Annotated in this window: 39 protein-coding genes (2 of these 39 only partly in view); 9 read left to right on the forward strand and 30 right to left on the reverse strand. The window is 50.2% G+C overall.

The window, feature by feature from the left end; translation table 11 throughout:
* Positions 1-595, reverse strand: partial view of a ribosomal protection-like ABC-F family protein gene (gene abc-f, locus F0L74_RS29785; protein WP_149841529.1) — the start only. Its footprint begins 995 nt before the window's first position; the window shows 595 of its 1,590 coding nt (coding positions 1-595); the start codon lies at positions 593-595; its stop codon lies off the left edge, out of view.
* A 133-nt stretch (positions 596-728) separates the two neighbouring features.
* Positions 729-1,493, reverse strand: a complete 765-nt coding sequence (locus F0L74_RS29790; protein WP_149841530.1) for an SDR family NAD(P)-dependent oxidoreductase — start codon at positions 1,491-1,493, stop codon at positions 729-731.
* 242 nt (positions 1,494-1,735) lie between these two features.
* Here F0L74_RS29790 and F0L74_RS29795 point away from each other — a divergent pair, with 242 nt between their 5' ends.
* A complete protein-coding gene (locus tag F0L74_RS29795; RefSeq protein WP_149841531.1) occupies positions 1,736-2,941 on the forward strand; it encodes a condensation domain-containing protein in 1,206 nt (401 codons plus the stop codon).
* 35 nt (positions 2,942-2,976) lie between these two features.
* On the opposite strand, the gene F0L74_RS29800 is transcribed toward F0L74_RS29795, so the two are convergent.
* From F0L74_RS29800 to cobA, 10 genes are all read right to left on the reverse strand, one after another.
* Positions 2,977-3,819 (reverse strand): sulfurtransferase, encoded by an 843-nt coding sequence (locus F0L74_RS29800; protein WP_149841532.1) that lies wholly within the window; start codon positions 3,817-3,819, stop codon positions 2,977-2,979.
* A gap of 51 nt (positions 3,820-3,870) precedes the next feature.
* Positions 3,871-5,226, reverse strand: a complete 1,356-nt coding sequence (locus F0L74_RS29805) for a sigma-54-dependent transcriptional regulator (RefSeq protein ID WP_213087106.1) — start codon at positions 5,224-5,226, stop codon at positions 3,871-3,873.
* A gap of 17 nt (positions 5,227-5,243) precedes the next feature.
* Entirely contained in the window at positions 5,244-6,944 is a 1,701-nt protein-coding gene (locus F0L74_RS29810) for an ATP-binding protein (RefSeq protein WP_246197855.1), read from the reverse strand.
* Positions 6,945-7,069: 125 nt separating this feature from the next.
* Positions 7,070-8,146 (reverse strand): porin, encoded by a 1,077-nt coding sequence (locus F0L74_RS29815; RefSeq protein ID WP_149841533.1) that lies wholly within the window; start codon positions 8,144-8,146, stop codon positions 7,070-7,072.
* A gap of 209 nt (positions 8,147-8,355) precedes the next feature.
* On the reverse strand, positions 8,356-8,754 hold the full coding sequence (locus tag F0L74_RS29820; protein WP_213087107.1) for a DoxX family protein: 399 nt from the start codon (positions 8,752-8,754) through the stop codon (positions 8,356-8,358).
* Between the two features lie 62 nt (positions 8,755-8,816).
* The gene (sigJ, locus tag F0L74_RS29825) at positions 8,817-9,707 is read right to left on the reverse strand and encodes an RNA polymerase sigma factor SigJ (protein WP_149841535.1); all 891 of its coding nucleotides are present in this window, start codon (positions 9,705-9,707) and stop codon (positions 8,817-8,819) included.
* Positions 9,708-9,768: 61 nt separating this feature from the next.
* Entirely contained in the window at positions 9,769-10,128 is a 360-nt protein-coding gene (locus F0L74_RS29830) for a response regulator (RefSeq protein ID WP_149841536.1), read from the reverse strand.
* A gap of 99 nt (positions 10,129-10,227) precedes the next feature.
* Positions 10,228-10,617, reverse strand: a complete 390-nt coding sequence (locus F0L74_RS29835; protein WP_149841537.1) for a hypothetical protein — start codon at positions 10,615-10,617, stop codon at positions 10,228-10,230.
* 80 nt (positions 10,618-10,697) lie between these two features.
* Entirely contained in the window at positions 10,698-11,393 is a 696-nt protein-coding gene (locus F0L74_RS29840; RefSeq protein ID WP_149841538.1) for a Crp/Fnr family transcriptional regulator, read from the reverse strand.
* The gene (cobA, locus tag F0L74_RS29845; RefSeq protein ID WP_149841539.1) at positions 11,380-12,171 is read right to left on the reverse strand and encodes a uroporphyrinogen-III C-methyltransferase; all 792 of its coding nucleotides are present in this window, start codon (positions 12,169-12,171) and stop codon (positions 11,380-11,382) included. The genes F0L74_RS29840 and cobA overlap by 14 nt, the downstream gene beginning before the upstream one ends.
* A 189-nt stretch (positions 12,172-12,360) precedes the next feature.
* Here cobA and nirB point away from each other — a divergent pair, with 189 nt between their 5' ends.
* The 6 genes from nirB (at position 12,361) to F0L74_RS34190 (ending at position 23,089) form a co-directional block, all read left to right on the forward strand.
* Positions 12,361-14,859 carry a nitrite reductase large subunit NirB gene (gene nirB / locus F0L74_RS29850; protein ID WP_149841540.1) on the forward strand — a complete coding sequence of 833 codons (2,499 nt, stop codon included), beginning with the start codon at positions 12,361-12,363 and terminating at the stop codon, positions 14,857-14,859.
* Positions 14,860-14,892: 33 nt separating this feature from the next.
* A complete protein-coding gene (nirD, locus tag F0L74_RS29855; RefSeq protein WP_149841541.1) occupies positions 14,893-15,276 on the forward strand; it encodes a nitrite reductase small subunit NirD in 384 nt (127 codons plus the stop codon).
* 91 nt (positions 15,277-15,367) lie between these two features.
* Positions 15,368-16,732, forward strand: a complete 1,365-nt coding sequence (locus F0L74_RS29860; RefSeq protein WP_149841542.1) for an alginate export family protein — start codon at positions 15,368-15,370, stop codon at positions 16,730-16,732.
* A gap of 10 nt (positions 16,733-16,742) precedes the next feature.
* A complete protein-coding gene (locus tag F0L74_RS29865; protein WP_149841543.1) occupies positions 16,743-18,050 on the forward strand; it encodes an MFS transporter in 1,308 nt (435 codons plus the stop codon).
* A 28-nt stretch (positions 18,051-18,078) separates the two neighbouring features.
* On the forward strand, positions 18,079-21,618 hold the full coding sequence (locus F0L74_RS29870; protein ID WP_149841544.1) for a nitrate reductase: 3,540 nt from the start codon (positions 18,079-18,081) through the stop codon (positions 21,616-21,618).
* A 10-nt stretch (positions 21,619-21,628) separates the two neighbouring features.
* Positions 21,629-23,089, forward strand: a complete 1,461-nt coding sequence (locus F0L74_RS34190; RefSeq protein WP_149841545.1) for a rubredoxin — start codon at positions 21,629-21,631, stop codon at positions 23,087-23,089.
* 17 nt (positions 23,090-23,106) lie between these two features.
* Here F0L74_RS34190 and F0L74_RS29880 read toward each other — a convergent pair whose 3' ends face one another.
* From F0L74_RS29880 to F0L74_RS29900, 5 genes are all read right to left on the reverse strand, one after another.
* A complete protein-coding gene (locus F0L74_RS29880; RefSeq protein WP_149841546.1) occupies positions 23,107-24,381 on the reverse strand; it encodes an McrC family protein in 1,275 nt (424 codons plus the stop codon).
* 8 nt (positions 24,382-24,389) lie between these two features.
* Complete coding sequence (locus F0L74_RS29885) at positions 24,390-27,020, reverse strand: McrB family protein (RefSeq protein WP_149841547.1); 2,631 nt, start codon at positions 27,018-27,020, stop codon at positions 24,390-24,392.
* A 75-nt stretch (positions 27,021-27,095) separates the two neighbouring features.
* On the reverse strand, positions 27,096-29,654 hold the full coding sequence (locus F0L74_RS29890; protein ID WP_149841548.1) for a polynucleotide kinase-phosphatase: 2,559 nt from the start codon (positions 29,652-29,654) through the stop codon (positions 27,096-27,098).
* Between the two features lie 4 nt (positions 29,655-29,658).
* Positions 29,659-31,044 carry a 3' terminal RNA ribose 2'-O-methyltransferase Hen1 gene (locus F0L74_RS29895; protein WP_149841549.1) on the reverse strand — a complete coding sequence of 462 codons (1,386 nt, stop codon included), beginning with the start codon at positions 31,042-31,044 and terminating at the stop codon, positions 29,659-29,661.
* Positions 31,045-31,071: 27 nt separating this feature from the next.
* Positions 31,072-31,743: an NAD-dependent epimerase/dehydratase family protein gene (locus F0L74_RS29900; protein WP_149841550.1), complete on the reverse strand. Its 672-nt coding sequence runs from the start codon at positions 31,741-31,743 to the stop codon at positions 31,072-31,074.
* A 125-nt stretch (positions 31,744-31,868) separates the two neighbouring features.
* On the opposite strand from F0L74_RS29900, the gene F0L74_RS29905 reads away from it, so the two are divergent.
* Entirely contained in the window at positions 31,869-32,876 is a 1,008-nt protein-coding gene (locus F0L74_RS29905; RefSeq protein ID WP_246197856.1) for an MBL fold metallo-hydrolase, read from the forward strand.
* 23 nt (positions 32,877-32,899) lie between these two features.
* Here F0L74_RS29905 and F0L74_RS29910 read toward each other — a convergent pair whose 3' ends face one another.
* From F0L74_RS29910 to F0L74_RS29925, 4 genes are all read right to left on the reverse strand, one after another.
* Positions 32,900-34,414, reverse strand: coding sequence for a glycoside hydrolase family 32 protein (locus F0L74_RS29910; protein WP_149841551.1), 1,515 nt, complete (start codon positions 34,412-34,414; stop codon positions 32,900-32,902).
* A gap of 27 nt (positions 34,415-34,441) precedes the next feature.
* Complete coding sequence (locus tag F0L74_RS29915) at positions 34,442-36,160, reverse strand: RagB/SusD family nutrient uptake outer membrane protein (RefSeq protein ID WP_149841552.1); 1,719 nt, start codon at positions 36,158-36,160, stop codon at positions 34,442-34,444.
* A 21-nt stretch (positions 36,161-36,181) separates the two neighbouring features.
* Positions 36,182-39,262: a SusC/RagA family TonB-linked outer membrane protein gene (locus tag F0L74_RS29920; RefSeq protein WP_213087108.1), complete on the reverse strand. Its 3,081-nt coding sequence runs from the start codon at positions 39,260-39,262 to the stop codon at positions 36,182-36,184.
* Between the two features lie 103 nt (positions 39,263-39,365).
* The gene (locus tag F0L74_RS29925) at positions 39,366-40,688 is read right to left on the reverse strand and encodes a sugar porter family MFS transporter (protein ID WP_149841553.1); all 1,323 of its coding nucleotides are present in this window, start codon (positions 40,686-40,688) and stop codon (positions 39,366-39,368) included.
* 266 nt (positions 40,689-40,954) lie between these two features.
* On the opposite strand from F0L74_RS29925, the gene F0L74_RS29930 reads away from it, so the two are divergent.
* Entirely contained in the window at positions 40,955-43,687 is a 2,733-nt protein-coding gene (locus F0L74_RS29930) for a hybrid sensor histidine kinase/response regulator transcription factor (RefSeq protein WP_149841554.1), read from the forward strand.
* A gap of 12 nt (positions 43,688-43,699) precedes the next feature.
* On the opposite strand, the gene F0L74_RS29935 is transcribed toward F0L74_RS29930, so the two are convergent.
* The 9 genes from F0L74_RS29935 to F0L74_RS29975 all read right to left on the reverse strand — a co-directional run.
* Positions 43,700-46,129, reverse strand: coding sequence for a GH92 family glycosyl hydrolase (locus tag F0L74_RS29935; RefSeq protein ID WP_149841555.1), 2,430 nt, complete (start codon positions 46,127-46,129; stop codon positions 43,700-43,702).
* 90 nt (positions 46,130-46,219) lie between these two features.
* A complete protein-coding gene (locus F0L74_RS29940; RefSeq protein ID WP_149841556.1) occupies positions 46,220-47,644 on the reverse strand; it encodes a glycoside hydrolase family 30 protein in 1,425 nt (474 codons plus the stop codon).
* Entirely contained in the window at positions 47,641-48,462 is an 822-nt protein-coding gene (locus tag F0L74_RS29945; protein ID WP_246197857.1) for a glycoside hydrolase family 16 protein, read from the reverse strand. Before F0L74_RS29945 ends, F0L74_RS29940 begins: the two co-directional genes overlap by 4 nt.
* A gap of 109 nt (positions 48,463-48,571) precedes the next feature.
* The gene (locus F0L74_RS29950; RefSeq protein WP_149841558.1) at positions 48,572-50,113 is read right to left on the reverse strand and encodes a RagB/SusD family nutrient uptake outer membrane protein; all 1,542 of its coding nucleotides are present in this window, start codon (positions 50,111-50,113) and stop codon (positions 48,572-48,574) included.
* A gap of 21 nt (positions 50,114-50,134) precedes the next feature.
* A complete protein-coding gene (locus tag F0L74_RS29955; protein WP_149841559.1) occupies positions 50,135-53,503 on the reverse strand; it encodes a TonB-dependent receptor in 3,369 nt (1,122 codons plus the stop codon).
* 419 nt (positions 53,504-53,922) lie between these two features.
* A complete protein-coding gene (locus tag F0L74_RS29960; protein WP_149841560.1) occupies positions 53,923-55,107 on the reverse strand; it encodes a FecR domain-containing protein in 1,185 nt (394 codons plus the stop codon).
* Positions 55,108-55,195: 88 nt separating this feature from the next.
* A complete protein-coding gene (locus F0L74_RS29965) occupies positions 55,196-55,783 on the reverse strand; it encodes an RNA polymerase sigma factor (protein WP_149841561.1) in 588 nt (195 codons plus the stop codon).
* A 367-nt stretch (positions 55,784-56,150) separates the two neighbouring features.
* Positions 56,151-57,290, reverse strand: coding sequence for a TlpA disulfide reductase family protein (locus F0L74_RS29970; protein WP_149841562.1), 1,140 nt, complete (start codon positions 57,288-57,290; stop codon positions 56,151-56,153).
* Between the two features lie 30 nt (positions 57,291-57,320).
* A protein-coding gene (locus F0L74_RS29975; RefSeq protein ID WP_149841563.1) for a PKD-like family lipoprotein crosses the window boundary here: on the reverse strand, positions 57,321-57,671 show its 3' end. It continues 1,074 nt past the right edge of the window; only the last 351 of its 1,425 coding nucleotides appear in the window; the start codon falls outside the window, past its right edge — the gene reads right to left on this strand; its stop codon occupies positions 57,321-57,323.

The raw sequence follows: 57,671 nt of genomic DNA on the forward strand, positions 1-57,671 counted from the left end.
GTAAGGTACGGTCGTGGCTCACGACCACCAGTGTATTGGTAGTGAATTGGATATAGTTGTATAGGATCTCCCGGCTGGCCGCATCCAGATGATTACTGGGCTCATCCAGCAGCACCATTTCCGGGCGGTGGATCAGGATACCCGCCAGGAATACTTTTGTTTTCTGTCCGCCGCTCAGGGCGCTCACGGGCTGGGTAAGCGCCACGCCTTCTAACTGCCAGTGAACAAAGGCCTCCTGGCAGCGTTCTTCTATACCCCAGTCATCATCCAGCAGGGTCATGTTGGCATCGGTAACATGGCCCTCCAGTATCTCTTTTAATGCCTGTATTTTGTCTGCTACCCGCAAGGCCTGTGCTACGGTGTAACCGTTAAACTGGCCAAAAAGCTGGGGCACATAATAGGGTGTTATATCCGCCTTTATAAGGCCAGAACCAGGCGCCAGCTCTCCAGCCATTATCCTGAGCAGGGTAGATTTGCCGGCGCCGTTATTACCGATCAATGCGATTTTATCCTGCCGGTTCACGGTCAGCTGTATATCAGAAAACAGTAGATCTTTATTGGGATGGGTGTATGCAACACCTTGCAGCAGTAACATAATTCCTTTCTTGAAGCGTGAATAACTACATGAGCCGGGGCTGCCGGCGCTGTTTATTTATCCTGAAAGAAATTATATCTCACATTGATGTGTTACTGTTTGTTGGAAGGGCAAAGATAAATAAATTATTTTATTACAGGTACATACCGCCAGAAGCTTCAATACGCTGACCAGTAACCCACCGGGCGTCTTCCGTACACAGGAACGCTACCACCCCGCCAATATCTTCTGCCTGTCCGGCGCGGCCCAGCGCGGTTACACTGCTCACATGTTTATTTACCTCCGGGTTATCCCTGAGCACGCCACCGGAAAAATCAGTGGCAATAGCGCCCGGCGCTATCACATTCGCTTTAATACCCCTGGGCCCCAATTCCTTAGCCAGGTATTTTGTAAATACCTCTACCGCGCCTTTCATAGATGCATAGGCAGAAGAACCAATATAACCAAAGCGGGTTAAACCCGTAGATACGTTGATGATACCGCCGCCATCATTAATATGATCCAGCGCCTGCTGTGTTAAGAAATAAACGCCTTTAAAATGCACGTTCATCAGGTTGTCAAATAGCTCTTCCGGCACCTTGCCAATGGGCGTATTGCCGCTAATGCCGCCGTTGTTGATAAGATAATCAAAACGTTCCGCGCCAAACTCCTTTGCCAGTATTGTCTTCAGCTCGCCAAAGAACCGGTCAAAGCTTTTAACGTCCGCTACATCCAGCTGCAGCACAGCCGCTTTACGGCCCGCCTGCCTGATCTCTGCCGCTACTTCCTGTGCTTGTTGTTCACTGCTCTTATAAGTGATGATCACATCAATACCTTTTTCTGCTATCCGCAGGGCCATATTTTTGCCTAAACCACGGCCAGCGCCTGTTACCAGCGCTATCTTATTTTTATTTTCCATCTCTGTTCTGTTTTGTTTGATTAACAATACAAAGGTCGGCCGGCCGCCTGGTTCACACGTTGCGGGGATCAATCTATTATTTGCAAATTTCACACTATCTCCCTGGAGGCAGCCATAGATACCGATCAGTAGCTAAAGAATCCCTTATTTCGGTCATACACGGCAACATTTGCCATCAGTACCTTTGCCCTGCCTGGTTCATACACTAATAACGCCGGGCCCATAAAAATCAACAGTGAACAATGAGCAATTTTACACGCCCAATTGGGGCATTCGAGAAGATCTTCTGGTTGCTTGATCAGTACAGCCCTGTGCACTTTACCATTGCCGCGGAAATAGCGGGCGCCACCACGGATGAAGAGTGGCACACCGCATTCGCTAAGGTGCAACAACGTTATCCTATGCTTTCCGTAGCCATCCCGGATGATGGTACACAGCTGATACAGGTCCCCGTTACCCCCATTCCGCTGCGTATTGTATACGGCGCCCAGGACTACTGGCATAAAGAGCTGGAAAAAGAACTGTCCATTACATTTGATTACACAAAAGCCCCGCTCATGCGGGCCGTGTTGATCCGGCAGGAGCGGAACACGGTGCTGTTGCTGACTATGCACCACGCTATTGGCGACGCCATGTCCGTGATCTACATACTGCGTGATCTGCTGCAGGTGCTGGACGGTCAGACCCTCCCGGCCCCGCATCCGTTTGCCCCCTCCCTGGATGATCTGCTGGACCTCACTGCCAGCGCACCGGTTAGCTACGCTCCTGCAAAGCATAATGGTGAAGAACAACACCATGTACACCCCGTGCCAATTACGCAGCGCCTGCAGCTTCCGGCGCAGCTAACCCGCAGTTTAATAGAACGCGCCCGTACTGAAAGAACAACTGCACATGGCGCTATATCCGCGGCGATGGTATTGGCAGCCACGCAATTAAATCCTGCCTGGCAGCACGCGCCCATACGCATCCTTACCCCTACTTCCGCAAGAGCACATGTGAATGCAGGTGAAAATACCGGGGTATACCTTAATTCCCCCGTAGTGCCTTATGATGCCGCAACCACACCGTTTTTCTGGGATCTGGCGCGCGAGGGTAAGGCACGCCTTACAGCGCTTACTAACCCCGCACATCTGGCAGATAATATGGCACATTTACGGGAAGCGGTATTAAATGGGATGGATGTTGCCGGCGCTGCACAAGTGCTGCAGTTTGGGTTAACACATGAGCTGTTTATCAGTAACCTGGGCCGCTTACCTTATGGCCCGGACTTTGGCAGGCTGCAGCTTTCCGCGGTATGGGGCCCGGCCACTTTCACCGGATTAGAAGGTACACAGGCAATGGGCATAGCCTGTGTGGGAGAAGGTATCTGCATCATTAATACTACACATACACCCCTCGAAGGGTTACTGGAAACAGCAGCCCAGATATTGACTGTTGCCTGCGCGTAAGCAGCAGCAGTCTTACAGCGCGCAAGGCTCGTGGTTTAGGCCACGGGCCTTTGCGGATCCGTGATCCACTCACTCCAGGAGCCGGCGTATAATTTGGGGAAAGTATAACCGGCATGCACCGCCAGCAATACATTAAATGCGGCGGTTACGCCGGAACCGCAATAGAATATCACCTCGCCTTTGGCAAAATCCGGCGCAAAATGTTCCTTTAATACTGCGGCATCCGCTACCCCACCCTGCGCATTCAACTGGGCATTAAACGGTTTAGATATAGCGGTGGGTATATGTCCGGCAACGGGGTCAATGGTTTCATTCTGACCGGCATAACGGTCTGCCGTCCTTGAATCTATCAGGCAGCCATTATAGTTGCCGCTGTTTACCAGCGCCGCCACCTCATCCGCATCTGCCAGCAGTTCATCATGGAAATTAGCGTTGAATACTTTTGGCGCAGGGCTGATGATCTCGCTCGTTAACGGAAAGCCCTGTTCATCCCAGGCCTGTTTACCACCAGCCAGTACAGCCACGTTCTCATGACCGGCCCATTTTAGCAGCCACCACAACCTGGCGGCGGCCATAAAACCAGCAGTGCTGTCATAGGCTACTACCTGGGTGTTGCTATCAATGCCAAAAGTATATAACCGTTGTACCAGCTCTTCTTTTCCCGGCAGCGGATGCCTGCCGGTTACGCCAGGGGTAATAGTGCCGGAAAGATCATCATGCAGATCCGCATAGATGGCGCCGGGTATATGTGCCTTATTGAACTCATTACGTCCCCAGCTTTTATCTGCCAGGGCATAACTGCAATCAACAAAACGGTAGTCTGGATTTTGTAAGTTCTCAAAAGCCGCTGCGGGCGCTATAAAGGTATGGTAGCTCATGGTTGTGTCCTTTTTTTTAACGCTTTCAAATATACAACTCTTTGCCTGGTTCTATTCCAACGCGCCAATCCCGTACTCTTCTATTTTGCGGTACAGGGTGGCAATACCAATGTTCAGCAGCTTGGCTGCCTGCGCTTTGTTGCCTTTGGTATATTGCAATACCCGCTGTATGTGCAGGCGCTCCACACTGGCCAGGTCAAAGGCGGAAATGCTTTTTGATTTAAGGGAAGTATACTGCAGTTCCACCGGCAGATGATCTACATTTAACTGGCTGCCGCTGCACACCAACAGGGAGCGCTCTATTACATTCCTTAATTCACGGATATTGCCACGCCAGTCGTTTTGCTGCAGGCGGTCAGCAAATGCAGGCGTCATGCCCTTCACATGCTGGTAAGCATCCTGGGTAAGCTTCTTTAAAAAGAAATCCGCCAGCAGTGGAATATCTTGCTGCCGCTTCCGTAGCGGTGGTAAATGTATCGTCACCAGGTTCAGGCGGTAAAACAGGTCTTCCCGGAACTTGCCTTCCTGTATCTCCTGCTGCAGGTTCCGATTGGTGGCGGCAATAATGCGCACATTCACCTTTATTTGTTTGGTATCGCCTACTTTGATAAAAGTCCCTGTTTCCAGTACCCGCAGGAACTTTACCTGCAGGTCCGGCGGCATCTCCCCTATCTCATCCAGGAACAGGGTGCCTTCATGCGCTTCCTCTATAAGCCCTTTTTTGTCTTTACTGGCACTGGTAAAAGCCCCTGCTTTATGTCCAAACAGTTCGCTCTCCAGCAACTCCTTGCTAAAAGCCCCGCAGTTCAGGCCCAGGAAGGTTTTGGTGTTGCGTTTACTGGCCGTATGGATGGCCTGTGCAAACACCTCTTTACCCGTGCCGGTTTCTCCCAACAGCAACACAGGCGCATTGGTGGGCGCGGCCAGGTTGGCCAGGGTTTTAGCTTCTTCTATTAATGTGGAGTGGCCAATAATTGCGTCGAAATTGGCATAGCGCCCGGCTGCCGCCTTCTCCAGCTGCGCCACCCGTTTTTGCAGCTTTACATTTTCCAGGGCCCGGTACAGTAGAGGAAGGATGCGCTCATTATCATTGGCTTTGATAATGTAGTCAAAAGCCCCGTTCTTAATGGCCTGCACACTGTCCGGTATATTACCATAAGCGGTAATAAGGATGATCTCTATGTATTGATACGCCGCCTTGATCTGCCGGATAAGATCCACACCGCTACCATCGGGCAGTTTAACATCACACAATACCAGGTCTATGTTCTCATTCTCCACTATGTTGAAAGCCGCTTTACAGCTGCCCGCATCAAAGACCGTAAACCCTTCCAGCGACAGCATCCTTTTCAGCAGCTGCCGCACATCCTGCTCATCTTCTACCAGCAATACATTTGCAATACTCATGTGTGATGGTTTTAAGATCATCCTGTAACAGTTACTATACTAAAGCCAAAAGTGCTGCCAATGCCGTATTCGCTGTTTACCCATATACGGCCGCCCTGCGCTTCAATGAATTCTTTTGAGATAGCCAGCCCCAAACCGGTGCCTGACCGGTCCCCCGCCCCTGGCACCTTAAAATAGCGGTCAAACACATGCCGCACATATTTCTCCTCAATGCCTTTGCCATAGTCCGTTACCAGGAAATGCACATCCCTGCCGGCCCTTTTTACCTGCAATAGGATGGTCTTGCCTTTAGCGGCGTATTTAATAGCATTGCTCAGGAAATTGATCAGCACCCAGGTGGTTTTTTCTTCGTCCGCTGCTATATCGGGCAGCCCCGGTTCTATCTGCTCCCGGAAGCTGATATTTTCCTGGCTCGCCTGTAGCCGCACTGCCTGCATGGCCTTAAGCGCTATCACCTCCGGCCGTGTGGGCGCTTTTTGCAACGTGATCTGCCCGGTCTCGATCTGGGAAATGTTCAGCAGCTCGCCCGTTATCTTCAGCAGTCTTTCTGAATTGCCTTTTATGCTGCCCAGTATCTCTGTCTGGTCAGTGTTCAAAAGTCCTACACGCTTATCATCCAGCAACTGGGTGCTCATTTTAATGGCAAACAGCGGCGTTTTGAGCTCATGGGAAAGCGTGGCCAGGAAGTTCGTTTTGGCGGCGTCCAGCTCCTTAAAAGGGGTTACATTCCGCAATATGATCAGCTTTCCGCCAATAAGATTGTCGTTCTGTATCACAATGGATTCCTGCGCAAAAAAGCTCTCTTTTTCATTCAGCAGTATTTTTAGCTGGTTGCCTGAGTCGTTGCGCAGCACATTACGCAGCAGGTCGTTCTGCAGGGCAATATCCGGTGCGTACCGCCCCAGCACCTCTTTTTCCTGGAGGCCGAATAAGGCGGCCGCCGCTGCATTAAAGAACAGGATCTGCTGTTTGCTGTCAAGACCAATAATACCATCGTTCATTTTGTTGATGATGGCCTCTATCCGGCTCTTCTCAAACTTTATTTCTGCCAGGCTGCTATGCTCATATTCATCCAGCTTTTCTGCCATGGCATTAAAGGTATCCGCCAGTATGCCAAATTCATCTTTCTGCTCCAGGTAGATGCGTTTACTGTAATTCTTGTTGGCGATCTCCTTAATACCTTCTGAAAGCGCCCGTATGGGCTTGGATATAATGGAAGGGAAGTTCAGCACAAAAGTAAAAGCGGCCAGGCTTAGTATGGTCACTATTACCGTTAGCCATAACATGGCCTGCGTGGCGGTATTGGATGCCACCAGGTTTTTATGGATGATAGCTACCTGGTTAAGGTCTTCTATCTTAAAGACCGCCTTGCGGATCTGCCGGTAACCGGTAAAGCCGGCGGTATCCCGCTTCAGCTGTTCAAACAGGGAGCGTACCTCCGCAGCGGCTTCATATTCTCCCGGTTCTGTAATATTATGTTCCTCCGCGCGCAGGTTCGTCTCAAACACCGCTATTCGGGAGGTGTCGCCGGGCAGGTCCTCCAGCGCCTTAAGCATATGGTTGCAATACTCCAGGCTAATATGGTTGTCCTTCAGGATCATACCGGCGTCGCTGCTCAAACGGTTCACATAAAAAATACCCAGCGCGCCAAAGCAAAGGATCACTATAAACAGGAAAAGTAAACCAAACGTCAGTTTGGTCTTTATCTTAATAGCCATGATTTCCGCATGTAAAGGACCAAAATTACAACTTCCGGCACAATTGAAGGTTCCCATACCACCGCAAACCAGGTTTACAGCAATACAGGAACCTTGCTACTTCCAACACTATATGAAACTTCTTCCTAAAAGCTGATGGCCAGCGCGGTAGACAATACCATGTTATTGCTGCCGGCATTTGCATCCTGCTTTATAAATATTTCGTCTTTTGCGTGCAGGTCCCTTACCTCCAGGCGCCATAACACGTTATCCAGTATGCTGTAGTCAAAACCGGCGGAAAAGCCCCAGGTCTTAAACCCATTGGGCGTGCCGGAGCTCACGATCACGCCATTTTTATCATCGTAATATTCTGCCCTTGCCGCCAGGGCCACCTTGGTGGTAGGGGCATACTTAAGGATAACAACCGGGGTATACCAGCTATTGTAGGTCCCGGATCCTTTTCCCCGCTGCTCTATGCCTATATCAAAACCCGCCAGGGCAAAGAATTTACTGCTTAGCTGAAAAGTACCATACAGGTCATGGAAATAACGCATCTGCCGTACGCTGTCCGGCTTATCATTCCCTATAAAACTGCTGCTGTTCAACGTCACTTTTGCAGAAGGCTTAAAGGTCACCTGCGTGCCAAAAGCCGGTGTGGTATTACCATCCACCCGTTGTATGCGCTGCCAGCCATTAAGTACCAGGCCCGCCACAAACCAGCGTTCGTTGGGCGAGGTATAACTAACCTTAACGCCGGTTTCAAAATAAGGTGAGTTCTCCGCCGCCAGGCTCCGGCTCAGCGTCCAGCAATCCTTGCCAACAGCGCTCTCCCAGCCTATATGCGAGGGTAATATACCCGCGTCCAGCCACAGGTTGCTTTTCTTTGACAGCTTCACGCCTATATTAGCCTCATAGATGTTTTTAAGTACGCCCGGCTCCGCCGCATAATTGGCATTCATATAAGTGCCGGTAGCAACAGACAGGTTAGCGCGCACCTGGTCCGTATTATACGCAGCTTTGATAAAGCCCAGGTTCAGGTTGATCTCATTGGCGCGGTTATGACTATAGATAAAAGACGGACGGGTATTATTGACCGGTTTATTAAGATCATAGGAATAATAGGCTTCCAGGTAACCGCTCACCTTAATGGGAGATGGTTTTACATCTTGTGCGAAGGCATTCGTGCATAACAGTAAAGCAGGCGCAAAAATTAATTTTTCCATACAGGCTGATTTGTTTTATATCCCCGCGTTCGGGGCGCAATGATAAACAAAACAGAGACCATTGTAACCGCAGTAAAAACAGGAAGGTTGTAATTAATTGCAGTACAACTAATTACAACCTTCCAGCGGCTATATGGCCTGCTAAGCCAATTTCAACAAAAACCTATCAATTTGATAAGGGCTTATCATTTTGTATGATCCTCACCGCTTTATCGATAGTGAACCTGCCGCCTTATCCTGCCAAAATACCAGTAAGAGACGGTTAATACACACAGGAAGATCAATGGGTCGATAATGAACATAATACCATCCCCGCTGGAAAAATGCGCTACGCTGGCAGAGATGAGCGTGATGGCAAAACCAAAATAGGCAAACTCCTTTATCTTCACTGGGATACCCGGTATCAGCAAGGCCAGCACGCCCAGCGCTTTGGCAATAGTAAGCTCTATACGCATATAATCAGGTAAGCCCAGATGGTGGAAAGGCCCTTCAATCCGGTACACCTCCGGCCCCACCGGGTTTTTGATATTGAAATTAATGATGCTGAAAACCATCACGGCGCTTACAATACCCGTGGCGGTCCAATAAATGATCTTGTCCTTTTTCATTTGCATATCCATTTAAGTGGCTATACATAAGACAGATCACCCTTGCCGGCTGTGACAGGGATCTAAAAATGTTTTAGTTTCTCCGGGTTCGTTTGTACATAGATGTTTTTGATCTGCCCGCCCTCCAGCTCAATGGATACCAGGCTTACCGCTTCCGTACGCACATAGGAGATAATCGAAGGTAACCCGTTGGCGATGGCGATTTCCCGGCGGGCCTCCGGAATGGCCTGGTATAATTTGGGCACCGCGCTGATGAGCAGCCTGCATACATGTTCCCTTCCGTAAATAGGCCTGAGCGCTGCGGTAAGGCGCTGGCGGTTAACAGGAATAAAGGTGCCGCCGCCATCAGCAAACAATACAATATCTTCTTTGAGCAGGTCTACCAGCTGCTCCATCTGCCCTTCAGAAACGGCCTCCATAAAACGCTGCAGTATCTTTTCATGCGCCTGTATATCTACTTCAAAGCGGCGGGTTCCCTGGCCCAGATGGTCTTTTGCGCGCTTAAAAAGCTGCCGGCAGTTATCCGCGGTCTTATCAAAGATCTCCGCCAGTTCGTGGTAATCGTAGGCGAATACTTCCTTTAGCAGAAAGATGGCCCGTTCATGGGGCGTTAACTTTTCAAGCAGCACCATAATACCAATGGATAAGGCATGGTACATCTCTACCCGGCGGAAAGACTGCGTATCAGACTGCTGCAACGGCTCCGGTAACCATATGCCAATGTATTCTTCCCTTTTTACGCGGGCGCTATGAAGATAATTAATGCTCTTATTGGTGATGATCTTTACCAGGTAGGCCTTGTGATGCTGTACGTTCTCCGGCCGCATTTCCATCCACTTCAGATACGTATCCTGCACCAGGTCTTCTGCGGCGTCTACACTGCCCAGCATATTGTAGGCAATAGAGAACAGCAGTGTCTTATATTCCAGGAAGGTCTCTGTTTTATGATCCATACAATTGATAAGTTATAAAACATAAGACAAGGCAAACCTCTTTTCTGTGACATATAATATACTACGTACCCAGGCAACGCTGTATAAGCGCAAGGAACTGCTCCACCACAAACGGCTTTCCCATAAACGCAGTAGCGCCGCACTGCATGGCCAGCGCCTCCAGCTCCAGCACGCCGGAGATGATCACGATAGGGATATTGCTTAGCTGCGCATTCCCCTTCAGGTGCTGGCAGATCTCCCCCGCGCTCAGCGTAAGAAAACGGCTGTTGATAATGAACAGGTCCGGTATAGCAAAATTGTATTTTAATAACTGGATATCTGAGGATATATAGTGGACTTTATAACCCGCGCCGATGAGTATTTTCCGGTAAAAAAGGATATTCTCAATATTTTTCTCAATAATAAGTATGCTTTTGTTCATGATATCAAGCTTCAGAATATATATACATCCGGTTAAGAATAGCCGCAGAACCGTGCAGCCGTAGCTGCTCAGCGGTATTAATAGGTTAACGCGGAATGCTCATCTGATCAGCGAACAATACTTAATGAAGATCTTATCGGGAATATAACGGAGCGTGGTGTTCACAAAGGACAGGCGCCTGGATGTATAAACAGCAGATAGCTGGTTAAAGAAGAATATAGCAGGCTGTATTAATATCCTGCGGGCAGACATATTATCATCGGCGCCCAATATCCCTGCGGAATAATGAAAAACAGTTGTGTTGGGAGAGGGTTCATCGTTCCGTTTACGTTGTTTAAAGACCAGTTTGCTCCAATTCACCTCATCATCCAGCAAACGTTCCAGGCAGATATTATGCGTGGCCAGCGTGAGTATGGTCCCCCATACCAGTATCTTCAGCGCAAATGCTGACAGAAGAAGATAATACGGGTATGTGCGCCACTTGTTCATAATACGTACTCCAACTGGCGCAAAATAAAAGAATATTCATAATATATTCAAAATCTTTAGGTTCAGTGGTAAACGGTGGTTTAAAGCTCCGCTTCCTTTACCAACCGTAACAGACCGCTAACGTTTGTTACCGCAATCTCCTTAGCCGTTACCGTTATAAGCCCTTCCTTTACAAACTCGCTCATAACGCGGAACACCGTTTCATAGGTGGCGCCGGTATATCCTGCCAGGTCCTGGCGGGTCAGCTGTAGCTGCAGCGCGCCATTGGCATTTATGCCAAATTTATCCTGCAATTGCAGCAGTGCACGGGCTATACGCCCTTTTACGGACATATGCGCCAGGTTGCGCATATTCATCTCTGACTCCTGCAGCTCCTGCGCGTAGAAAAGCATCAGCTCATATAAAAACCCATGGTTTACCTGCAGGCTGGTTTGGAAAAAGGTCAGGTCCACATAACATACTGTAACCGGCTCCAGGGCGGTGGCAGATATAGGGTATACCATCTCCCGCCCCATGCCACGGTGTCCTACAATGTCCCCTTTTTGCGCAAATCGCACGATCAGCTCTTTATCATTGCCCCAATGTTTATGCACCTTAACGCTGCCGCTGTATACGAAATAGATGCCCGTAACCGGGTCGCCTTCCCTAAAAAGCATAGCCCCTTTCTTAAAGGATAGCTGTTTACGATGCGTATCAATGGCCGGCGTCCATTCTTTCAGGCACAGGCGGCACAGCATACAGGTCTGCAGATCACAGCCCGGCTTATCTTTCTTCATGCGGCGCGGGCTTTTTTTGGGTGGCAGTAAGCCCCTGTACATAAGCGGGCAGCAGGTCCGCCTGTAGGCCTACCACTTCCCCGGCTATGATCACGGCAGGGTTACCCAAACCGGCCTGCTGGGCCCGGAAACTGATATCCTTCACGGTGCCGGTTACCATTTTCTGGCTGGCAGTAGTGCCATCCTGGATGATGGCCACCGGCATATCCGCCTTACCATAATATATAAATATATCCATAATGGCTTCCAGCCGGCTCATGGCCATTAAGATCACCACGGTGGCGGTAGACTGGGCGGCCAGGTACACATCCCCGGATATGCTGCCGCTGCGGGTGGTACCCGTGGTAACCCAAAAGCTCTCTGCCGTGCCCCGGCTGGTAAGGGGTATCATGGCGGTGGCAGGTACCGCCAGGGCGCTGGAGATGCCCGGCACTATCTCCACAGCTATACCGGCATTGCGGGCAGCGGTGATCTCCTCCACCGCCCTGCCAAATACAAAAGGATCCCCTCCCTTCAGGCGTACCACATGTCCATGCTCCAGGGCCTCCGCTACGATCAGCTGGTTAATTTCCTCCTGGGATAGGGCATGACAACCATACCGCTTTCCCGTAAACCGGATAATGGCCCCCGGAGCGGCGTACTCCAGTAAGGCCTCATTAGCCAGTGCGTCATATAATATTACCCTCGCCCGGCCTATGGTCCGGATGGCCTTCAGGGTGATCAGCTCCGGGTCTCCCGGGCCTGCTCCTACCAGGGATAATAGTGGATTTCGTTCCATTCTAATTATATTATAATTATAATTATATATGTTATTTACGACTAATCGCTATAAAATTAAAATCAAAATCGGTAATTTCATGATACAAATCATACAAAACAGCCAAAACAGTGACATAATTTTTAAAATTCATATTATATTAAATAATTGATAATATGAATAGCTATTAGATCATTAAAACACTGGGTAATGAAAATTGTAATTATCGGCAACGGCATGACCAGCTACAAATTCTGTGAGAAAATGGTAGCAAAAGCCGCCCCCGGTAGCGTGGAATTGGTTGTTTTTGGAGAAGAACCCCGTCCCGCCTATGACCGCGTGCATCTTAGCGCCTTTTTTTCCGGTAAGTCTGCGCAGGAACTCGAAATGGCCCCTGCAGACTGGTATGCGCAAAATGATATCACCCTGCACCTGGGCGACCCGGTTCAGCAGATAGACCGGGCACAGCAAACCGTACACTCCCATAAAGGCATTACCGAAACATATGATTGCCTGGTGCTGGCCACCGGTTCTGCCGCCTTTGTACCGCCCATTCCGGGGGTAGATAAAAAAGGCGTATTTATATACCGCACCATAGAAGACCTGGAGCTTATGCGGGACTATGCGCCCAAAGCAGTTACCGGCGCCGTAATAGGCGGTGGCCTCCTGGGCCTGGAAGCTGCCAAAGCCCTGTTGGACCTTGGACTGCGCCATACCCATGTAATAGAATTTGCCCCCCGCCTTATGCCCCGGCAGATAGACGACAACGGCTCCGCCCTACTGCGCAGCAAGCTATCCTCCCTGGGTTTACAGGTACATACCAGCATGCAGACCACAGAGATCCTGGGCGATACGTCCATTACCGGCCTCCAGTTTGCCGATGATAGCACCCTTCCGGCAGATATGCTGGTGATCTCCGCCGGCATACAGCCCCGCGATGAGCTGGCCCGGCTCTGCGGACTGGAAACCGGTCACCGTGGTGGTATTATAGTGAACGACCAGTTACAGACCACCGATCCAAACATATACGCCATTGGCGAGTGCGCATTATATAATGGTATGATCTACGGCCTGGTAGCGCCCGGCTACGAAATGGCGGAAGTAGCCGCCTCCCATATGCTGGGCGCCCACAAAGCCTTTACCGGTTTTGATATGAGCACCAAGCTCAAACTGATAGGCGTGGATGTGGCCAGCTTTGGCAATCCGTTCACACCGGCAGACCAGTGCCGCAGCATCGTGTTTGAAGACACATTAAAAGGCATATACAAACGCATCAATATCACCCCGGACGGCCAACACCTGTTAGGCGGCATCCTGATAGGTGATGCGGACGATTATAATATGCTGCTGCAAACCGCCAAGAACAAAGTAGTACTGCCTCCCAACCCGGAAGATGTGCTGCTGGGGGCACGCGGCGGCAAAGAAGCCGGCGGCGCGGGCGTACTGGGCCTGCCGGATGAAGCTATCATCTGCAGCTGCGAGAATGTAAGCAAAGCGGCTATCTGCACTGCGGTGACCGATGGTAACGAAACCCTGGACGCCGTAAAAAAATGTACCAAGGCAGCTACCTGCTGCGGCGGCTGCGCCCCCATGGTAAAAGACCTGATCACCAGCACCATGAAATCCCAGGGCAAATACATCCGCAATGTGATCTGCGAACATTTCAGCTACTCCCGCCAGGAACTGTATGACCTGGTAAAAATAAAAGAGCTCCGTTCCTTCGACGCCGTACTGGACCACTATGGCCACGGCGAGGGCTGCGAAGTATGCAAGCCTGTAGTAGCCAGCATACTGGCCAGCCTCTGGAACGATATGATCCTCACCAAAGGCAACGATACCGCCCAGGACTCCAACGACCGTTACCTGGCCAATATCCAGAAAGGCGGCACCTACTCCGTAGTGCCCCGCGTGCCCGGCGGTGAAATAACGCCCCGCCAGCTGATGGTAATTGCACAGGTAGCAGAGAAATATAACCTCTACACCAAGATCACCGGCGGCCAGCGTATAGATATGTTTGGCGCGCATGTAAGCGACCTGCCCCTGATCTGGGAAGAGCTGGTAGCGGCTGGCTTTGAAAGCGGCCACGCTTACGGCAAAGCGCTGCGCACGGTAAAGAGCTGCGTGGGCAGCACCTGGTGCCGCTTTGGCCTGCATGACAGCGTAAGCTTTGCCATACAGATAGAACAACGCTACCGCGGCCTGCGCGCGCCGCATAAGCTCAAATCCGCCGTAAGCGGCTGCATCCGCGAATGTGCGGAGGCACAGTCTAAAGACTTTGGCATCATTGCCACAGAAAAAGGCTGGAACCTGTATGTATGCGGCAACGGCGGCTCCAAGCCCCAGCATGCGTTATTGCTGGCTGGCGATGTGGATAATGATACCTGTATCCGTTACATTGACCGCTTCCTGATGTTCTATATCAAAACCGCAGATCCATTGACCCGTACCGCTACCTGGCTCAATAAACTGGATGGCGGTATAGAGTACCTGCGTAATGTAGTGGTGAACGATAGCCTGGGCATTGCGGCCCAGCTGGAAACAGAGATGCAGTTCCTGGTAGATAATTATAAATGCGAATGGAAGGAAGTAGTGGACAACCCTGAGCTCCGCAAACGTTTCTCGCACTTCATTAATGCGCCGGAAGAAAAAGATCCCACCATCAAATTTGAGCACCTGCGCGAACAGAAAAAAGCCGCAGAGTGGAAATAAAATAACTAAACCGTTCACTCAACAGATCATTATATGTCATTGTCCAACACAGCAACGATTACCTGGTTTTACGCCTGCAAAGTAGAAGATGTACCAGCCAACGGCGGCGTATGCGTAAAATACCGCGACGAACAGATCGCCCTATATCATTTTCCCCGCCGGGGCGAATGGTATGCTACCCAGAACCTTTGCCCGCACCGCCGGCAAATGGCGCTGAGCCGTGGCATGACAGGCACACAGGAAGGAGAGCCTAAGGTGGCTTGCCCCTTTCATAAAAAATCTTTCTCCCTGCTGGATGGCCGCTGTCTGTCTGACGAAACAGAATGCTCTCTGAGCGTATATCCTGTTAAGATAGAAGAAGACCGGGTATACATCGGCATAACAGGAGGCGGCGTACACGCCGGGGCAATGGCATAACACTATAATGGCGAAACCCGGTAGCTGGCAGGCTATCCGGGCTTCTGACTTTAACGTGATTGGCATCATTTTAAAATCAAACCCAAGATACATGAAAAAAATGTTCCTTGGCGGAACTCCCGTACTACTTTTCTGTGCCTGGTTACAGCCCGCTTACGGACAGTTATCCATAGGCGCACAGCTACGGACACGTACAGAGCTACGCGATGGGCAGGGCGCTCCCCTCCCTAAAGGAGCAGATCCCGCCATATTCACCTCTCAACGTACCCGCCTCAGCGCCGGCTTTAGCGCTTACCGTATTCAATTAGGCATTACCCTGCAGGATGTACGCGTTTGGGGCCAGGACGCCTCCACCATTAACCGCACCACCACCGCCAACAACAATGGCCTGCTGCTGCATGAGGCCTGGGCAGATATATTGCTTACAGATACCTCCTCACACCGCCAACGCCTGTCCGTAAAGATAGGCAGGCAGGAATTGATGTATGACGACTCCCGCCTGCTGGGCAATCTGGACTGGTTGCAACAGGGCCGCCGCCACGATGCAGTGGTACTGAAATACGAACAAGACAGCTGGATGCTACACGTTGCCGGCGCATTCAACCAGAACAAGGAGAACGCCGCAGGTACCATCTACGATCCTACGGCGCCCGGCAACTATACCGGCAACACCAATGGCGGTAACAGTTATAAGAGCATGCAATACCTCTATGCCGGTAAAAAGCTGGCACAGGGCAATGTATCCTTTCTCTTCATGGCAGATCAGTTCTCCCGCTATCATACAGACAGCATAAACAATCTACCGGTAAAGACCTGGGAAGGGCCTACTTATAACCGCATGACCACGGGTCTGTACTTCAATAATACTTTTCAACGTATCACACTTACCGGCGCCGCTTATTACCAGTTTGGCAAAAACGGCGATGGACAATCACTGAGCGCAGGTTTATTATCTGCCGCTTTCCAATACGCCCTCACCCGTTCCTTTAGCGCAGGCGCTGGCGTAGATTATACCTCCGGTGGCAGCAGCGGTAACAAGAGCCATGCCTTTGATCCGCTCTACGGCACGCCGCATAAATTCTGGGGCAATATGGACTACTTCTATGTAGCCAGCGGTTTTGGCAACAGGGGATTACAGGATTATTACATTAAAACAAAACTAAAAGCAGGTAACAAATGGGTATTACAGGCAGATGCGCATGAGTTCTTCAGCGCCAGCACCCTGCCTGTGGCAGACGGCAAAACCGCGCCTACCCGCCGTTTTGGAACAGAAGCAGATCTTACGGCCACCTTCACGCTCACGTCCATAATCTCTTTTGAAGGCGGTTACAGTCATTTCTGGAACACCAATTCATTAGCAGCCGCCGGCGTAAAGAACATACCAGACGCCAAAAGCAACAGTAACTGGGCCTACCTGATGATCAGCATACGGCCCTCATTCCTGTTTCACCCTTAAAACTTTTAGTATGGCTTTAATAAACAACCAACAACCATTACAACAACTCAGGCTCTTTAGCCTGAACACGATACAGATGCGCAGCTTCCACATCACCTGGCTGATGTTCTTTGTGTGCTTCTTTGGCTGGTTCGGACTGGCCCCGCTTATGCCCACCATCCGCGAGGACCTGTCACTTACAAAAAACCAGGTGGGCAATATCATTATTGCCTCCGTATCCGGTACTATCATAGCCCGTCTCATCATAGGCAAGCTCTGTGATACCTGGGGGCCGCGCAAAACGGCTATACGTTTGCTGCTGGCCGGCTCCCTGCCGGTGTTCCTGGTGGGGCTCTCAAAAGATTATACCAGCTTCCTGCTGTTCCGGTTAGCCATCAGCGTGATAGGCGCCTCCTTTGTGATCACGCAGTTCCATACCTCCATGATGTTTGCGCCGGCCATTAAAGGCACTGCCAATGCTATTACCGGTGGATGGGGTAACCTGGGCGGCGGCGTCACCAATATGGTAATGCCGCTCATATTTGCCGCTATCGTAGGTTTTGGCTACACCAAACACGAGGCCTGGCGCTATGCCATGATCTTGCCCGGGGTAATGATGCTACTGGTAGCTTTCTTATACTACCGTTATACAAAGGATACGCCGGCCGGCAACTATAACGAAATAAACCGCGATAGCGCCAAAGGCAAAACGGATTGGTCCGTACTCGCAGACTGGCGTATATGGGCGCTTACCCTGGCCTATGCCATGTGTTTTGGCATGGAGATCACTTTTGATAATGTGGCTTCCCTGCATTTTGTAGACTCCTTCCACCTTTCGCAAAGCAATGCCGGTTTATGGGCAGGCGTATTTGGTTCCATGAACCTATTTGCCCGCGCCCTGGGCGGCATTGTTTCTGACAAGGCAGGCGCTAAAGCAGGCATGAAAGGCAAGGGCCGTTTACTGGCCTTGATGTTATTGCTGGAAGGCGCCGGCCTGCTGGTGTTTGCACAGGCCAATGCGCTGGTACCAGCCATTATTGCCATGCTGGTGTTTGCCTTGTTCCTGAAAATGGCCAACGGGGCCACCTATGGCATTGTGCCTTTTATAAATGAAAAAAATGTAGGCCTGGTAAGTGGTATTGTTGGCGCAGGCGGCAACCTGGGCGGCATGCTCTTCGGTTTCCTGTTTAAGTCTGAGCACATAACTTACATACAGGCCTTTACATACATAGGCTATATTATTATAGCAGTAGCGGTGATAGTGATGATCACCAGCTTTACCAAAGGCGCCGCTAAACAGCCGGCTGTACGGGGCGTACAGGTAGCGCTGGCAGATTGATTCTTTACAGTCATAACAAACCAGAGGGATGCAGGCATCATTTAAGACAACCTGTTGCTATTGCGGAGTAGGCTGCGGCATAGTGGTGCAACAGGACAGGCAGGGCAGGTTACAGGTAAGCGGCGATAAGGATCACCCGGTGAACCGGGGCATGTTATGCTCCAAGGGAATGAACCTGCACTATACGGTAATGGATACCAGCGATCGCCTCCTATACCCGGAAATGCGCTACAACCGCCAGATGGCCAGGCAGCGGGTTAGCTGGGACCAGGCGCTGGACCGCACCGCCGCCGTGTTCCGTACGCTTATTGCGCAATATGGCCCGGATGCGGTTGCCATCTATGCCTCCGGCCAATGCCTTACAGAAGAGTATTATGTGCTGAACAAACTGATGAAAGGTTTTATTGGCAGCAATAATATAGATACCAATTCCCGCCTGTGCATGAGCAGTGCGGTAGCCGCCTATAAAATGGCGCTGGGAGAAGATGCCGTACCGGGTTGTTATGATGATATAGAACTGGCAGACTGTATTTTTGTAGCAGGCGCTAACCCCGCCTGGTGCCATCCTATCTTATGGCGGCGGGTAGAAGCCGCCAGGGCCGCCAACCCCGCGCTAAAGATCATCGTCAGCGATCCCCGCGCTACCCAAACCTGCTCCATAGCCAATGTACACCTGCAGCTAAACCCGGGCACAGACATTGTTTTACATCATGCCCTGGGCCGCTGGCTCATAGAAAATAATTACACCGACAATCGTTTTATACAACAACATACAGAAGGTTTTGCCACTTACCGGGAGGCCGTAATGCAACGCAGTATAGCAGAAGCAGCCGCCATCTGCGGCATAACAGAAGCCGCTATCTGCGAGGCAGCCGCTTATATGTCGCAGGCCAAAGGTTTCATATCCATGTGGACCATGGGCCTTAACCAAAGCGCCGTAGGCGTGCGCAAGAACCTGAGCCTGATCAACCTGCACCTGATCACCGGCCATATAGGGCGGCCGGGCAGCGGACCTTTTTCCTTAACCGGGCAGCCCAACGCAATGGGTGGCCGCGAAGTAGGCGGCCTGGCCAACCTGCTGCCGGCCCACCGGGTATTGGATAACCCGCAACACCGCGCAGAAGTGCAGGCCTTCTGGGGTGGCGCCACCATCTCACCCAAACCGGGATTTACCGCCACAGAAATGGTGGAAGCCCTGGAAGACGGCCGCCTCAAAGCTATCTGGATCACCGGCACCAACCCGCTGGTAAGCCTGCCGGATGTACGCCGCGCAGAAGCGGCCTTACAGAAAGCACGCTTTGTAGTAGTACAGGAAATATCCAATAAACCGGAAACCCTCCGTTATGCGGATGTGGTATTCCCCGCCGCGGCCTGGGCGGAAAAAGAAGGCACCATGACCAACGCGGAACGCCGTATCAGCTACCTGCATAAGATCACCAACGCACCCGGCGAAGCGCTGCCGGATGCAGAGATCACTTGCCGCTTTGCGCAAAAAATGGGCTATCATGGCTTCAATTATCAGTCCGCCGCAGAGATCTATGCGGAGCATTGCCGCCTTACCGCAGGTACCCATATAGATATCAGCGGCCTGGATTATGCCACCCTGCAGGCCCAACGCAGCGTACAATGGCCTTATCCAAAAGATACAGCACATACCGGCACTGCCCGGCTTTTCACAGATCATCAATTCTATACGCCTTCCTCCAGAGCTATCATACACTCTTTTGACGATGGTAATACCTCTGCGCCCATTTCGCCCACCCACCCGCTGATCCTCACCACCGGCCGTATCCGCGACCAGTGGCATACCATGAGCAAGACCGGCAAGGTGAATAAACTGAAACAGCATATTGCCAACGCCTTCCTGGAAATACACCCGGATGATGCGCGCCAGCGGCATATAGCGCAGGATGATATAGTAGAGATCTTCAACGCCCAGGGCAGCGTACGCGTGAAAGCTAAACTTAGCGCCAGTATTAAAAAAGGCGTAGTCTTCCTGCCTATGCACTGGGGTAAGATCCTGCAGAACGATCTGCACCGCGCCAATAATATTACGCATGCCCTTATTGATCCTATCTCCAAACAGCCAGACCTGAAGTTTGCCGCCGTACAGGTGCAGCGCTATAAAAAGCCTTTCCAGCGCATTGTAGTGATAGGCGCCGGAGCAGGCGCCTGCGGTTTTGTAAAGGAACACCGCGTTTTAAATAACACAGATGAGATAACCGTATTCAGCAAAGAGGCCCTGCCTTTTTACAACCGCGTAATGCTGCCGGATTATATCAGCGGTACACAATCCTGGCAGCAGCTGGTAAAAATGTCGCAGGAGGAAGCCGCAGACGCCAACATTACCCTGCACCAGGGCATAAGCATCACCCATATAGACCGGGAAAAAAGAACAGTGACCGATAGCCTGGGCAGGCAGCATCCTTACGATGTATTGATCATGGCCACGGGCAGCCGGGCCGCTACATTAAAGGATATGCCGCCCATGAAAGGCATTTTTACCATGCGCAACCGGCAGGATGCAGACGCCTTTATGCAGCACATAGACCCGCAGCAAGGCAAGGTAATGATCGTGGGCGGGGGCCTGCTGGGCATAGAGCTGGCGGCCTCGCTTCGCGAAATGGGTATAGAAGTAGGCGTCATACACCGTACCTCTCGCCTCATGGACCGGCAGCTGGACGCCCTGGGCTGCCAGCTGCTCTTTGAAGAGCTCACAGACCGTAACATAGAGATCTGTTATAACGATGAAATAGCCCGTTTTACCGGCAAGGAAAAACTGGAAGGCATACAGCTTAAAAGCGGCCGCCAGATTGCCTGCCAGGCCGTGGTAATAGCTATAGGCACCGCGCCCAACACCCAACTGGCAGAAGCCATACACCTGGATTGCAAACGCGGCGTAGTGGTGAATGAATACCTGCAAACCAGCGACCCGCACATCTTTGCCATAGGAGAGATAGCGGAGTTCAACGGCACCCTGTACGGCATTACCGCCGCCGCAGAGCAGCAGGCCGCCATCGTATCCCGCTACCTTTGCGGCGATATCAGCAGCTACTACCAGGGGTCTGTATTCATGAACATATTAAAGATGCATGGCACAGACATTTGCTCCCTGGGCATGGTACATACGCCGGATGACCCGGCCTATGAAGAGGTAGTATTCATTGACAAAGCCAAACGTTATTATAAAAAATGCATCATCCATAACGACCGGTTGATGGGCGCTATCCTTATTGGTGACAAATCAGAATTTGCGGAGTTCCGGGAACTGATGCAAAACAATATGGAGCTGAGCGAGAAAAGGCTGGAGCTACTACGTTCCGGCAAAAAAGCCGCGCCCGTGGTAGGGCCGCTGGTATGCTCCTGCGGCAATGTGGGTGAAGGCAATATTATCCAACACATAAAAGAAGGCCATACCACGCTGGAAGGGCTTTGCAAAGCGGCAGGCGCAGGCCTGGGCTGCGGCAGCTGCCGGCCAGAGGTAAAAGCCATACTTGATAAGGCGCTGAAAGCAACGGCCGTTACCAAGCTCATTCAACCGCAGCCGTTGCAGGAAACGATCGCATAACTATAAAACTATGGGCAGGAAAATACATACGGTCAGCATCAACTTTACCGGCGGCATCATCTCCCCCGGTTACCTGCAGGAACTGCTCCGCATAGCCGCAGCAGCCGGCGTTAGCGCCGTACGCTTTGGGCTGCGCCAGCAACTGCTGATAGATGTGCCGGTGCAATATTTTAAACAGTTCAGCACAGATTGCAGGCAGCAGAAGATCAACTTCTATGAACCGGAGGTTTGCCCTAACATTACCAGCTCCTACCCCGCCGCCGGCATCTTTATTACAGACAGCTGGTTAAGCGAGGGCGTGTATAAAGATGTGTTTGACCTATTTGATTATACCCCCGCACTAAAAGTCAATATCTGCGATAGCCAGCAAACCTTTGTGCCCTTTTTTACCGGGCATATTAACTGGATCACCTCTGAACATGCGCATTACTGGCGCCTGTTTGTGCGCTTTCCTGGTACAGACAAATTGTTGGCCTGGCCGGACCTGGTATATACCAACGATATTGGCCGGGTAAGCCAAACCATAGAGACATTACTGCAAAAAGGATACGCCGGTCCGGATAACCTGCATGCTCAAACTGCCGCCCGCATTAGTTATATGGGCCGCCCTATCTCACATGAGCTGGAATTGCCTTCTTTCCATCTTCCCTATTACGAAGGCTTTAACCGTTATAACAACGGCTACTGGTTGGGCATTTACCGCCGTGATGAATTTTATCCGCTGGAATTCCTGCAGGATGTATGCGCCATTTGCCTGGAAACCAGAACAGGCCAGCTCTACGCCACGCCCTGGAAAACCATCATCATAAAAAGTATCGACCCTGCGCACCGCTCATTGTGGGATTATACGCTGGGCAAATTCCGTATTAATGTACGCCATGCCGCCAATGAGCTGAACTGGCAGGTAGAAGAAAACTCTGAAGATGGGCTGGTATTGAAACGCCATATTATCCGGCATTTCGACATTGCAGATGTACGCACTTACGGGCTTTGTTTTAATGTGCGGCTGGAACATACCACGGGACAGTTCGGCTCCGTGGTCATCCGCAAACAGGAGAATAAACACGGCAGCAAGCTTAAATACATGCAGCGGTATGATATACTATACACCCAGGGCTTTAACCCTAACTCAGCTACCCTGCTGCTTTTCAGGGAACAGGTAGCCAAGGAGCATCTGGGGCCTTACTTAGTATCGCTGTGCAAAGAGTTTTACGAAAAAGCCAGCGAAACAAACACCCTGCAGGATTTTGTTAGCAGCCGCCAGGCGCTGATACCGGTAAAACCGCCGGAGCGTACGGTGCACCAATGCCGCCAATGCCTGAGTGTGTATGATGAAACGCTGGGAGAAACCGCACAAGGGATAACGCCAGGTACCAGCTTTAACGCATTACCTGCCAGCTTTGGCTGCCCGCTGTGTGGCGCCGCTGCGGCGGAGTTTGAAGAGGTGAGTGAAAGCGCGCTGGGGGTGTAATGACTTCCACAAAGTCATTAGTTAAATAATTTAGATAGATAATTATACAGCTTTTTTCCTAGTTCTCTGTCCAAACATTTACCATCATTATCTAAAACGGATATCTTCAGTATACCACAGTTATGCATTGCAGTCCTGGTTTCTATTTTGCCAAAAGAACCCATGTAAGCGGTCAACTCGGGCACATACAAAAGTGTTGGATATACTAAAAAAGCACTGTTGCTTTTCCAATAGTCGTTATATACATACATCTGTTTAAGATCTCCATCTGCAGGTATATTATGGAAAAGTACTTTCCATTTGGTATCCAATATAAGCGCCTTATTATTTGAGTTATTTGTAATCACAATATCCGGCCGGATTCTTTTCACAAACACATCATCATCTGACAGCCAGAAATGCCGTGATTCCTGGCCGGCAACCCAAAAGTCTTTTGTCTGCTGCTTCCGCAGTTGACGATATATATACTCCTCCCAAAGCTCATTCATATCAAACAAGATAGCTAACACATGATGATGGCCATTACTGATATCCGGTCGCATATTGAGTAGCAACATAATGGCAATCTCTACAGCTTGTTTATATCTAGCCGTTTTACGTCCAAACAGAAGCTTACTGAATGTATCATGGGTCACACGCACATCCTGTAAATCGGGGAACGATAGTAGCAGATTGTAAACCCGGTCATTTAACAGCGGGTGTTGACTAATACCGGGTATTATACGTATTGCTTTTAACAGTATCTGATTAAAAATATTTTCCAGATCAAATACCTGGTATTGCGTAAAGCTTCGCTCCTGGTGAATGGAATTTTTCCGTATCTGTTGCGAAAAAAGCAGCTTTCCTTTGAGGCTGCTGCTGTTACCCTGTATCGTTCTGTATTTTTTCACCAACCCTTCGCGCAAAAGGACTTCACATTCCTGAATAAATATTTCCAGATATGCTTCAAGTATACTATTAGACTTTAATTTTAATGCTGCATTTTCGTTGCTATGTACGCGCATCCAATTACATTCCTGTAACATATCAATTAATACCCGCTGCCATATTTCCTTATTTGTTTCGTCTCCTTCCCGTCCAACCTTAGGCAGAATTTCTATACTGATGTTCCCCACCTGTATTACTCCCACATAGTGACTGAACTTTACGCCTTTAGGCGTGAGCGTAAAAAAACGGCCGCCATACTTATGGTTGTACCATCCCAGTTTTTCCCAATGAGACCGTGTAAACCCCTGCTCATTGATATTTAGCTGCTGGTGTTCAAATACCTGTATACACTGGTTCTTAATCATACGTTCATCTAGTAGGCGTATAAAGAAAGAAAATCTCCTGCAGTAAGGTCATCAGCCCGTTTTAACTCGTATTGCCAGGATTGTTCGTATTCACTAGCTAATGACTCCGCACCCGTAAACTTTGCAAAAATGGAATCAGAAACTGGTTGTACGCTCCTAAAAAAGCCATTTCCCAGTACTAATCCCAATTTCTCATAATCATTATAGAAATATTCCTGCAAAAGTGGCAGTATTTTATTACCAAATGCTCTTTTAAGATTTTGCAAATTATTAACTTCATACAACCACGCATGCCCTATTGTATGATCATTATCCTTTAATACTCTTAGCCGTTTGTTGATGGCGGACAACATCAGCCCCAGATCTATCCCCTCAACGGTAGTAAGTAATGATTCATCCGGCATTTGCGGTATAAAGGAAAAACGTCTTCTTAATGCAGTATCCAGCGCTTCCACACTTCTATCGGCCGTATTCATCGTTCCTAATACAAACAAATTAGGTGGTACGCCAAATTGCTCTCCGGAATAAGGCAATGTTGCGGTGATTGCTGTTTTCTCGCCAAGCCTTTTGTCTTCTTCGAGTAATGTGATTAACTCTCCGAATATCTGCGCAACATTTCCTCTATTTATTTCATCAATAATAATTACATATGCTTGTTGATCGCCCTCCGGAAATGGTCCCGGTTCCATCCATTTTATCAGCTGCTTTTTATCGTCGTAATCATACTTCTCTTCGGGAATCTCAGTAGCAGAATTGGCAATCTTTTTTATTTCGTTGAGCACAGCCCAATATGTAGAGGAATTGTTTCCCCCTATTTCCGCGCGGAACTCATCATTAATATTTTCAATTTCTTCCAACACAGGGAAAGCCATATATAAAACATTTAACCGCTTTTTTGAAACGGTATAGGATCGGCCTTCAGCCTTGTGCTTCACCTGTATATTACCATGATCTGTTACACCTTCCACAATTATATTACTACCATTTTTTGTTTTTAGATACATGGGGGACTCCTTTGATAACCGGTCCTCTATACTATCAACAAATTGATTGTAGGAATATTCAAAACTATTTAGGCTGTCTCTGGCCTCTGTATCCTGGTTAACAGCTATATTGAACGCAGCCTCGGTACAAAGTCTTTTAAAAATCCCATCAACAGTCCGATACCTTATTTGAGCTTCCCCATTTTCCGGAGGCAGGGGTTTAATTCCTTCTATAAAATCCTCGTATCCCATGCTCTGGTGAAACGTTGTAAATATGATCCGTCCCTCACGGACATAATTGTCGTATCGTGATCTTACGGACGCCATCCCCTCTTCTTTAAGAACAGCAACTTCAATTCCTTCTATAGCAGACACTGCAAAGAAAATAGTATTGTAGGTCTTGCCTGTACCTGGCGGTCCATATAAGATGGTATTTTTATTCATTTGCTTTGCATTTATTATGGGCTTTACCTCAATCTTATTATCGGTATCCACGGCAGCATCACCTGAGATCATCTGCACATTAAACTTTGGAATAAATAATTTTTCGTTTAAAAAGGAAAGATCATGTGGCCGCATTTGCCAAAAAGTGGAATTGCCACTGGGCATACTGGCATAGCGGAATGATTTGAGATCACTTATATCTGTATCAATGGGAGAAAAAATAGGTTCTATTTCCCGGTACACCCAATCCTCTCCTTCATCACCAAACATCTCTGCGGTCGCTTCATCGAACTCTTTTACTTCAGATGTAATCCGGCCGATGCAATTGATCCGGTCCCCACCATAACACAGATATACAATATCGCCAATTGCTGCTACATTAAGAAAATTATCGCCCTGCTGTTTCCTGGTATACCTATTGATCGCTATCCAATTGTTTCCCTCCAAAACGGCCGCTGGTTCATTCTTATAAAATCTGCTTTCCTTTACCAGGATACCATGTGATATCTTGAACAGACGTTGGCCATTCAAATTAAATGATATAGGTAGTACACCTGGTTCATCTCCGCTGAATTTGTGAGCAAATGCATCTAACAACCCTAGATCAGGTATATTCAACTGGGCTTTTATTTTATTAAAAGCGGCTATACAATCCGGGTAGTTATCCGGTATCTCCATCCATGTAAGGAAAGTAGTGTGGGATCTATTGATAATAGGGAATAAAGTAGGATTAATATAGTATAACCATGGAGAGTATATCCCTTTTTTAACAAGTGGGATATTAAGCACATCAAATTCGCTGCAAAGTGTTACCGCATCTCCTATTTCCCTAATATGAAATGCCTTTTCCAGGAAAGTTTTCACACTATTTAGCTCGTCTTGACTCAGATCTCTAATAGCACTTAAGCCAGCTCCTGTAAGACCGTCTTCACCCACGGCGTAAGCACCTTCCAATAATGGCCGGTGAACCTCGGGATCGGGTATATTCTGTATCAAATATCTGTCAAATACCTGATCAGATACCCCGATTTTAAACATCTGTATAAATCCGGTCAAATGCTTGCTTAGCAGAGGCTCATTACGTAATGTCTCGCTGATAATATCTTTGAAGATCGGGGCCATCGGCAATTGGTTCTGTCTTTGCCGGAAAAATTCATCTGTCTGAAATTGGGAATAGAGTTCTTTCAAACGGGGCAATCTGGTATCATTCATGATATAAGGGTATATTTTGAGTCAGGTAAATATCCTGAACTCCAACGAGATAGACAAATTTTTCCAGTAAACGCCTCACAACCTGGGATCTACCGGCTCACTTTCCAATGCCAGCACCCCAAATACACACTCATGTACCCGTTGCAACGGCTCCTTATTAACAAAACGCTGTAACCCTTCCAACCCCAGCACAAACTCGCGTAAAGCCAGGGAGCGCTTACCAGACAGCCCTCTTTCCTTTAAACGGCGCAAATGCTCCGGGAAAGTATATTCAGGCCCGTAAATGATCCGCAGGTATTCCCGGCCTCTTATCTTAATAGCAGGCTGTGTAAGCCCTTTCCCGTTCCGATGGATAAACTGGAAAGGTTTTACTACCATTCCCTCTCCTCCGCTCTCCGTAAGCCGCAGCCACCAATCCGTGGCTTCCTGTACCTGCTGCGGGTCCTGCACGTCTACTACTTTATAGGGCGTAGCCAGCAGGAATGCCGGATCTGCGGCGCACAACTGCCGGATGGCCTCCATATGCCAGGCATGGTCCTTATCCGTCCAGGTTTTACCAGCAGTGGCCAGTATATGGAAAGGCGCCAGTTTGTAATCATCCAGGCTGTTCACCGGCCAGCAGTATTGCTGGTAAGCTTTAATATACTGCGCTACCTGTTGCTGCCGGGTAGTATATTTTTCCAGCAGAACGCCCGCTTCCGGTATAGATGCAACGGTGTGCTCCAGGCTGTTGACCGTAGCGTGCAGCGCATGGATAGCCGCGGCGCCTACCAGGCCATACTGTGTTTCCAGCAGGCTCTGAGCCTTAGCGCTCCAGGGCATCAGCTCCGTATCCAGGCATACCCAGTCTGTTTCAAACTGCTCATAAAAGCCGGCGCGCTCCAGCGCTTCGTTTATCCGTTGCAGAAATGCCTGCTCCAGCGTTTTATCAGTAAAATAGGCGCGGCCGGTACGGGTATATACCGTGCCTATGCCTTCATTGGTTATACCAAATGCCTTTGTAATGGCCGCTTCATTTTTCCCTACCACTACAATGGCGCGGGAGCCCATGTGTTTCTCCTCACACACCACCTGCGTAACGCCTGCTTTGCGGAAATGATCAAATGCCTCCGCCGGATATTCCAGGTAGGCTTCCAGCTTACTGGTTTCCGCAGGGCTCATGGTAGGCGGCAGGTAAATAAGCCATTTAGGGTTGATGGCAAAACGGCTCATCACTTCCAGCGCTGCAATAGCATGCTCCTGGCGGATGGTAATGTTATGGCCATAGTTAGTGGTCACGATCTGTTTGGCCAGGAACTGGCTAATGTCCAGCACATCATCAAACTCCTGCTGCAGGCTGGTAGTGTGGACAACCGGCGGTAATAAAGGCCTTACCGGCTTGCTATAGGTGTGCAGCGCGGGCACGCTTACCAGTTCCTTTTCGGGGTAACGAAGCGCCGTTAATTTGCCGCCAAACACGCAGCCGGTATCAATATCTATGGTGCGGTTCAACCACTGCGCTTCCGGCACAGGTGTATGGCCATATACCACCATGGCGCTTCCTTTATATTCTGATGCCCAGTTGTAACGCACAGGCAGCCCAAATTCATCTGTCTCACCCGTGGTTTCCCCATACAGGCAAAACTCCCGCACCCGGGCGGATCCCCTGCCCTGCATTTCTTCCCGTAAGCCGGCATGCGCTACTACCAGCTTGCCGCCATCAAATACATAATGGCTGATAAGCCCATCCAAAAAGATCTTTATCTCTTCCCGGAAAGCAGCCGGGTGCTCCATTAGCTGTGTGATAGATTCCTCCAGGCCATGGGTCAACTGTACGTTTTTGCCATTCAGCCATTTCAACAGCTTTATATCGTGGTTGCCCGGCACGCAAAAAGCCGTACCAGCTTTTACCATATTCATCACCAACTGTAGTACGGCAGGTGTTTTAGGGCCACGGTCCACCAGGTCGCCTACAAATACGGCCTTTCTGCCGGCGGGGTGTTGCCATACGTCGTCTGTATTTTCATATTCCAGTGTCTGCAACAGGCTAACCAACTCATCGTAGCAGCCATGCACATCGCCAATGAGATCAAAAGGTCCCTGTTCTTCCTGTTTATTGTTGTATAACCTGTCGCGTATAATACCCTGTACGGCATCTGCCTGCTCCGGGCTGCGGAATTCAAAGATGTGCCGGAAGCCTTCCAGCTTCAGCTTTTTAAGGTTACGTTTCAACTGGGATACCTGGTTCGGGATCACATGTTTGCCCAGGTTCCTGTCTGTACGCAGCGCATTCCGTTGCTCGCATACATTTTCCGGCATGTTCAGCACAATGGCCACCGGTAGTACATGGTATTCGCGGGCCAGCTGTACCCAATCCTTACGGGCCTCCGGCTGTACATTAGTAGCGTCTATCACGGTCAGCAGCCCTTTTTTGAGGCGTTTGGCGGTGATAAAACGCGCCAGGTCAAAGGCGTCATCAGATGCTGTCAGGCTGTTCTCATCATCACTTACCATACCGCGGCAGGCGTCTGATGATACTATTTCCGTGGGCTTAAAATGTTTGCGCCCAAAACTGGATTTACCGGAGCTGGATGCGCCTATTAAGACTACCAGTGCAAACTCAGGTATATGGATGTGGGTTTGATCTCGTAACATATCCTCAATTCCTTGTAAAGATGGCCATCTGTGTCAGTGCGCCGGTCTCAGGGTCTTCTTCCCCTACAGGTTTATAAATAACGGTGTATGCATGTTCAGCGGCTACCTGGTCGCCCCAGGCGGCAAACTCCTGCCGGGTCCACTCAAAACGGTGGTCGTTATGGCGGAACTGTCCGGCTTCATAGTCCGGGAACTTAATATTGTATTCCGCATTAGGCGTGGTAATGATCACTATACGCGGTTTTGCAAAGCGGAAAACTGTTTTCTCCAGCGCTGCCAAACGGGGCGGGTCCAGGTGCTCGATCACCTCTACCAGCACAGCGGCGTCAAACCCTTCCAGGCGTTTATCGCGGTAGGTAAGCGAGCCATGGATCAGCTGTATCCGCTGCTGCTGGTTAGCTGGCAGGCGGTCCAGCTTTAGCCGGTCCTTTGCTATTTCCAGTGCATGATAACTTACATCCATGCCCAGCACAAACTCAAATTGTTTTGCGCCCAGCAACAGGCGTAACAGCTTGCCTTCTCCACAACCAAGATCAGCCACCCGTTTGGCGCCAGTTTGCTGCAGTTCCTCTAACACGGTTTGCAGCCGCAGGTCATGTACCCTTATTTTCCGTTCAGTGGTCAGGGGCGCTTCTTCTTCCAGCACCGTGCTTTCATCCTTCAGCAGTATTTCCAGCGCTTCGTTGGCCAGGCTTTTCTGATGTTTAAGATAACGGACGGTGATCAGTTCCCGGGCAGGGTGCTGGGGCAGCCAGGCCTGTCCTTTTTCCAGCAGCTTCTCTATTTCATTCCGGCCTACCCAGTAGTGTTTATCATTATCACATACGGGTATGAGTATATACAAATGCGACAGCAGCTGTTGCACGGTAAGGGTATTGCGCAGCTTTACGCTAAAGTAACGGCTTTCGCCCCAGGAGGGAAAAGCGGGATCTATAATATGGCGGGTGCTTTCTATACTATAGCCCAACGGGACAAACAACTCCTGCAGTACTTTTTCTCCACCCCTGACCGGCAATACATCCAGGCTTATTTCAAAAGGCATGGCTACGTTCACCAGCTCCGGTTTTTCCTTACAACGGCCATTCATGGCGGTAGAAAAAGCCTTTACAATGGCAGCGCTCATAAAGGAGCTGCTCACATAGGGGCGGTCATTCACATACTGCTCCAGGGCAAACTCATTACCGGCAGGCCCGTTATTGCGGCGTACCAGTCCTATGGGATCAATATCCAGCAGCAGCGCGATGGTACATTTCTCTGCGGATACCTCCGGATAGAAAACGTGCGCAATGCCTCCGGATATCTCCACCTGTTGTACTTTGCCAGGATGTTTATGCAGCAGATAGCTAAGATCAGATGCGGGCGGGTGGGTCGTAGTGATCGTTAATAACATAAGAGGTGTAAATGTATAAAAAAGCAGCTACACCTTCGCCAGCTGTATAATATCCTTCCCCGTGATAATATCCTTATCACAGCCCCTGCTCACCACATGTATCATAGAAAGCCCCAGCTCGCGCAGGGTACAAAAACCATTAGGATAAATGGCCCGGCCAATAGGGTACATCCAGTTAATGTATTTATAAAAACGATGCGTGCGGGTAAGCCCTTCCGTAGGTTTTATAAACCCGGGCCTGAACGCATGCGCCTTTTTAAAGGGCAGGCGCCGCAGATCATTCTCCGTTTTGCCTTTTACCCGTGCCCACATGCTGCGGCCTTTTTCCGTGCTATCTGTGCCCGCACCGGACACATAACAAAAGATCATATCCGCATTCAGCCGGCTCAGGGTTTCCGCCACATGCATGGTGAGGGTATAGGTGACTTTGGTGTATGCCGGTTCATTCATACCTACGGACGAAACGCCCAGGCAAAAGAAACAGGCGTCAAAACCGGCCAGCTCCCGTTCTATAGCGCTAAGGTTATAAAAGTCTGTGTGAATGATCTCCCTTAACTTAGGGTGGGTTACGCCAAGGGGTTTACGGTTAATGATCAGCACCTCATCCACTAACGGGTTCTGCAAACACTCATGCAGTACGCCCTCGCCTACCATACCGGTAGTACCGGTGATAATGACCCTGATAGCTGTTTTGCTCATTGTTCATTACTGTTTGCCGGCAAGGTAGGTAAATTTTGTATGCTGGTAATATTTCCATTTTAACAGATCTTTAAAGAATATATATACAGGAGGATCGTCTTCTGTTGTATAATATGGCGCATACTATGATAAAAAAACAATGGCGTTCGCTGGCCAGTTCCAGTAATTACAAGAATAACCGGTTCGAGAACCTTTCCCCCACCGCTGTTACGGCAGAGGGGGTTTCTTTTGGGCGTTTGCTGCGGGAATACTTCCGCAAACCGGCCAATGTTACGCCGTCCTATCCCCTGCCCAGCATAAAAACAGACCTGCGGGCGCTGTACTCAGATACGCCGGTTATTACCTGGTTTGGGCACTCCTCTTACCTTATTCACTGCAAAGGCACGAATATACTGGTAGATCCTGTTTTCAGCAGCTCCCTGGCCCCGGTTCCGGGCCTTATCAAGGCTTACCCGGTTACGCATGCCTACACAGCGGATGATATGCCGGATATAGACCTGATGATCATTACCCATGACCACTACGATCACCTGGACCGTAAGACCATCACACAGCTAAAAAACAAAGCAAAGGCCTGGTATACGCCGCTGGGCGTAGGCGGTAACATTGCCGGTTGTGGAGTGGATGGCAACCTCATTACTGAAATGGATTGGTGGGAAACGGAACAGCCCCTGCCCGGCATTACCCTTACCGCTACGCCTGCGCGCCACTTCTCCGGCAGGGGCCTGCGCCGCGGCGTATCATTATGGGCGTCTTTTGTATTGGAGATCTATGGGCACCGCATTTTTGTTGGCGGCGATTCCGGGTATGATACTCATTTCAAGACCATTGGCGAAAAGTACGGTCCTTTTGATATGGCGGTGCTGGAATGCGGCCAGTATAACCCGCACTGGCCCCATATACATATGATGCCGGAAGAAACCGCGCAGGCGGCCCTAGACCTGCGGGCCAAAATGCTGCTGCCGGTGCATTGGGGCAAATTCACCCTGGCCTACCATCCCTGGAACGAGTCTATAAAAAGGGTGCTGGCCAGCCCTGCCGCGCAGCAGGTACAAATTGCTACCCCTATGATCGGCGAACCGGCCAGCATAAATCCCGCACAACAGTATAGCCGCTGGTGGCTTACTGAATAGGAACTAAGTTTTAAGACAAGGCGCTAGGGCATAAGATCCCATCCTTTGAGGTTATTTACCTGCGCCTTGCCTTTTGCATAAACAGCCAGCCCGGTGGCGTCCTTATCCGGGAAAATAAGCGTGGTAAGCACGTACGCGCCATCATTCACAAACACTTCCAGGGATGATTTGTCCAATAACACCTGCAGTTTTATCTTACCATCCACCGGTTGTACGGTGAGCTTCTGCAGGTGGCCGGTCAGCTGGCCATTCTCTTCCTGGCTAACATACAGCTCATTACGTTGGGTATTATACCCCACTACCGTACCATTCCCATTCTTCTGCGCCAACTTAAAACCAGTTTCTGCCGCGGCGCCTACCGCAAATTCCGCCTCTATCCAGTTGGCGTTACCGTTAAACTGGCGGGTAGTGTTCAGCGGTATCACTTTGTCCTCAACTGTAAGCGATTGTTTTACCATTTTCTTTGCAGCCGGCAGTTTATCCAGTGCAGGATACAGCACGGCTGAAGGCTGCTGGTACAGCTTTACGCCCTCACCGGTCTGTTTCAGCATCAGATCCCTTGCTATGGACATCTGTCCGCGCCAGGGCCAGGTGTCCGTTTTAAACGGCATCAGCCAGCCCAGCATGGTTTGCCGGTTGCCGGGCAGGTGATTATAAGGGATGGCGGCATAAAACGTAGGCCCATAGTCTACAAACTGTTTATTATCCGCCGGGTAATCATTCTTAAATGTTTTACCGTCAAAATCACCAACAAAATACTGCATACCGGTAGCAGCATCCGGGTTACCGGAAGATACCATCAGCAGCCATTTCTTCCTGGTTTGGTCGCCATCTACCGGCAGCGGTGTAAGGGAAGGGCATTCCCATATTTTACGGGTATCGCCCTGGTCGCCAAATTCACTGAGCAGCGTCCACTCTTTTAGGTTGGACGAGCTGTAGAACTGCACCTTATGCTCATGCGGCACCGCTACTGTCATTAACCAGTAACGCTGCTCCGGCAACCATATCACGCTGGGATCGCGGAAGTCTTTTTTATGCAGGTCCACTACCGGGTTAGCGGTATAATTGGTGTAAGAAAGGCCCCCGTCGTTACTATAGGCAATAAACTGCGATTCTTTTTGCTGTTTGGGCTGGTCTGCCGTGTAAATAGCCACAATGGGGCCTTTACCGTTTTTGCCAAAGCCGCTGGTATTGTGCTCGTCCCATACGGCGGATCCGGAAAAGATCCAGGTAGTGGTATCTTTTCCCACCATTTCCGGTATGGCTACCGGCAGGTGTTGCCAGTGCAGCAGATCCTTACTGGTGGCATGTCCCCAGCTCATATGGCCCCATTTGTTCTCAAAGGGGTTATGCTGGTAATAGAGGTGATAAACTCCATTCAGGTAAATAAGCCCATTAGGGTCATTGGTCCAGTTCTTTTTCGGCGTAAAATGGTATACCGGCCGCCATTGCGGCGTAGGCACAGACGTTTCCTGCGCGCCGGCCAGGCAAGGCCATAAAAAAGCTGCTAACAGTATAGATAATCCGTGTTTCATCATCTGCTTATTATTTATAAAAATGACGTTTTACCAACCTGTGTTCTGGTGGTATAATCCTTTACTGAAGTTGATCTGGTTAAGCGGCACGGGCAGGTACTCATCCCTTCCTTTCTGGAATTTGGCGTCCTGCAGGTGGGCGCTGCGTGTTTTCTCTACGGTAAAATAAGCATTTAGGTATTCTGCCGCTATACCCCAGCGTACCAGGTCAAAAAAGCGATAGCCTTCCATGGCAAACTCCAACCGGCGCTCCCAGCGCATGGCCTGCCGGGCAAAATCCTGCGTCCAGGTGCAGTTAATACCGGGTTGATAAGTGCCCATTTTATAGTTGGAGGTAAAAGCGCCACCGGCCTGCTTCAGCAAACCTGTGCTGGCAGCGGCCCGGGTACGCAACTGGTTAATAAGGGGCAGGGCTTCGTTCTGCCGGCCCAGCTCTATCAATGCTTCTGCCTTAAACAGCAGCACATCCGCATACCGTATCACTGCCCAGTTCTTGGAGCTGCTCATAAAAGGAGGTATCTTCTGAAAAGTAGCATCGCCGGGCAGCACCGCTTCCTTCAGGCTTAAATAGCTGCCATATACTTCCGGCGCACGGGCCCAGGAGCGCTGGTAAATAAAGGCCGGATCATATTTGTACGGATGGCCCGGTATGGCCACGGTGTGGTCCAGGCGCGGGTCAAAGCTGTTGGTATGGAAATCCGCCTCACTGGAAACATTGGTATCATTAAACGTAGTAAACAGGGGCAGGCCATTAACATCCGTTTTAAACGCGTTTACCAGGTTATTACTGGGGGAATGAAAGCCGCAGCAGCCATAGTCCTGGTTCATGGGATAGTCCAGCGCATGCCCGTAATCCAGCCTGCCTTTGGGCGTACCATCCCCTTTGGAGTACTGGATGGCAAATACAGATTCCTTCCCATTATCGCCGGATGGCAGGAAGTTGGCAGAATAATCCGCGGCCAGCTGGTACTTGCCGGAGGCGATCACCTCATCACAGAGGCTGTTCACCTGTTGTAACAGGGTGGCGTCAATACTGGTAACAGCATTGCTCTCATTCTGCTTGTAAGCCTGGTACAGCAGCGTTTTAGCCAGATAGGCCTTTGCGGCGGATCTGTTAACGCGGCCAATTTCCGCTTGTGTTTCCGGCAGGTTACCGGCGGCAAAACGGAAATCATCTGCGATCTTGGTCCACAAAGCATCGTTAGTATACGTGTTGTTGGAGATTGTATCATAGCTCTCTTTAGGCATGGTCTCATCTATATAAGGCACATACTTAAAAAGTATCTTCAGCAGGAAATAATAATGCCCGCGCAGAAAACGCATCTCCGCCTGCCGTGTTACCTTGGTGGGGAGTACATCTTCGCCAATGGCATTCAAACGCGCCAGGGCGTCATTTACGCGGCCTATGCATACATACAGGCGGAACCATAACAGGTCTGTAGAGCCATTGTCTATCCTGTTCAGGGAAAAGGTCTCATAAAAATGAAAATCGCTGATATCGCCGGCGCCATCACCGCCTTTGTAAGCGTCGCCGCTGCGGATATTACCATATGGCCACATGCTGGAATATGGCGCGGTATAATGATCATTGCCCAATGCGGCATAAGCGGCCGTTACCATCTTCTCCACATTATCCGGCGAGTTCAGGTCATCGCCGGAGATAACGCCCTGCGGTGTTTGGTCCAGGAATTTAGAACAGGCGCCCAGCAGTATGCAGCCTAGTATCAGTATATATTTGATGTGTTTCATGGATCTTGCTGTTTACTGTTTTTAGAAAGAAAGGTTTACGCCAATAGTGCCTATCACCGGTATGGGATACGCGTTATTCGGATTCTCCGGGTCAGTGGCGGTAAAGCTTTTGCTCTTAAAGGTGAGCAGGTTGCTGCCCTGCAGGTATATCCGTGCTGTTTGCAGGCGTTTGCTGAACAGATGCTGGAAATTATAACCCAGCTGCAGGTTACGCAGCTTCAGATAAGAACCGGGCTCCAGGAAATAGGTGGAGGTCCTGTTCTCATTATTACGGTCTACCAGCGTTAGCGCGGGAATAGTAGCATCTGCATGCTGCGGCGTCCAGGCATCCAGGGTACGGGAGCCCCAGTTAGTGCCGGGCCATATGGAAGCAAAATCTGTATACGTTTTATAGGTATTGTACACCTGTATGCCTTGTACCCCCTGGAAGAAGAAAGACAGATCAAAATGTTTATACTCCAGCGATACATTCACGCCGTAAGTAAAATTCGGATCGCCCTTGCCTATATAGTCGCGGTCCTTATCGTTTATGATCCGGTCGCCGTTGAGGTCTTTATAGCGGATACGTCCTACCCCTTTTCCTATCTGGTCCGGCGCTTCATCTACTTCCTTCTGGGAGCGGAACAGCCCGTCTGCTATATAACCGAAGGTGGAGTTGATAGAACGGCCCAGGATAGTCTTATCCTGTCCGTTACCTGGATAGGAAGTAAGCACTTCCTCCGGCAGTTTGGTGATCTTGTTACGATAGGTGGCAACGTTACCGGTAACCGTAAAACCCAGTCCGGGCGCCAGGTTACCATTGTAGGACAACAGTATCTCCAGCCCTTTATTCTGCATAGAGGCGCCATTTGCAAAACGGGTACCGCCTTCGCCTATCACTGCCAGGTAAGCAGGACTGATGAGGATATCAGATGTTTTTTTGATAAAATAATCCACAGAACCGGACAGTTTATTATCAAACAAACCAAAGTCCATACCCATATTAGACTCCATGGTGCTTTCCCATTTCAGGGAAGGATTGCCCTGCTGTATTAAGGTGTAACCAGAAGGCAGCTGACCGGTACCAGTACCGCCCAGATCATAAGCGCTGCCGGTATCAAAATCCCAGGTGGGATCTATACCGTAAATAGCGGAGTACAATGTATAAGTAGCATTATTGGCAATTTCTTGGTTACCGCTTTTACCCCAGCCATACCGCAGCTTCAGATCTGACACGAAAGGCAGATTGGATTGAATAAAAGGCTCTTCGCTCACCCGCCATCCCAATGAGAACGCGGGGAACATACCAAAACGGTTATCGCTGCCAAAACGGGAAGAACCATCCCTGCGCAAGGTTACAGACGCCAGGTATTTGTTATCATACACATAGTTCACCTTGCCGAAATAAGACATCAAAGTATACCCGCTGCCATTGCCGGTGTTATCCTTGTTGGTGGAACCGGCGTTCAGGTAAGCATAGTCAATATTCTCCAGCGCATAACCCTGGCGGCTGGCGGTAAAATTCTGCTGCAGGTATTTGATCTGTTCTGTACCCGCCAGGAAATCAAAACGGTGTTTCTGCAACTCCAGGTTATAGGTAAGGGTATTTTGCCATACCCAGTTACCGTTATAATCCTGGTAGGTTTGCACATAGTTGCTGGGATCTGCCAGGAAACCGGAGGTATAGGATTTGCGCAAAGTACGTTGATAGGTACCGCTATAGTCTATGCCGTAGCTGCTTTTCAGGTGCAGGTTAGGAATGATCTCCAGGTCTGCAAAGGCATTACCAAACAACCGTACAAAATTGCTTTTATTCTGTTTGTTATCTTCTATCAACCGTACGGGGTTTTGACGGTCCGTCATACCGGGCGCAGGACCGCCCCAGCCGCCGCTTACCGTATGCACCGGCACTACCGGTTGCTGTACCAGCGCGGTAAACAGGATATCAGAGAAAGGTACCAACGCGTCTTTTATATAAGAGGCGGACAGGTTTTCCCCGATCTTTAAACGGCCTTTAAAAAAGGAATAATCTGTATTAAAACGCGCCGTGATCTTTTGCTGGTTGGTTTCTTTTACAATCCCTTTATTGTTATACATGCTAACAGAGAAGAAAGAATTACCTCTTTCACCACCATTGGCCAGGGATATATTATAGGTCTGCAGCAGGGAGGTTTGCGCTACTTCATCAAACCAATACGTATTGGCGGGATGCATGGTTTTGGCAGCGTCAATAAACTCCGGCATATTGATCTTATTCAGCACCGGGTTATTATAGTCCCCATTCCAGTCATACTGATAGATCTGGTTGTTATTAGGATCAGAATGATCATTTACCGCAGCCTGCCAGTAAGCGCGGCCACGGCCCTCCGCATCCAGTGTTTTTAATTTGGTATTATAGTATTGCAGGGAGGAAGACACATCTACATTAATACGGCTGTACCCCTGTTTGGCCCTTTTGGTGGTAACGATGATCACGCCGTTCGCCGCACGCGATCCGTAGATGGTAGCGGCAGATGCATCCTTTAACACCTGTATGGATTCAATATCATTCTGGTTCAGCTCCTGTAAACCCCGCTTGGTGGGTATCCCATCCACCACATACAGGGGATCATTATTGCCCAGCGTACCAACGCCCCTGATCCTTACGGTGGCGTTGCTGTTGGGATTACCATCCGTGGTAACAAACACCCCGGGTACGCGGCCCTGCAAAGCTTTTACGGGGTTGCCCAGCGGTATATCCCTGATCTCTTTTACATTCACCACCGCCACGGCGCCGGTGAGGTCTGCTTTCTTTTGCGACTGGTAACCGGTCACCACTACCTGGTTCAGGTCTGTGGCGTTTTCTTCCATCTGAATGGATAAGGGCGTTTCGCTATTGCCCACTTTTTCTGTAAACGGCTTCATGCCTATATACGAGAAGGAAAGCACATCGCCCGGAGCGGCCTGTATGGTAAAACGGCCTTCGCTGTTGGTGATGGCATGGTTACTGCCCGACTGTACCGTTACCCCGGGTAGCGGCGCCCCGTTCTGCCGGCTTTGCACCGTACCGGTAACCGCCCTTTGCTGCGCCAGGGCGTACAGGCTAAACAACAGCATAGGCAATAAGTAAAACAGCTTTTTCATAATAGGAATTTTTTTGAATGAATAGAATCTATGTCCCCTTGGTTTAACTATGGTTTTTCTGATCAACGCGTATATGTTCACCGTTCTGTTTCGATAATTATCTTTAATGCAGCACCATATTTGTCTCGATCTGCTCCAGTGTTTGCCCCTTGGTTTCCGGCATCCAGCGCAGCACAAAAAACAACTGCAACACCATCATGGCGCAAAAGAAAAGGAAGATATGCCCCCCGCCTATATGGCTGGCCAGGTAGGGAAAGGTGAATGCAATAACGGCCGCCATGATCCAGTGTGTAAAACTTCCCAGCGTTTGCCCTTTGGCGCGTACCTGGTTAGGGAAGATCTCTGCAATAAATACCCAGATCACCGCACCTTGTGAAAAAGCAAAAAATGCGATATACACCAGCAGGTAACACACCACCGCAATACCCCCTGTATGCATATAAAAAGAGATGGCCACCAGCCCCAGGGTAGCTATGAGCCCAATGGTGCCGATCAGCATCAAACGCCGCCGCCCTATACGGTCAATAAACCGTATGGCCGTAAGGGTGAACAGGAAGTTCACAATGCCGATGCCTACCGTAGAAAGCAGGGAAGAGCCCGCGCCCAGGCCAGACATTTCAAAAATGCGGGGCGCGTAATAGATAATAGCATTGATCCCGGATACCTGGTTAAAGGCGGCAAATGCCACCGCCAGCAGCACAGGCAGCCGGTATTTGGCGGTCAACAGTTTTTCACTAACGCCGTTCACCGGTTGTTGCGCCTGACGGATGATAGCCACATCATCCGCATACCCGGCGGGGTTGATCAACTGCAGGGTGGCCAGCGCCGCTACCTCGCGCCGCCCATGCAGTAATAACCAGCGCGGGCTTTCCGGCACCCAGCGCAATAACACCAGGAACAGCGCCGCCGGCGCTACCTGTATGCCCAGCATCAGCCGCCAGGAGCTTTCCCCATGCTGCCCTATCAGGTAATTGGAGAGGTAAGAGACCAGGATCCCAAACACTACATTAAACTGGAACAGGGCCACCATACGCCCCCGGTAAGCGGCGGGCGATACCTCTGATATATATACCGGCGCCGTTACAGAAGAAGCGCCTACCCCCAGCCCGCCAATAAAACGGCATACCAGGAAAAAATACCAGTTGCTGGCCATAGCCGTACCCGCGGCAGACACCAGGTACACCAGCGCTACCAGCAAAAGCGTCGTTTTACGCCCCAGCCGGTCAGAGGGGATACTGCCCCCCAATGCGCCAAATACGGTACCTATTAATGCAATGGACACCGTAAAGCCATGTTGCACCTCACTTAAATGCCAGTAGGATTGTATGGATTGTTCCGCCCCGGAGATGACGGCCGTATCAAATCCAAAAAGAAAACCGCCTAGTGCTACTACAAAAGCCCAGAAGAAAACGATATTATTATTCATAACGCAGATTTACCTTGAGGCCAAACCTACCGTTTTCACCCGCCAGCCGGTTACTGTATAGTTTCCTTTCCTTTTGAAATTGTAACCTTTGTATAAAATCAGTTAAATATTTATTTATCAACCATTTACATATCCTTAACAATACAGGGGAGGGTTATCCATTTTCAATTTCGTATCATTGTCTTTAGAAATCGAAACATCTCCCACTTTTAAATATTACCACGTTGCCACGTTTATACATCCGATATGTATACTTTTTCCTTTTAATGTTGATGGTCAGTTCTTATGGATGCCAGCAACAAACAACACCTAAATACCGTATTGGATTTTCCCAGTGCACCGGTAATGATGACTGGCGCCGGAACATGCTGGTGGAGATGAAACGGGAGCTTTTCTACCACCCGGAGATGCAGCTTTTATATAAAGATGCGCAAGATGACAGCAAGCGGCAGATAGCCCAGATCCGGGAACTGCTGGCGGCAAAAATGGATATACTGCTGGTATCCCCTAACGAGGCGGTGCCCCTGGCGCCCATCATTGCGGAGGTATACCACCGCGGCATACCGGTGATCATCCTGGACAGGAAAGCGGCTACGGACTCCTTTACAGCCTATATAGGCGGGGATAATTATAATATTGGCAAACTGGCGGCGGAATATATTGCCGGACAACTGGGCGGTAAAGGCCGGATCATAGAGGTGACCGGGCTGCGGGGCTCTTCTCCCACCATAGAAAGGCACCAGGGGCTGCATGACGCCCTTACAAAATATCCCGCCCTGCAGGTAAGCGGCGTGCTGGAAGGCAACTGGGTAGCCGGCAAAACACAGGAAGCGGCCGCCCGGCAGGAAGCCGCCATCCGCCAGGCCAATGTAGTATTTGCCCAGAACGATGTAATGGCTTACAGCATGTACCGCTATTGCGAGGCAAAAGGCCTTTCCGGTATAAAATTCATTGGCGTGGATGCCTCCCCCTATCCAAATGCCGGGATAGACCTGGTATCCCGCCGCATCCTAAGCGCATCCCTGTTGTACCCCTCCGGCGGCAAAGAAGCCATCAGCATGGCGGCAGATATACTGGCCGGCAAAAAAGTACCCCGCAATACCTTATTACAAACCGTATTAATAGATAGCAGCAACGTAAAACTAATGCGGTTGCAGATAGATAAGATCCAGGCGCAGCACCAGGAAATAGAGCAACAGCAATCCTTATTACAGGAGCAACGCCTCCTGTACCAGGACCAGCAACACCTGCTGCGTATCGTGGTTACCACCCTGGGCGTAGCTTTTCTGCTGGGGATCGTGCTTTTCTTTCTGCTGCGCACCAACCGGCGGATCAATTACCAGCTCAAACAACAGCGGGATGAGATCGTGCAACAGCGCGACCAGCTGGTGGAGATGACCGCCAAAGCACAGGAAGCCACAGAAGCAAAATTTGCCTTTTTCACCAACATCTCCCACGAGTTCCGTACCCCGCTTACCCTCATCCAGGCCCCGCTGGAAAACCTGCTCACCGGCCGGCAGCTATCCTCCTTGCAAAAACAGCAGCTGGAGCTCATGCGCCGGAACGTGGTGCGCCTGATGCGGCTGGTGAACCAGCTGCTGGAGTTCCGCCGGATAGAAAGCGGCAAACTGCAACTAAAAGTATCTGAAAATGAGCTGGCCAACTTTGTCACGGATATTATGGAGGCTTTTAAAGGGATAGCCGCCAAAAAGCATATCGATTTCCGCCTCATTAGCCGGCAACCGGATATAAAGGCCTGGTTTGACCAGCGGCTGTTTGACCGGGTACTCTATAACCTGCTCTCCAACGCTTTTAAGTTCACCCCTGACCATGGCAAAGTGCATATCTACCTGGAAAAGCCAGATGATAACGCCGCCGTGATGCGCGTAGAGGATGATGGCGCAGGCATGGACGAGGCCACGCTGGAGCATGCTTTTGAGCTGTTTTACCAAAGCAGGGAATCAGAGCATAAAGGCACCGGTATAGGGCTGGCACTTTCCCGCGAGATCATTGCCCTGCACCATGGGTCCATCAGCGTTAAAAGCCGTAAAGGCGCCGGCACCAGCTTTACCATTACCCTACCCGGCAACAGCCAGCCATTTACACCGGATGAGATCCAGCAGGAGGCAGAGAACGTGAACATCATCAACCACTCCCTGCAGAGTTATATAGAGGAACTGGAAGGCGGTATTACAGAGACCCCGGCGATACCTTCCTTGCAGGAGCACCCGCATTCCCTGCTGATCATAGAAGACCATCCGGACCTGAACAATTTCCTGGCAGGTTACCTGGGCGCACAGTACGAAGTATTTCATGCAGATAATGGCTCGGAAGGCCTGCAGCTGGCATTCCGCCATATCCCGGACCTGATCCTCTGTGATATTATGCTGCCCGGCATGGATGGTATTGCCATACTGCGCACGCTCAAAAGCGATATCCGCACCTCGCATATACCCATTGTACTATTAAGCGCCAACAGCAGTGAAGAACAACGCATAGAAGGCATGCGGTACCAGGCAGACGCCTATATCAGCAAACCCTTTAACCTCAAATACCTGGAGGAAAGTATTGCCAGCATCCTCAGTAACCGCGCCCTGCTCAAAGACCATTATATCGCGGAACCGGAAACCCGGGTACATACCGCACAGTCCAACAAACCGGACCGGCGTTTTATCAATGATTTTACTGCCATTGTGGAGAATAACCTGGGCAACGACCAGTTCAATGTAGAAGATATCTGCCAGCAATTGTCCATCTCCAAAATGCAGTTATACCGCAAAGTGAAACAATTGCTGGATTGCAATGTAAATGATTACATCCTGGAAGCACGGGTAAAAAAAGCGCGCTACCTGCTGGCCAATGCCAGCTTTACCATTGCGGAGGTAGCGTATGCCTGCGGGTTCTCTTCACCGGCGTATTTTTCCACCGTATTCAAGACCCGCAGCGGGCAAACTCCAAAGGCGTTCCGCGAACAGGTGAACCGGAGTGCGGCGGGGTGAGGATGCGCTCACCTAGATCCTGAACTTCAGATAAGCAGTATCCTCTTTCGGTTTGCTACCCATCTGCAGTTCCAGCGTACCGCCCGCAATAATATCCTTATAATCGATCTGGTATTTATCCCGCAGCTCAGCAGGGTTGCCATCACGACTGGTATTGATCTTCTGCTGACCTTTTCCGTTGAGCCTTATGTCCTGTATATAAATGTTCTGTGGGGAATTATCTTTTGCTATAATCGTGAACGTTTTGCCTTTCGCATACTTGCCATCCAGCTGTATCACTATTTTGTTGAATACCGGGCTGGTGATCTCGTATTCCGTACTACCCGGACATATAGGATGTATACCCATGGCCGCTAATACATACCAGGCGCTCATCTGTCCCACATCCTCATTTCCCACCAGTCCTTCTACTGCATTGTGATAAGCCCTGCGGCAAATATCGCGGGTCCATTGCTGGGTAAGCCAGGGCGCGCCCAGGCGGTTAAACAGGAAAGGTACATGATGCACCGGCTCATTAGCATGGTTATAATAATCATTCCATAATAAGTTTTCTGGTGTATGGGCAAAGAAGCTGGTCAGGTCTTCCCTTACTTTCTCTTCGCCTCCCATCAGCTTGATCATACCTGGAATATCATGGGGTACAAACCATCCCTGTTGGTATGGGTTGCATTCTACAGTACCATACCATTCCTTCATGCGCCCCTCTGCGGGCCAGGGTTCCCAGCTGCCATCGTCTTTTCTGGGCCGGAACCAGTGGTGTGCTGTATCAAACACCTGTTTATAGGCCTGGCTTCTTTTATTGTACTTAATATAATCATTCGCGAGTGGAATAAGAACGTTGCTGTCCACCCGCTCTTTACCTTCCGCCAGCTGAGCGGCCACACCGATTGCCAGCTGCGACACACACCAATCCGAATATGCATACTCCAACGTATTGGAAATACTATGAGGCGGCCCGCTAAAGCCTTTTTCCCCATTACCGTATTTCTCTACGGTATTCTTACTAAACTGGTAGGCTTTCATCGCATCATAGTTGCGTATACCTTTTGCAAAGGCATCCGTCACCATAGACACCACCGGGTTCCCCACCATACAGCCGCTATACGCATTCATCATCTCCCAGCGGTCAAAATAATGCGTACCATTCTCCTCCGCCAATGTAACCATGGAATTGACCATATCATTTACCATACGCGGGTTGATAATAGTTTGCAACGGCATCTGGCTGCGGAACACATCCCAACCGCTGAAGATGGTCCTTTTGGTAAACCCATCTGCCTTATGCGGTTTACCATCCCCGCCCATATAGTTGCCATTTACATCCTGGAAACTACGCGGGTCTATCATGGTATGATATAAAGCCGTGTAAAAAGTCACCTTCTCATCTTCTGAACCGCCACTGATACGCACTTTTGAAAGGGCCGTATTCCATAAGTTATGCGCCCGCTGGTGCACCTTGTCAAAATTCCAGTCTTTGATCTCTGCTTCCAGGTTCTGTTTAGCGTCTGCTATACTTACAAATGAGATCCCGGTCTTCAGCAGCACCGCCTCTTTTTCATTGGTAGCAAAACTGGTATAAAATCCCAGGTGATCGCCTTCCTGCTCCTGTATGCCTTTGAGTATACGCGCATGGGCTACGGTATCCTGGTATTTTTCACTGAGCACATCATCCCGTTTCCGGCTCCAACCGGCAGGAATATTGGCGCTCCATACGCCATAGTCCTTCAGCGGTTTACTAAAGCTGGCATGGAAGTATACGGTATAATCCGCATGGCCATCGCCATTGCCCCAGCCGCCGCCGGCCGGCGTACATTTCATCCAGCCTTCTATGGTATGGTCATCCACCACCTTTATATACTGCCGGGTGGAGGTGCCACCTACCCGCCGCGCCAGGTCTATCTGTATGCGGGACTGCTGATTTTGTGGAAAACTGAACCGCATAAAACCGCAATGCGGCGTAGCAGTTAATTCAGTTTGAATATGGGTATCTGATAAGGTAACCGTGTAATAGCCGGCGCTGGCCTTTTCAGAGGTTTTGTCATAAGTAGCGCGATAGCCGCCGGGTTTGCCCTCCTTACCGGGATAGGTCACCACCGCGCCGGTGCCTGGCATCACCAGGAAATTGCCCAGATCACCGTACCAGCCTACCCCGCTCATCTGCGTAAGGGCAAAACCTTCTATGCTGGTATGCTCATAACTATAACCGGAGCCATTATCCCCACCGGTGATAGTATTGGGGCTTACCTGTGTCATACCAAACGGCGTAGCCGCCCCGGGAAAGGTTTTTCCCAGCCCGGCATAGTTACCGGCACTTTTTACATTGGTGCTGGCCCCTATGAACGGGTTCACATAATCTGCCGGTTCTTTTTCCTGCGCAATGGCCAGGGAAAAACTGAGTACAATAACGCTTGTAAGGCACAACTGCCGGGTCCATTTTTTCATAACGGCGTTTAAGATACGGGTTTAGCATATAAAAAGAAAAGCCGGGCATTTGCCCGGCCTTCTGCTGATATATTTGTGGTGATTAAAAGGTCATTCCCATACATAGGTGGCCACCGTGCCGCCATCCAGGGAGGCAGCAGCTGTTTTGCCTTTAAAACCGATGTTGAACTGCTGGGTGGTGGTACCTTCGTTGATCACGATCAGTACTTTTTTGCCATCCGGCGTTTTAAAAGCTACATTATTCAGCTTTTCCGGCACATTGGAGCCAATCCGTACAGAACCGGGGCGCACGAACTTGGAGGCATGCGCTATAATGTAATAAGCCACATTCCGCTCCACATCAGCCCCTATGGTCACCGCGCCCAGGCATTTGGTACAACCGCCTACCGTATGCGGATCATAGTTGGCGTCCGCGGCCAGGTTCCATTCCAGCACATTACGGCTCCAGTTACGGGTAGCGCCTATGATCAACTGGCTGATGTGCCAGGGCAGGTTCTTGGGGAATTCCCCCGGCGCGCCTACCCACTGCTCCGTAAAGTAGATATGTTTGTCAGGATGTGCATTGTGCACTTCCGTTAAAGCCGTAATAGGCCCGCCGTACAGGTGAAAAGCAGAACCATCCACAAAAGGATTGGCCTTTTTATCATTCAGTACGGTAATGGGATAATCCGGCCGGTCTGCATTATGATCATATACAATGATCTTGGTTTTAAGACCCGCCGCGCGCAGGGCCGGCCCCAGGTGGCTGCCAATAAAATCCGCCTGCTCCTGCGGCTGCATCACCAGGCTGGGCACATTGCCGCCATGTAAAGGCTCATTCTGCGGCGTAATAGCGTCTATAGTAACGCCGGCCGCCTGCATGGCCTGTATATACTTTACAAAGTATTGGGCATATACGCCGTAGTATTCCGGTTTAAGGCTACCCCCTTTAAAGCTGTTATTGGTCTTCATCCAGGTGGGCGAGGTCCAGGGAGAGCCCAGGATCTTAATGGCCGGATTCAGCGCCAGTATCTTTTTTAATACGGGCAGCAGGTCCTTTTCTTCCCTTGTTATGCTAAAGTGCTCCAGTTTTTCATCCGTTTGCCCAGCGGGCATATCGTCATAGGTGAAAGTGGTATCGCTCAGATCAGATGCGCCTATTGTTACCCGCAGATAACTTACGCCGATATTATTACCATCCGTCAGGAACAGCTCTTTTAACAAAGCGTCTTCCTTCTCAGGGCCCAGGGAATGGATAAGGGTGGCGCTGCCGCCTGTTAAGGCATAGCCAAAACCGTCTATCTCCTGGAAAGTCTGTGCGGCATCCACCGTGATGGTGGGCAGCGCGGATGTACCTTTTTTAAATACCAGGTTCGCTGGTTGTTTGGCAAACTTTACCGATGCATCGGATTTGGTTAGCCAATAGCTGATACCTGTGGCCGCGGGTTTTTCCGGGCCGGTATGCGGTTGCGCCTGCAGGGCAAAATTACTACCTGCCAGCAGCCATACCGCCAATTGTATACTCGTTTTAATCATTTCTCCAGCATTTTATACACCCGTACATAATCCACTTCCATGGCGGTAGGGAAAATAGCGTCATCTACCCCCTTCTGACCGCCCCAATCGCCGCCTACCGCTACATTTAGCAGCAGGTGAAAGCGTTTGTCAAACGGCCAGGCCTTGTAACCGGTGTTTTCATTTTTAAACTTAAATACCTGTACATCATCAATATAACCCCGCATCACATCCGGCAGCCAATCCAGCCGGTATACATGAAAAGCGGTGCTGGCCTGCTGTATGTACTTAGTAGCGGTTTTCTGTGTATTGATCTTAAAATAATAGGATTCCGTGTGCGCGGTGATGTGGATGTTATCCTGGTCATACCCTACATGCTCCATGATATCTATCTCGCCGGATTTTGGCCAGTTGCCATAAGCCCAGTCCGTAGGCAGCATCCAGATGGCGGGCCAGGTACCCCTGCCTGCGGGCAGCTTGGCTTTTATCTCAAAGCGGCCGTACAGGAAATCACCTTTATGTTTGGTGACCATACGGGCAGAAGTATAGTTGCGGCCTTCCATGGCTTCCTTCTTTGCGGTAATAGTGAGCACGCCATTGGCTACATTGGCATTATGGCCACCGGCGGTATAATACTGCAGCTCATTGTTGCCCCAGCCCCGGCCACCAATATCATAACCCCATTTGGTAGTATCCGGCGCGCCGGTATAGTTAAACTCATCCGCCCAAACGGGGGTGGTCTCAAAACTGTCCGTTTTGGCGGGGGCCTGTGCCAGGCTGTTTACCGGGCCTGCCAGCAGGGCGGCGCCCAGCAGCGCAATGGGTAAGTAATTATACATGCTCATCAGGAATGGGTTTAAAACAAGCTGCCGGCTTTCACCGGCAGCTTATTTTTCATTTTCATCAAATTTATCGCTCTTATGCGACATTTATAAGTAGAGGGAAGTTTTATTTCCATTCCGGATTCTGCTCCAGCTTGGTATTCTCCAGCTCCAGCAGCGGTATAGGCAACACCTCATGCTTACCGGCTATAAACCCTTTGCTCTGCAGGAAAGTAGCCGCTTTACCAAAACGTACCAGGTCCAGCCAGCGATGTCCTTCTCCGGCCAGCTCCAGGCGGCGCTCGCTCAGGATATTATCCAGCGTAACCGGTATGGCAGGCAGGCCTACCCTGGCGCGTACGGCGTTAAACAGCGTGAAGGAACGGGTACCAGCCAGGCCGCTCTCTCCGTTACGTACCAGTGCTTCCGCTTCCAGCAGATAAGTATCTGCCAGGCGGATCTCATAGATATTCTGGGGATAGTTCAGCTCAGGTGTGCCACCAGTGCTGCGGTTGGCTACGCGGCCGGCAAACTTCTCCATGAAGTAACCCGTGTTATTAAAGCCTTTTTCATAGGTTACTATACCGTTTTTTTCCAGGCTGTCCAGGTTAGCCACCGTATACTTATAACGGGGATCGCCATGGATAGCGTCAAACAGACTCTTGGTGATCACCAGGAAGCTCCAGCCGGATACATAATCCGGGGCCTGCTCCGGTTTCAGGATCTTGTATCCGCGGGGACCGGTCATAATGTTCAGCACATTACCTTCTGTACAGTTTACGCAATCCCAGCCACCGTTAGAGCTGCTGTTATAAGATATTTCAAATACGCTTTCGCTGTTGAACTTATGCGCCATATCAGATTTGAACAGGTCGCCAAAATTATCTACCAGCTTATACCCGTATTTAGAGCCTCCCACGGTAGCGCCATTCACTTCTGCCAGTTCCGTGATAGCGGCAGGCCATTTTTGCTCCCATACATATACACGGCCCAGCAGCGCATGTACCGCGCCTTTGGACAGGCGGCCTGCTTCTGTGGCAAGGGCCACCTTATCGGGCAGGTTGGTTTCTGCCAGGGCGTCTTTCAGGTCTTTTTCGATCTGGGCGTATACTTCTTCAGGCTTTGCCTGGGCCACATTGAACATATCGTCTATAGCCACTACCGGCGCCGTCATCAGGGGAACATTCCTGAAAAAGCGCACCAGGTCAAAATAGAAATATGCGCGCAGCGCTTTGGCTTCTGCAATATAGCGGGCCTTTACACCAGCGTCCATGGAAATTCCCTCAATTTTCGCCAGCAGGGTATTAGCACGGAAGATACCGGCAAAACCCTTTTTCCACAGTTCTGCCTGTGGGCCGGTAGCCGGCGTAAGGGTGTAATTGCTTATTACCTGGTAGTCCGTAACGTCGTTAGGACCGCCGCCACCTGCCAGGTGGTCATCGGATGCCGCATCCACGGTGCCTACTTTGGTCACATATCCATTACCCTGCCAGCCTACTACATCATAAACGGCGGTAAGGGCTGCTTCTGCTTCTGCAGCTGTTTTATAATATTTTTCTTCAGGTATCTGGCCTTTGGGCAGGGGTTCCAGCCAGCTCTTGCTACAGGCGCCGGCCAGCAGCAAGCTTGAAGTGACCAGTATTATATGTCGGATGTTTGTTTTTTTCATGGTAGAATCAGCTTTTGCTTATTAAAAAGTAACATTCAGACCCAGCATGTAAGAACGCGCCTGCGGATAAATGCCGCGGTCTATGCTGAATACGCCGGTAGCATTGGTATTGCCTATTTCAGGATCATAACCGGTATAACCAGTGATGGTTAACAGGTTCTCGCTCATTACATATACGCGCACTTTCTGCATACCTACGCGTTTAGTAACGTTGAGCGGCAGGGTATAACCCAGTTGCACTGTTTTAAGCCTCCAGTAGCTGCCGTTTTCCAGGAAAAAGTCAGACGGGTTGGTGAAGTTCCTGTTAGGATCATCAATATTCAGCCTGGGGAAGTCGGTTGAGGTACCTTCGCCATGCCAACGGCCCAGCGCTTTCTCCTGCCAGTTAGCAGTGGTGATATCCAGCCTGCGCAGACCCTGGAAGATCTTGTAACCGGCTGCGCCCTGGGTGAATACTACCAGGTCAAAACCTTTATATGCCGCGTTTACGGTAAAACCAAATGTCCATTTAGGGATAGGGTTACCGATGATGGTACGGTCATTTTCGTTGATCTGACCGTCGCCATTGATATCTGCCCAACGGAAATCGCCGGGAGCAGCATTAGGCTGGATCTTTTTGCCTTCTTTGTTGGTGTAGGCGTCTATCTCTGCCTGGTTCTGGAAGATACCGGCTGTCTGGAAACCATAGAAAGAGTTATAAGGCTGGCCCAGTACCGTACGGGTGATAGGATAGCTGGTGCTCTGGAATGTAGCCTGGTCCTGTGTAATGTACTGTTTGCCATCGCCCAGGTCAGTTACCTTATTCTTTACATAAGATACGTTACCGTTCAGGCCCAGGTTTACTTCGCCAATTTGCTTGCGGTAGCCCAGTTCCAGTTCAAGACCGGTGTTCTCCATATCTGCCACGTTAGAGGGCGGATTGTTGGAGTAGCCTATATAATCCGGTATACGCAGCGGCTGCAGGATGCCGGTGGTTAATTTGCGGTACCAGTCAAAGTTTACAAATAGGTCATGGAACAATGTAGCTTCAAAACCGATATTGGTCTGACTGGTTTGTTCCCAACGCAGGTCCGGGTTAGCGGGCGCGCTGGGGCTGTAACCCACCTTGTAGCTGCCACCGGTGCCAAAGGCATAGTTCCGGCCGCTCACGATCATGGGCAGATAAGCGCCATCACCTATGTTATCGTTACCTACCACACCGTAACCGCCACGGATCTTCAGGAAGTCCACTACGCGGTTCTGCGGCCAGAAATTTTCTTTAGAAGTTACCCAACCCATTGAGAAGGAAGGGAAATAACCATACCGGTTGTTATCGCCAAAACGGCTGGAACCATCCCGGCGGATAACGCCTGTGAACAGGTACTTCTCATCATAGGTGTAGTTCAGACGGGCAAACAGGGAAGATACTTTATGATCCCAGTTTTCAGTACCAATGGCCTTTACCTGGTCTGTAGGCACCTTAAAGGTTAAAGCGGCATCCTTGAAATTATTTACCGGCAGGTTGGAATAGGTAACATCCGTACCGCGTACATGGTTATCCAGGTAAGCGCCCTGACCTACCAGTAAAGTCAGATCATGTAATCCAAATGATTTGTTATAGGAAATAGTGTTTTCCAGGTTGTAGTCAAAACGCTGGTTATTGGTACGCTGGAAACTGTTTACGCTACGGATGGTAGAAGAGTTCAGCCAGGATACCGGCGTAAAGGTCTCACCGCCCCAGAAGGATACTTTGGAACCTACGCTGCTCCTGATCCGTAAACCTTTAACAGGCTGGATCTCCAGGTAAACGTTACCTACGATATTGTGTGACCAGGAATAGTTGCCCAGGCGGGTTTGGATATATGCCAGCGGGTTGGTGATCTCCTGACCTACCTGACCGGAGATACCGTACGGGCGGCCATTTGCGTCTTTTACCGCACCTACGTTATTATACGGAGCGCCTGCTGCAACAGCAGGGTCTGTAACGATAGCGGGCGTAATGGGATCCAGGTTGATAGCAGAGCTTAACGGCCCGCCAAACTCATTGTTGGTATTACCCAGACCGATAGACTTATCATACGCATAACCGAGGTTCTGACCTACGGTCACGTATTTTGACAGTTTATGAGTAGAGTTGAGGCGGATGTTTACGCGCTCATATTTGGAGATATCAGTAGCAACAATACCATCCTGTTTCAGGTAGCCGATGGAACCGTAGAAGGTAGAGCGGTCGGTACCGCCGCTTACGCTGATCTCATGGTTCTGGCGGGGAGCGCTGCTGTTGAAGATCTGGTCCTGCCAGTCAGTTCCCTGACCAAAGCTGTTAGGATCTGCAAACGGTGCGGCTTTACCGGCATTCACTGACTGCTCGTTACGCAGCATGGCGTATTCGCTGGCATTCAACAGTTTCAGCTTTTTAGCGGGAGCAGAGAGACCGTAGTAACCATTATAGTTAACAGTAAGGCCGCCTGCTTTACCTTTTTTGGTAGTTACCAGGATAACGCCGGCAGCCGCACGGGCGCCGTAGATAGCCTGGGAAGCAGCGTCTTTCAGTACTTCCATGGATTCGATATCGTACTGGTTCAGGTAGCCAATGCCGCCGTTATCCACTACCACACCGTCCACTACCCATAACGGATCGTTATTGGTAAAGCTGGTTAGGCCACGGATCCGCACGTTGGCGGGGGAACCGGGCTGGCCTGAGCTGGAAGCGATGGTTACGCCGGAAGTACGGCCCTGCAGCGTTTGTTCCGGGCGGGTAATGGGCATATTCTCTATATCAGCAGCTCTAACGCTGGAGATAGCGCCGGTTACCACGCTCTTTTTCTGTACGCCATAACCTACCACCACTGTTTCTGTGAGGGCGGTCTGTGACAGCGCCAGTTTCACGTTCAGGGTGCCGCCGGCAGCTGTTACCGTTTGCGGGGCATAACCCAGGAAAGTGATGATCAGGGTGCTGTTCTGCGGTACCTTAATGGTATACCTGCCATCCGCATCTGCAGCAGTACCGCTGTTAGTACCCTGTACACGGATGGTGGCGCCCGGTACGGGCTCCCCTTTTTCGTCCGTTACACGGCCGCTCACCGTGATAGCGGTATCGCGCATTATCTGCGGCGCCAACTGCTTTTGGATAATGATCCGTTGACCATCAATGCTATAAAATACCGGCTGGTCCCGCAGGCACTGGTCCAGCACTTCCTTTACGGAGGCATTTTTCACCATTACGGTAACCGGTCTGGTACGTGCCAGCAGCGTTTCATCATACACTATAGAAATACCGGCCTGGCGGGATACTTCCTTCAGCACCTTCTTGAGGGAGGCATTCTTTTCAGAAAGTGTAATCTGCTGTGACACGGCTTTTGCGCTGATCTGCAGACAAGCTGCCAACATCAAAAAGGCCGTCAATTTCATAACGCAGAACATTTTACGGGCCAACGTCATGTTGTGGGCTGTGTTGGTTTTCGTTGCAACAACATCGTTAACCCCGATTTGATTTTGGTACTGGCCGCCGGCAGCGGGAATAACCCCACTGATAGCGGATCGCTGCCCCAAAAGGGGAGCTTTACCACTAAAGTTTAATTGCATACTTTTGTAGTGTTTGGGAAATTACTGGAATAAATAGTTCTTATTGGCATTTCTCAGGGTTCCCCAGACGAAATTTCCTACCGGGAGTGTTGCGAGCACTTCCGGTATTTTTTTTCATAGGGCGCCCCTGGGCGCTTTAGCTTGTCTCAGGCTGCATAACGTTGTAATAGTTTATCAGTTTTATCATAATCTTGGATTTCAAACCGGGCCGTACGTGGTAACGGCCCGGTATTGAAATAGCGTGGCTATTCTGCTGTAACCTTCAGCTTTCGCCCTTCCAGGCTAAACTGAGCTCCATTGGCTTCCAGCATGTGCAATATGTCGGATAAAGGCAGATTCCTGCTAATACGGCCGCCAAAAAGCCGGTTATTGTTCACCGGGCCATAACTGATCTCCAGGTCGTACCACCGGGATAGCTGGCGCATGATCACACTCATGTTGGCATTGTCAAATTCAAAGAAACCGGTTTTCCAGGCTATAGCCTCCTGCACATCTACCTGCTGCACAGACAGTTGGCCGGTGGCATACTGCAATACCGCCTGCTGCCCTGGTTTCAGCAGCTGCTGAAGGCTGCCCCGCTGTACGCGTATGGCGCCTTCCAGCAGCGTAGTGTTCAGGCTTTGTTCATCCGGATAGGCCATAATATCAAAGCTGGTGCCCAGCACCTGTACTTCTGTATTATCCATGCTTACCACAAATGGCCGGTTGGGCTGCTGCGCTATCTCAAAATAGCCCTGGCCTTCCAGCTCCACTTTGCGGTTACTGCCGGTAAAAGCGGTGGGATACCGGAGGCGGGAAGCGGCATTGAGCCATACCCGGCTGCCATCCGGCAACACTACATTAAACTGGCCGCCCCGGGGCACTACCAGGGTATTATAACCAATGGGCTGCGCCTTCTTACCCCCAATGGCATACTCCAGCCGGCCATTATGCTGCTTTACCACCGTTTGACCCTGCTGCAGTACCTGGTTGCCGGCGCTATCCAGCTCCACGGTGCTGCCATCTGCCAGCGTAAGCACGGCTTTATTGGTACCGGGAGCCACATCGTTATGTAAAGTGCTATAATGATTGGTATTTTCTGCTAAGGCGGGGGAGGCCGGTTTGCCCTTATACAACCAGTAGGCGCCACCGGCCATGGCCAGCACGGTAACAGCAGCTGCCGCTATCCAGCGCAGACGGTTGCGCAGGGGTATTACCCTGCTACGGTTAATATCCTGTAAAAGACGGGCTTCTATACGGTCGCTAACGGCCGCAGGCACTTCGTGGGGCTCCTGCATAACCTGCTCAAACTCCTGCTGTAAGGTAGCCAGCAGGGGGCGATGGGCGTCTGACGAGCGGAGCCATGTAAACAGCGCTGCTATCTCAGCAGGCGTACACTCCCCTTTCAGATATTTTTGTAATAGTTCTTCGTAGTAGCCTTTGGTTGACATACTTAGTGGAAAAGTCCCCTTTGATTATAGGTACCTGCATATAATATCCGGAAATCCTTCCGTAGGGTACCCCCTTCCTAAAAAAAAGTTAAAAAAACTTTTTGGCCAGCAGTATCACCATGATCACAGGTGCGTGGCGGTAGATGTAATTGTGGATAAAACGCATGCTCAGCACCATATGCTTTTTAACGGCGCTGCGGGAAATGCCCAGCAGGGCAGCCGCTTCGTCATAACTTTTGCCTTCCTGGCGGCACAGGCGGAAAACATTCAGGCGCTGGGGGGTTAAACGGCCCAGGGCCTCATGGAACAACCGGTCGTACTCCTTTTCCCAGATGATCTGCTCCGGCCCCCGGCCCTGCGTTTGCTGGTGCAGTAATAACTGCTCCTGCAGCGCCTCGTCATGGGCCAGTTTCTGCAAGGTCTTAAAAGCGTGATTACGGGCTATACGGTACAGATACCCGGTAAAGGGCAAAGCGGGGTTAATGCGGCCGCGGATCTCCCATATTTTCAGGAAAACATCATGCACAAGATCCTCGGCAAGTGAAGGAATCTTGCAAATGCGCAGTAAATAGATATAGAGTGCCGGATGGTAATGCCGGTAAACGCTGGTGAAAGCGGATTCATCTCCGTCAATCATCCGTAACAACACCCCCTCCCCGGCTGGCATACTATCCATATCGTTTGTACAATTTAGAATGTAACCCCTAACGCTGTAAAACTAAATAAAACAGGCAAATGTACAAATCAGGCGGCAAATACGCGCAGCAGTCTGCTGTCATGGCCAGGTTTACCAGGTTGAAAGCATGTATAATATGTTCATACATAACCATTGGCATGACTATACATACTTATAGATAACCGGTATATGACCCGTATGTAACCCGTATATAACCCGTATATAACCCGTCCCTTATAAGATACCGGTTATCTACCGGTTAAGTACGATTTATATACGCCTGAACTACTTGTTACCTGGCAATAAAAAAGGGCCAGCCAATATGTTTGGCCAGCCCCGTCGTAGGATAGTTGATCTTTGTGTATGATTATTTTATCAGTCCTGCCAGGGTGGTCTCCAGCTGCTCGCCCCTTAAATTGCGGGCTACGATCTTACCGGAAGGATCGATGAGGAAATTGGTGGGCACGCCACGGATGCCATACTGTACAGCTGCCGCATTGCTCCAGTATTTAAGATCGGATACATGGGTCCAGCCTTCCAGATCAAGACCGTCTTTTTTGATAGCGGCTAACCACAGGTCTTTTTTGCCCGGCTGGTCCAGGGATACGCTCAGGATAGCAAAGTTCTTAGCCTTGTATTGATTAAAGGCTTTTACCACTACCGGGTTCTCTGCACGGCAGGGAGCACACCAGGAAGCCCAGAAATCCAGCAGCACATATTTGCCGCGGAAGCTGGACAGCTTTACCGGTTTATCATTTACATCGTTCTGGGTAAAGTCCGGGGCATTGGCGCCTATGGCCAGGTTCCGCTCTTTTTCCATGGAAGCGGCAAATTCTTTACCGGCCTCGCTGTTCTGGATGGCCGGGGTCAGGCTTTTATACATGGGCTCCAATACGGTCAGGTCCATGTTCAGGTGTACGGCCAGTTCTTTCAGGGCCATCACGCTCATGAAGGAATTAGGATTGGCCGCCACAAACTTTTTCATGAGCTCGCGTTTGTCGCCCATAGCGCTATGAAAACGCCTGCTAAGGCCGTTCATGAACGCCGTATCATTACGCTGTGCATCTGTAGAAGCGCCAAACTCCTTATTGATGCTGTTCATCTGCTCGTCAAACGGCGTCAGGAACTTTTTATAACGCTCATTTTCCGCGTTAATGGGCGAGCCGGTGATCTCGCCATCATTCAGCGTTTCTTTAGCGGTGAGGGTGATCTTGCCTTTCTCCAGGTACATGATACGCTTGTCCATCTCGGGGTTAGAAGTCCCTTTACCTTCATGGTCCACCATCAGCATCACCATCAGGGGGCCGTCTACTTTGCCTTTAAAGCTGAAAGCGCCGTCTTTCAGCAGCACAGAGTCCAGTATGATGGTGCTGCCTTCCCGGCGGTCCAGGTAGGCTTTGGCAGGCGCATTAAGGTTGCCCAGTTTGCCATTCAGTACAAACTCCCCGCTTTGTGCGTGTGCAAGGGCCGGGAAAACAATACAGGCGGATAATATCCATTTCTTCATATATGCTTATTTAATAGTTGATCAATGTTTTTAATCACGTAGGATAACGTCACGCGGCACACCCGGTATACCGTCCACTTTCTTTATCAGCGTGCCATTCCTTCCCACACTGGTATCCAGGTAATAGATGCTGCCTTCCGCGCCCACGATCAGCAGGTCGCCGCCGTGTTGCACCCGCAACATGGATACCGGCTTGCCGCCTGTAGTAGTGGCCAGGGGCTGCAGATCGTTGTTCAATGGGTTGTAACGGTAGATCACATCATTCGCGCTGAAGAACATGACAGATACGGTGGGAGAAGTTTCCCAAACGGTGCCGGCTGTTAGCTTAGCCGCGCCGGGAAACTCTCTCCTCCCCGCCGGGTAGAATGTTTTGGTGCTGTC

The sequence above is a fragment of the Chitinophaga agrisoli genome (assembly GCF_008386695.1).
Classification (GTDB): Bacteria; Bacteroidota; Bacteroidia; order Chitinophagales; family Chitinophagaceae; genus Chitinophaga; species Chitinophaga agrisoli.

Bases quoted from the DNA above. Each gene is read 5' to 3' on its own strand.
- F0L74_RS29925 (WP_149841553.1), bottom strand. From the start codon at position 40,688: ATGAATAATAATATCGTTTTCTTCTGGGCTTTTGTAGTAGCACTAGGC.
- F0L74_RS29945 (WP_246197857.1), bottom strand. From the start codon at position 48,462: ATGTATAATTACTTACCCATTGCGCTGCTGGGCGCCGCCCTGCTGGCA.
- nirD (WP_149841541.1), top strand. From the start codon at position 14,893: ATGTCATTGTCCAACACAGCAACGATTACCTGGTTTTACGCCTGCAAA.
- F0L74_RS29890 (WP_149841548.1), bottom strand. From the start codon at position 29,654: ATGTTACGAGATCAAACCCACATCCATATACCTGAGTTTGCACTGGTA.
- F0L74_RS29860 (WP_149841542.1), top strand. From the start codon at position 15,368: ATGAAAAAAATGTTCCTTGGCGGAACTCCCGTACTACTTTTCTGTGCC.
- F0L74_RS29795 (WP_149841531.1), top strand. From the start codon at position 1,736: ATGAGCAATTTTACACGCCCAATTGGGGCATTCGAGAAGATCTTCTGG.
- F0L74_RS29800 (WP_149841532.1), bottom strand. From the start codon at position 3,819: ATGAGCTACCATACCTTTATAGCGCCCGCAGCGGCTTTTGAGAACTTA.
- F0L74_RS29895 (WP_149841549.1), bottom strand. From the start codon at position 31,044: ATGTTATTAACGATCACTACGACCCACCCGCCCGCATCTGATCTTAGC.
- F0L74_RS29815 (WP_149841533.1), bottom strand. From the start codon at position 8,146: ATGGAAAAATTAATTTTTGCGCCTGCTTTACTGTTATGCACGAATGCC.
- F0L74_RS29880 (WP_149841546.1), bottom strand. From the start codon at position 24,381: ATGATTAAGAACCAGTGTATACAGGTATTTGAACACCAGCAGCTAAAT.
- F0L74_RS29790 (WP_149841530.1), bottom strand. From the start codon at position 1,493: ATGGAAAATAAAAATAAGATAGCGCTGGTAACAGGCGCTGGCCGTGGT.
- F0L74_RS29960 (WP_149841560.1), bottom strand. From the start codon at position 55,107: ATGTCAACCAAAGGCTACTACGAAGAACTATTACAAAAATATCTGAAA.
- F0L74_RS29970 (WP_149841562.1), bottom strand. From the start codon at position 57,290: ATGAAGAAATGGATATTATCCGCCTGTATTGTTTTCCCGGCCCTTGCA.
- F0L74_RS29950 (WP_149841558.1), bottom strand. From the start codon at position 50,113: ATGAAAAAAACAAACATCCGACATATAATACTGGTCACTTCAAGCTTG.
- F0L74_RS29885 (WP_149841547.1), bottom strand. From the start codon at position 27,020: ATGAATGATACCAGATTGCCCCGTTTGAAAGAACTCTATTCCCAATTT.
- F0L74_RS29955 (WP_149841559.1), bottom strand. From the start codon at position 53,503: ATGAAATTGACGGCCTTTTTGATGTTGGCAGCTTGTCTGCAGATCAGC.
- F0L74_RS29820 (WP_213087107.1), bottom strand. From the start codon at position 8,754: ATGAAAAAGGACAAGATCATTTATTGGACCGCCACGGGTATTGTAAGC.
- F0L74_RS29835 (WP_149841537.1), bottom strand. From the start codon at position 10,617: ATGAACAAGTGGCGCACATACCCGTATTATCTTCTTCTGTCAGCATTT.
- F0L74_RS29810 (WP_246197855.1), bottom strand. From the start codon at position 6,944: ATGGCTATTAAGATAAAGACCAAACTGACGTTTGGTTTACTTTTCCTG.
- F0L74_RS29840 (WP_149841538.1), bottom strand. From the start codon at position 11,393: ATGAAGAAAGATAAGCCGGGCTGTGATCTGCAGACCTGTATGCTGTGC.
- F0L74_RS29805 (WP_213087106.1), bottom strand. From the start codon at position 5,226: ATGAGTATTGCAAATGTATTGCTGGTAGAAGATGAGCAGGATGTGCGG.
- F0L74_RS29830 (WP_149841536.1), bottom strand. From the start codon at position 10,128: ATGAACAAAAGCATACTTATTATTGAGAAAAATATTGAGAATATCCTT.
- F0L74_RS29870 (WP_149841544.1), top strand. From the start codon at position 18,079: ATGCAGGCATCATTTAAGACAACCTGTTGCTATTGCGGAGTAGGCTGC.
- F0L74_RS29905 (WP_246197856.1), top strand. From the start codon at position 31,869: ATGATAAAAAAACAATGGCGTTCGCTGGCCAGTTCCAGTAATTACAAG.
- cobA (WP_149841539.1), bottom strand. From the start codon at position 12,171: ATGGAACGAAATCCACTATTATCCCTGGTAGGAGCAGGCCCGGGAGAC.
- nirB (WP_149841540.1), top strand. From the start codon at position 12,361: ATGAAAATTGTAATTATCGGCAACGGCATGACCAGCTACAAATTCTGT.
- F0L74_RS29965 (WP_149841561.1), bottom strand. From the start codon at position 55,783: ATGGATAGTATGCCAGCCGGGGAGGGGGTGTTGTTACGGATGATTGAC.
- F0L74_RS29900 (WP_149841550.1), bottom strand. From the start codon at position 31,743: ATGAGCAAAACAGCTATCAGGGTCATTATCACCGGTACTACCGGTATG.
- sigJ (WP_149841535.1), bottom strand. From the start codon at position 9,707: ATGGATCATAAAACAGAGACCTTCCTGGAATATAAGACACTGCTGTTC.
- F0L74_RS29865 (WP_149841543.1), top strand. From the start codon at position 16,743: ATGGCTTTAATAAACAACCAACAACCATTACAACAACTCAGGCTCTTT.
- F0L74_RS29920 (WP_213087108.1), bottom strand. From the start codon at position 39,262: ATGAAAAAGCTGTTTTACTTATTGCCTATGCTGTTGTTTAGCCTGTAC.
- F0L74_RS29935 (WP_149841555.1), bottom strand. From the start codon at position 46,129: ATGAAAAAATGGACCCGGCAGTTGTGCCTTACAAGCGTTATTGTACTC.
- F0L74_RS34190 (WP_149841545.1), top strand. From the start codon at position 21,629: ATGGGCAGGAAAATACATACGGTCAGCATCAACTTTACCGGCGGCATC.
- F0L74_RS29940 (WP_149841556.1), bottom strand. From the start codon at position 47,644: ATGATTAAAACGAGTATACAATTGGCGGTATGGCTGCTGGCAGGTAGT.
- F0L74_RS29930 (WP_149841554.1), top strand. From the start codon at position 40,955: ATGTTGATGGTCAGTTCTTATGGATGCCAGCAACAAACAACACCTAAA.
- F0L74_RS29910 (WP_149841551.1), bottom strand. From the start codon at position 34,414: ATGATGAAACACGGATTATCTATACTGTTAGCAGCTTTTTTATGGCCT.
- F0L74_RS29915 (WP_149841552.1), bottom strand. From the start codon at position 36,160: ATGAAACACATCAAATATATACTGATACTAGGCTGCATACTGCTGGGC.